A 52,686-nucleotide genomic window follows, 5' to 3' on the forward strand; every position below is an offset into this window, starting at 1 on the left:
TGTCAACTGTCAACTGTCAACTGTCAACTGTCAACTGTCAACTGTCAACTGTCAACTGTCAACTGTCAACTGTCAACAGTTAACTAATTAACCTAAAATATGCTTTATATCTAAATGCTTTTCCACAGTATCTGCTAGAGAGTCTAACAGAGTTTCTCGGTGTTCTCGGTAATTAGGAATACCTGTAGGCAATGCGCGGAGTCCCCGCTGCTGCCGCAAGTGATTTAACCAAGCTCGCCGCCAAGCTCCGTTGTCAAAGATGCCGTGCAGGTATGTACCCCAAATTGATTGAGAAGTATTGACAATGCCTAAACTAGCATCGTCAAATAGCGGTTGAGTCAAATCTGACTCTAGGATTTGCGTTTTTCCTTGATGAATTTCGTAACCGGAAACTGGCAAACCCGGTTGAGGATAGTTAGATGTTACGATTCGTTGGCGGGCAATTTTGTTCGGTGCCATCGCAGTTTTCAAAGGCAGCAATCCTAATCCTGGAAATTCTCCCTTTTCTCCCTCAATGCCTTCTTTATCGGTGATACTTTGTCCCAGCATCTGAAAGCCGCCGCAAACTCCCATGACTGTACCGCCAGCTACTAAATAATTTTGAAGAGCTTTTGCCATACCTGTTTGGCGCAGCACCTGTAAATCGGAAATTGTAGTTTTAGAGCCTGGTAAAATCACGGCGTCTGGATGGCCTAAATGGTCTTTTGGGCTGACATATTTGACTGTGACGGTAGTTTCCGACTCCAGGGGGTCAAAGTCGGTAAAATTGGAAATTCGGGGCAGGCGGATGACTGAAATATTTATGTCGGTTTGAGAATTGGGAGAACGCCGATCGAGCAAATCGAGAGAATCTTCTGAGGGAAACACTTCGTCTATCCAAGGAATCACGCCCACTACCGGGATTCCCGTCCTTTCTTCTAGCCAAGTCAGGCCCGGATCTAATATCGATTTTTGCCCTCGGAACTTATTAATAATGAATCCTTTAATTAAAGCTCGTTCGTCTGGATCGAGCAATTCCAAAGTACCGATAATGTGAGCAAAAGCACCGCCGCGATCGATATCAACTACTAGCAAAGTTCGAGCTTTTAAATATTTAGCTACCCGCATATTTGTTAAATCGCGGTGTTTGAGATTAATCTCAGCAGGGCTGCCGGCTCCCTCACACACAATCATGTCAAATTCTTGCTTGAGAAATTCTAAAGAGTCCCGAATAGCTTGCCAGCCTATATCGAAATACTGTTCATAATATTGAGATGCTCGCACATTGGCGATCGCCCGGCCCTTGACAATCAATTGAGAAGTCATGTCTCCTTGTGGCTTGAGCAAAATCGGATTCATTTCTACCCAAGGTGCGACGCCCGCAGCCCAAGCTTGCACTGCTTGAGCGTAACCAATCTCTCCGCCGGCCGCTGTGACATAGGAATTCAGGGCCATATTCTGACCTTTAAACGGAGTTACCCGCCAGCCTCGCCGCTTAAAGATTCTACACAAAGCTGCAACGAGTAATGATTTCCCTGCGTGAGATGTTGTTCCCACGACCATAATTGCTTTCATAATATTAAGGGAGAAGGAAGAGGGAAGTTCGGCAACGGATTCTGTAACGGATGTAACGGATGTAACGGATGTAACGGATGTAACGGATGTAACGGATGTCAGTCCGAAGAAGGAAGAGGGAAGAAGGCAGAAGGCAGAAGGCAGAGGGCAGAAGGCAAAGGGAAGAGGGAAGAAGGCAGAAGAAAAAAGTAAGAAGTAAGAAGTAAGAAGTAAGAAGAAAAAAGTAAGAAGTAAGAAGTAAGAAGTAAGAAGGCAGAAGGCAGAAGGCAGAATAAAAAAAAATTCTGGTTTCTACCTTTTGTTTTCTGCCTCAAGATGACGGCTTATCTTCGCCGGATACATTCTCAGACTTGGATTCATCGGCCGCACGAGCAGCTTCTACTAGCTCCGAAGGGGGGGGATTCGGGCGAATCAATTCCGGTTGTTCTCCCTCAGAAGATGGTGTTTTATCTATGGAAGGGGGGGGATTCGGGCGAATCAATTCCGGTTGTTCTCCCTCAGAAGATGGTGTTTTATCTGTGGATTCGATCGAGATCACTGATACTGAAACCGTTTCCACCTGCACGCTCAACCCAGGTTCTCCCGGTACTTCTATCTCTACAGGCGCTGCCATTTCCACCACAGTCATTTCCAGAGATACAGCAGGGGCTTCTGCTTCCGGTACGCCTGCTGCTGCTTCCGGTTCATCAACTGCAGCCAGCGGTGTCTGGGTTTCCAGAGATACAGCCGGGGCTTCTGCTTCCGGTTCACCAACTGCAGCCAGAGGTGTCTGAATTTCAGCGGACGATCGATCTTCGATCGTCCCGTCCCCTATTGTGTCAGAACTCGCGGTTTCTGTAGCCATCAACTCGGCCATTGCTTCAACATTGGTGGGAAACGGCACTCCAAGGCTGGTTTCCACAACAGTGTTGCTGGTTTCGGCTGCCACCTCCGCAGCCGCCTGGGCTAATTCGGATTCGAGAATTTGGTCGATACCCGGTGCAGGAGTTGCCGTTATTTGAGATTCAGGTGCGATCGATTCTGGAGTCACGGAAGGTTTTGGCGTCTGGGGAGTTGCATCAGACTTGTTTTTACCCGCACCCCGTCCCAACATACCGCCGAGACTATTTTTGATATTGTCAAACAGACTACCGAAACCGCCGGCTTTTTTAGCTGGTTTAGGAGGAGTAGGAGGATTTGGGGCCGCCGTTGGGGCCGCCGCCGCTGCCGCTGCCGCCTGCGACTCTTTAACGGCTGTCCTCCATTCTGTTTCCTCGTCAAAATCATCGGCTTCTGGCTGCTGTTGAGGCTCTGGCTGAGCCTCTGCTGGCTCCACACTTGGTGCAACGGCTATTTCTGAAATTTCTAGAGGTAGAGGTAGAGGAGTGAAGCTGCTGGCTAATTCTGCTGGGGTTGGTGAAGTTTCAGCAGCAGGAGTTTCGACTGAAAAGACGGGTATTTCTGCAATTGCAGGTGGTTTCGAGTCGGGAATTTTCAAGTCTGGGGCGATCGCACTTTCAGCAATACTTTCAACTATGGGGGGAATCGCCGGTTGTTCCTCTAGCTTTACCTCGCCCTTATCCAGAGTGGGTGCTGGAACCACATCAGTTTTCGGTTTGGGCGATCGAACAAACTTAGGTTTTTTCGCTGCTGCGGGTTCTTTTTTCTTGGCAAACAAGCCAGCAAACGGCACGCCTCCTGCAGCCAAATTCGCCGACTGAGGAATCGGCGTTTGCTCAGCAACCGGTGTCACCTGCCGGCGCAAAGTCAGAGTTTCCCAGGCAAACCAGCCCAACATCGCCACGCCCGCCATTTGACCAAGCAGGAGAGCACCAGTAATTCGTCCCGCACAAGCCCATAAAATTAACGCATAAAAAAGCCCTACCCCGCTCCAGGTAAAATCACTTTTGCGGTGTACTTCTGGAAAAAAGAAGGCCGCCATGTAAATACTGAAGCTGCCTAGACCGACCGCTAACGCCAGAAAGTATGCAAGCATATTGTCGGTACCTCCGCTGTGTCAAATAACTTCTACGCGCTAATTCTACCTTTGAGAGAGACTCAACGGCTTCTTTCTCTAGGACAATTCTTGATTTTTAGGGAAGTTTGGCAATGCGCCGTGTATAGGATTTAACACGTTCAACGGATGTTGACGCCAGAAGTGCGAGTCAAGATTTCCCAATCTTCCCCACACCCCCTATTCCCATCACCCCCCTATCCCCACACCCCCTATTCCCATCACCCCCTGCTCAGTGGTGATAGATGTCACTTAAACTATGCCCGTGCGATCGCACCAAGGGACTGAGGATGTTTATATGTTGTAGGTGTAAGAGGAATTATGCCCTAGGGCGTATGTATGGGAGACAATGCCATGTTAGAAAAACTATTATTAGCTGCCGGCTTAACCTTATCGCTTCAAATATTTCCCGGACTCAGCACTTCCGCGCCGTTACCGAAAAATTTGGTATTGCGATCGAGCGATCGGCCGGCTCAAACCCAGAAACTTCCGATCGTTGCAGTACCTGCAGGCATCCAGCCGAATGTCCAATCCTAATGATACGTGCCAGCTCATACGTGCAAATGCGATCGGACTTAGGCAGAGCCTTTCTAATATTTTTTTCGAGCTGTCCTCTTTTCTATGTGGCTGTTCACAACTCATCAGTTTGTAGTCAGGACTTTAGTCCTCATTAATCTCACCTAATAAGGACTAAAGCCCTTACTACAAACCGTAGGTCAATAATGAGTAGCAGATTGAACATTAATTCCTATAACATACTACTAGACAAATCTCAACATCAACTTGTCAAGTAAAGACTTTTAAACCTTAAAAAACTTGGGAAACCTTGAGTAATGGCTCAAAATAGATATATGATGTCAGATTGAGATCGAAGCTAATAATACCAATTTATTGTAAAGTTGCACATATCTCGATCCCCCTAAATCCCCCTTAAGAAGGGGGACTTTGATAAGAATCTTGTTCCCCCCTTATTAAGGGGGGCGCCAGGGTGATCGGATTCTATGCAGCCGCATAAAAAATTGGTATAAGCACATTGACTATTAAATCAAGGAAAGTGAAAATGGGACTTAGCGATATTCTCTTGAATGAAAACCACAGAGAAACTTTTGTTGATGACTGTGTAAAGTTGATAGACCAACAAGTTGCAGCAGCGCCGGGATTGGGTGGTTTGGCTCTTAAAGCTGCCTACTCTACTGTCAAGGGGATACGGGCTGACTATTGCGCCCAAGTCCTCGATCAACTTCTGCCAGAAATCTCGATCGCACTCGATCCGATGTGGACTGAAGCCGTAAACAATGGCAACCCAGTAGAATATCTAGCCCAAAGAAAAGGTGAAGTAGCAGACGAATTGCTCCAGATAAGTGACAAAAGGGTCGAGAAAAGCACAAGATCGATGGTTAAAGGTGCCTATGCCAAACTCCGCCCCTCAGCTAAGACTTACGTGGAAAACGGAGTACCGGATTTAGCCGAAATTATTAATAAACATAGTGCGGCCTGATAAGTGAGCAACGGCTAAAAAACAGAATACCCAGATACCCGGCTTCTTCAAGAAATCGGGTATCTCAAATCCGACTTATTCGTAAGTTTGTAGTTAGGAGGGAGAGTCCTAATTTTATGCTTATCCATTGCCAACTACCCATTGATTGGCAGCCAATATTTTCAACATCGCCTGTCCGGTAATTCCCAACCCCAATAACATTACAAACATCGCGCTAATCGCCGGCATAAATTTGACTGCTGTGATCTGTTTGGGCAGTTTATCAAAATTTCGTTTGGCATAAACTAAGATTAATCCGATCGCACTCAGCACTAAAGCCAATCCCAAACTAAACGCTACAACTAACGTCATCCCCAAAGCAACATTGCCCAAAGCCGATGCACTCAACAGCATCACCAAAGCGGAAGGACAAGGCAACAAACCGCCGGAAATCCCCAACGCTAATAAGCTTTTCCAAGTAATAGCAGAACCGTCAGCACCAGGAGGCAAATGCGAATGAATCCGGCCGTCTCCGTGATGGTGGTAGTGGTGAGATATATCTGGTTTTACAGGTGTAAATTCTCTCTCCCAACTTCCTCTATTTAAAAGGTTTACTGGTTCCTCACGGTTTATATTAAGGAGTTCCGTTCTTAAAAAACAGTTTTTATTGAAAAATTTAGTCTTAATTTTTTTGATAAATTCAGTTTTCACGACTAACCTAGTCTTGAGTTTTTTTAATAGTAAATTTAGCCCGATGAAGGCCACTAATAAACCCGAGATTAAACTTAGCCAAGGATCTAATTTTTCTGGATCAATTAAGTTAGAAGCAAACAAAGTAATTCCGCCCACCGCAAACACGCCGGCAGTGTGAGTAATTGTAGTGGTTGCTGCTAGAAATAAAGCGTGTAGGGGAGTAGCCCGCGAACCCACTAAATAAGCGCCGACTATGGTTTTTCCGTGTCCGGGCGACATCGCGTGCACGCATCCCCAAGCAAATGCTCCCGCTATTGCTAGTAAAAAACTCCAACCTGAATCCCAGAGAGATTCATTTCCGGCTAACAAAAAGTCGCGGTTTTGCGGCGTAAATACAAAGCTTTTTACAGCACCCGCTTGCACAATCGTGGCTTGGCAGCTAGCTGTCGAAACTTCGGGCAAAAACAGATTGTAATTAATCCGCAATTTCTCTGGTTTGGAGATGGAAATTGAGTCAGGCAAAGCGGGGGTTTTATCTTGAGAAGGTGCGGGCCAGGTGTAGTCTAAAATTAAGGTGCTGTGGGTATTCGGCTGCTGGATTGAAATGGCGGTTTTAGCTGCTATTTCTAGCGGGTTTACTGCTACGGAGCCTTGAATATTGCTACTGTTGGCGATGCGGATTTGTTGGCTAAAAAACTTTTCTAGCTGTGTTTGGTGCTTGCGAACTTCAGCAGGTTGTAGCTGGCTGTCTCGATTGTCGTCGGCGAAGTTTGTTAAACCGGTTGGGAAAGTTAATGTTATTTCGGTTTGCAAATCTTTGACTACTATTTCTGCTACGGATAAGTCTGACCAGTGCGAGTAAACTGGTCTGGTTGAGGTTGTTAGTAACAAGGAAAGTGTCAGGAAGAATAGGAGGAAAAACCTTAGTAATTGGTTCAACTTATAGTGCATAAATACCTTCGTTTTTAGGTAATTTGTTTGTGAATTATTTGTGTTTGTTGGGATTTTTGAGGCGATCAATCTTTTCGTGAGTCTCACAGTCCGCCAGGGGTTGAAACCCCTGTCTCATAGCGAAAGTCGGTTTCAACCGACTAAAAGATTTTTTACTTTTTAGTGAAATCTTTTAGTCCTCTTGACAGGACTTAAGCTTTTAGCCAGGGGTTGAAACCCCTGGCGGATTGACGGAATAGCGAACTTTGCCGAATGGCTGCTATTAGCTAATCTCAAAATTCATAACTTCCCAAACCTAATGCTTGGCGAGATCGATCGTCAAAATTCGGGTCAATTTCCTTGGACTTTTGAAAATAAGCGCGAGATTCAGCATCCTTACCTAAAGTACGGGCGATCGCAGCAGCCCGGTAAAACATACCCGCATCCCGAATGCCCGATCGCACTATTTCGGCCATCACTCGATCGGCCTTTTGCCATTCCCCAGCGGCGGAAAGCGCCCAAGCCAAAGTATCCAACGTCACAGCATCCCGCCGAATTTTCACCTCATCCTGCATTAACACCAGCGCTTCCGCAACATCCTGCGATCGACCTTTTTCCAGCAGCAAACTTGCCAAATCGCGCCGGTGTCCGAAACCGCGAGCTCCAGAAACCTGTTCCTGTCGCAGCCCTGCTTCTGCTTTGTCGCGAAGTCGCCGGGATTCGATCGCATCACCCTGCAAATCCTTCACCCTCGCCATACCGCGATCGACAATGCGATCGAACACAGTCGCAACCGGGCCAGAATACGCAGAAACCTTGCTGTAATAGCCTTCCGCCTCCCGATAATTGCCCTGCCGCGTCTCCAAATCCGCCAAATAAATCAGCGCCAGCGGGTATCGCGGCACCAACCGCAGCGCCTCCAAAAACAGCGCTTTCGCCTGCACAAACTGCCCGCGACGCGCGTAAAATCGACCCAAGAGCGATCGGGCCCGCGCCGAACCAGCAACCTCTCCCGGTTCCTCCGCCGCCATTGCTTGCCGGTAATCCTGCAAAACCTCAGCATCTCGGCCCTGAGACTCTCTCGCTAAAGCTCTCAAAGTGAGAGAACCCAAGTTAGGAATCCGGTTAACTAAGGCTTCTGCGGCTGCATTTGCCTCGCTCACTTTACCCATCGCTAAGTGAGATGTAACTGAAAGGGCGATCGCATCTTCATTATCAGAACCCGCCTGTTTAGCAAAGCGCAAAGCAGTAGCAAAATCGTGTCTCGCCTCAGCAATCCGAGCTAAAACTAACAGCGCACCTTTGTTGTCAAAAGGCAAATCGGCGATCGACCTTTGAGCCGCTTGTTCTGCCAATAAAAACCAACCTCCCTCCCCAGTAGCGCGAGCCATTTTTAAATAAGCTCCCGCCAGCGCCGCCCGGTTCAAACCGCTGCGGGAATCAACGGCCAACCGCTGCTGGTAAAAAGCAATCTCTTGCTGAATTGCTTCCTTTTGATTGGGATTATTTCTCAAACTTTCCGAAAAATGATATCGGTAATTAGTATCGAGATTTTCGGGACTTTTGTTAGGAACAAATCCTGAAATAAAACGCCAATTAGGAGATAAATTTACTACTACCATCCCAACTAAAGGAACTACTATCAGCAGCCACCACGAGAAAAGATTAGATTTTATTTCCGGTTTAGTTTTAGTTTTCATACATCCGCGTTCATCTGCGTTAATCCGCCTTCATCTGCGGTCAAAAAAAGTCTTTTCTATTGTGGTAAGGTGCGTCGCCATCTATAATCTGCAAGTTTCATTAAAAATCTCATAGCGACGCACCCTACATTCATAGAGCTGTCAACTGCCAACTGTCAACTGTCAACTGTCAACTGTCAACTGACTAATTAGGCAAAGCCAAATAAGGAAAATTCCGTTCTAAAGGTTTGTGTCCCTGAGCCGGATTTCCCGGAGTTCCGTTATATGAAACGTTATCGCCAACCGGAGAACCCACCAAAGCTCCCAGAGTGATATCAATAACGTCGTCCATCAGCATACGACCTCCGATCAAGCTTCCTTGAGCATTTGTAGCGCTAGCGTAGCCGCTGGTTTTTGTGGTATCAATCCGCATGACATCGGGTAAGAAAGCTCCGGCGATCGCATTTGGATCGACATTATCCCGACCGTCCAAAAGATCGACAGCATTCAGAGTAGCAACAGCTTCCTGACGCACCGGAGCAGCAGCAGCGCTCAAATCCGATCTCGGAGGAATATTATTGAATGCTTCCAGATAAGCGGGAGTAACTATCAAACCCTCATTAATTGCAGGTCTTGCTAAACGCTCGAATTGTTTAAAACCGCCAGCTCCATCCCGGATCGAAACTGTTGACCAAACATCAAAAGTATTAGCCCCTGTTCCTGCTTGCAAAAACGCTTTCGGAACGCGGACAGCAATTGTATTGACGTTGTAACCTTTAGTAAAGTCGATCGCTTGACTCGGTTCTTTAAAAGCAGTGCGCGGCCCCGTTCCCAAAGCTGCGGCGCGAACTCTAAAAAATTGTTCCACATCAAAGAAAAACGGGTCTTCCCGTAAACCCGCAAATACAGTCAAGTTAGAACCGCCCACAGGTACTGTATTCAAAACAGCATTAGAATTCAGCGGAGTTGTGGCAATTAGCCCGCCGTTAACTGTAGCCTTAGTAGTTGTCTCCGAGCCGTTGCGAACAACAGTTACAGCTACCGCTTGCATACCTTGATTGTTAGGCGGACTGAAGGCAAACCGCAAGATAATATCCGAGCGTCCAGTAGGTGTAGAATTCACGTCACCTACCTGCGTGATATGAAATTGGTAGAGGGCTGTAGTGCTGAAATAATATTGATAACGGGCGACAGACCTGGGATTTGAATTCATAGTAAATACTAAATCCCCGTCCGCAGCACCGGAGTTTTGGTCTTTTTCGCGATATACATACAGGTCAGTTAAATTGACCGCGCGACCTTTGATATCTACTTCGCCGTCGTCGTGGTCGGAAGCAACAATTATCCCTGGAGTTAATAGAGCAATTAGAGCTACTTCAATAGCTAGTATGGTTCGGCGAATTTTTTTTGTGAGCTTCACAGTTAGCACCTTTATTTCAATGAAATTTTTGCACAAATCAATGGTAAATAACCCGCATTCGCGGGTTTTACTTTTGTAGCAACAGGTTGAAATCTGTCAACCTGTCGGGCTTTTGCGCTATTGCTGAGCCTTCTCCTATTGGTGGTATACGAAGGTTTGGCAATTTTGGATCTGTGCTGCCAGACTAATTTATGTAAAAAAGTGGGTAATTAAGGATTTACTCGTTCCCGGACTATTCTTGGAAATGCCCGATCGGAGACACATCCACCCTCGCTATACAAGAGACAGAGCATCGCTTATATGGGTTTCCAGACTCTTCTTGGGAGCGATCGAACAAAGCTTGGGAACGAGTGAATGGCGCGGTTTTGACTCTTCACGCTCAGGGATTTTTTCGTTCTGCATAAAGCGGATTGGTAAGTCTCCAAAAAATCACTAATTAGGTGGTAAAATCCAAGATGACTTGGGATTTTTACAATTCAAAGCACGACAAAATTAGCCGGAAAAGGCATACTCCCGCTTGTACCCCCAACTTCAAACTTACAATTATGTTCTGTAGTGATATACGCCGAATTGTTAATTTTGGATCTGTGCCGTCAAAACAAAAATTTTGGGTACACTGAAATGACAGGCCAGAAGTCAGGCGATGAATCGCTGCTTTTAGTGCAGATTGCCCGGAAAGACCAAACGGCATTAGCTAAACTTTACGATCGCTACGGTCGCCCAAGTTACGCTCTCGCTTACAAAATCCTGGGTTCGGTAGAAGAAGCTGAAGAAGTGGTAATCGATGTTTTTTCCCAAATTTGGCAAAAAGCAGCAACTTACGATCCTTCTCGCAGTCGAGCAGATACGTGGTTGTTCATGCTGACCCGCAGTCGTTCCCTCGATCGGCTCCGAGCGATTCAGCGAACAGTCCGGGCTGCTGAAGCTTGTCTGGAAGATGCTAAAATACCCATCTCTAGCGTTGCAGAACCGATGGAAGATGCAATGTTTAAAGAACGCAGGGAACAAGTCAAAGCAGCCTTAGAAAAACTGCCCAAGGAACAGCAAGAGGCGATCGAACTCGCCTACTACCAAGGGCTGACTTGCGCCGCGATATCAGCTAAAACTGGTATCCCGACAGGTACAATTAAAACCAGAATTCGGTTGGGTATTTCCAAATTGCGTCAAGCTTTGAGCGAACATTTTTTTTAGATGGTCAAAAAACAAAATTTAAGTTGTTTAACCTCAATCTAAAATTATGACCTCTCCAATCATCCATCTTGAGTGCGAGGGCAGCAGACCAATTTCCAGTTTAAAATCAACCTAGGCTGAATTACAATTAATGGCGGAAAACAGATGGAAATGATGCCAGACGAGGAATATAAAATCCTTGCAGCCCTTCAAGCTCTCGATATCCTCGACGAGTCAGAACGCGGCGCATTTGCAGAGAAATTGAAAGAGTCCGCAGAACTTACAAGTGAATTAGCTGCTTTGGAATCAACAATTGCCGCGATCGCCTACACAGCCCCCCCAGTTCCAGTCGCCCCCGACCTCAAAAACCGCCTGTTACAGCGCATAGCCGAACTGCCGCCAACCCAGGCAGAATCAGTAAATATCGAGCCAATTGTTACCTCCCCAACAGAGAACAATGCTCCATCTTTAATCGTGCGATCGAATGATGTCAAATGGAAATCTTATGGAGTTCCGGGAGTCTCATTTGGCAAGCTTTATATTGACAAAACAAATCGCCAAATTACCTGCTTGCTGCGACTTGAACCGGGAGTAACATTTCCCCTGCACCGACACGCTGCCTCGGAGGAAGTGTTTGTATTAGAAGGAGACTTAATTGTAGAAGGGGAAATTTGCCATCAAGGCGACTACATTCGATCGGTTCCCGGTTCCATACATTCCTCCCTCACACAAGGGGGATGTTTGCTGTTAATGAAAACTTCCATAGACAACGAAATGCTCGTCTGATATTATGTTTGTTGAATTACCGACAGCTTGGAGGGCGGGCTTATGTAGATTTTTAGTTAGAATTACAGATTGTTGGTGAAACCAGACCCTACAATTATTTTGGTTAATTTACCAGACACGCTCTCACTCAAAAACACCCGCCTTGCTCCGCATTCTGCGGTTAAAAATGCCAATATATTACATAATTTCCATGCTAAATTACTCGCGCTTAACTGCTGTTATATCCGCCGTTATTATACAATTTGTACCCAGCAACCAAAGCGCGATCGCCCAAGAACGCGAAGGATGTTTTCTTGTTAATTCAGTGGGAGAAGTAATTAACTTAAATTTGTTGTGTTCGCCTCAAGAATCAGACATTAAGCTGACAGGAAACGATGGGAAATTTCTCGAAGACTACAAACGCTTAGCAAAAAGTTACTCTCCCGAAGCAACGGATAATTTACTGCAAGCCATCCAAAGGGCCCCTGGTCAAAAAATTGCGGCCGCTAAAAGAATGTGTGCGGAAGCAAAATCGGGAGTTTCTCTGCCGGAAGTTAAATTAAGAGCGATCGGGCAAGCAGCGAGTATCGAAAATCCAACTGTCAAAGAAAGTTTTCTGGCGGATGCCGATATTATTACTACTCTTGCCGCCAACCATTATTGCCCGGAGTTAGCCAGTAAGTAATATCATGAAATTTGGAGAGACACGCTAAGCGAGCATCTCAGTTTTGCTTTTACTATCCCTGTGCGATCGTCCGCCTCCCACTCCTAAAAAATACTTGTTACAAAACTGAGATGCTTCCCACGGTAATGCCGCGTCTCTACTTGCAGCAACGATCCATGAAATTACCGGAAATGAAACATTTAAAATCAAGTTCCGCCGACTTGCGGGATTTATTCAAAGACAGCATTACAGTTAAATATCTCGCGGAACCGCTGAAAGCTGTCCCCGCTTGCGAAGACGCAGCCAAGTTGCGATCGTGGATGGAGGCCCGCGATTTTGACGTACTCGGTATCGAAGAAAACGGCACGGTTTGTGGCTATGTAGAACGATCGCACTTAAAGACAGGCAAGTGCAGCGACTACCAGCAAATTTTTCACCCCTCCCAATTAATTGCCGCCGCCACTCCTTTGATGGAATTGCTGCCACTGCTGCGAGAAAAACCGAGATTATTTGTATTAGAAAGCAACAGGATCGACGGGATCGTTACCTGCGGCGATTTGCAAAAAGCACCGGTGCGGATGCTGCTGTTTGGATTGGTGACGCTTCTGGAAATGAATTTATTACGGATCGTGCGGATTTACTTTCCCCAAGATTCTTGGCAAAAATTGCTTAAGGGCGATCGCATTTTAGCCGCCAAACACCTTTGGGAATTGGGGCGATCGCGAAATGAAGCAATTGACTTAATTGATTACCTGCAATTCTGCGACAAGCGAGATTTAATCCTGACTTCTGCTGAAATAGTCGATCGGCTGGGGCTCAAATCCAAACGCTACGGGGAGCGTTTTTTAAAGTCAGCAGAAGCATTGAGAAACAAATTAGCTCACGCTCAAGATTTAATTAACGGTTCTTCTTGGCCGGAAGTAATTTTTTTGGCTCAGGAAATAGAAGCGCTTTTGCAGCGTTGCGAAGAAATTGAAATGGCGGCACCTAATGAAGCTGAGAGCATTTAAAAAATCAGAAAGGTTCGAGACTAAAAAATGAAAAATCAATAACTTGCACAATTAAACCCCAGAAGCTTTGATCCAAGGTAAACTATTGCTCTATTAGTCACCTTCTTTATTTTTCATTCCTTAGCAATTAGGAAGCTAATTTAACGGTAAATTCCGAAAAATTCAGTAAAAACGAGCTGCAACTTTTCCAGAACTCCGACTTCAAGAGAGTGCCGACTTCTTTAAGCAGTCGGCACTATATATTAATCTCTCTTACGAGCAACAATGTGAAAAATATGCCAGTGTTTTTCCTCGCCTAGCGCCGTTACTCCAGGATGTTCTTCTTCGTCAAACCACTCAATCTGCAAGGACTTTAGCAGCACTTGAATTTGTTCGCGAGTATGATGAGTGCGATCGGGGTAAACAGCCCATGAGTCGCGATCGCCAAACAATTGACCGCAGAAATATCCTCCTGGATTTAGCGATGTCACGATCGTTTCCCAAAGATGGGGGAAATCGGCGGGCTGACAAAAAGGAAGGCAAAAACTGGCATTGATTAGATCGATCGATTGAGGCAAAGTTAAGGTTTCAAAACGCATCAATTGAGTTTGGAGCAGATCGCGTTGAATCGGACGATCCAGCAAGCGATCGAAGGCATTTTGTTCCCTGTCAATCGCTAAAACCCGCCAGCCTCGACGCAGGAGTTCCACCGTATCTCGTCCATCGCCACAGCCTAAATCTACAGCGAATCGAGGACGATCTAGCAACGGTTCCGTGTCAAAAATTGACAAAGCTTTCAGCAAAGTTTCATGCGGCGGGCGACCTTCCACCGCTTGATAGTAAGTCACCCAATTCTGTTTCATCTTCTTCTTCCTCCTCTACAAATTTCCCCTCTTCTTCTGGCTCTTAATTTTTAATTTTTAGTTTCCTGTTAGTATACTGAGGAACCCAGCCTTGAGCACTGGTGTAATACTGCAAGGCTTTCAAGTACAGCGACGGAGTGAGATAAAACCAATGTTCGGTATTGGCAGGCACTTTAATGTATTCTTCAGCTTGCAGCATTAATTGTACCTGAGAGCCGTTAGAATACACAAACCCAAAAACGCATTCCCCAGCTAAAATGTGAAGAACTTCTGCATCTGTGTGGGTGTGAGTGCGATCGCTTTGAGTCATCAGCGCGTAAATCTGCTGCGAACCTGGATGCAGCACTTTCAAGTCGCACCACTTATATCCGCTGGCGCGCTTAAACTCTTCAAACTCGCTATTAAATGCTCCGAGAATCTGCTGTTTTTCTGTAACATTGAGAATGTCTTGAACTAGCAGTTCCTGAAACGCCGGATTTTTGTTTGTGGGCAGGGAATCGATCTCAATATTTAAAACGGCCAGTTGACTCGCGATCCCCCGGATATCCGTATATGTTCTACCGTCTTCTAGTTGCAGAACAGCCATATTACCACCTAATGTTTTGAGCTTTGAGGGAAATTTAGTTTCCATTTTTAAGCTGCTGTTTTAAGCTTTCGTCAAAAACTAAACTCCTGCTTTTTTTCAATAATAGCCGATCGCTAAAATCCTATATCTACCTTCATAATCATCAAAGAATTACCACAGATGAGATGATTTGTTGAGTTATTTAAGTTTTATTTCTAATTCTCAGAGTGGGGCTGGGAATGCAGATCCATAGGCTGTGGCTATTTTTTAGGGTTCGATGTTTAAACGGGCGATCAGTAAAACACCGCCTACAGCATGAAAAGACAGAAACACAGCCTCAATCTATAAAAATCTCGTCAGATTAGCTTACAATACAAGACTAAAGCTCAAAATTACGGCGCAGCCTCATTGCTGCTACTTTTATGTCTCTACCTATAGTTGCTATTATTGGACGCCCCAATGTAGGCAAATCGACGATCGTCAACCGTTTAGCCAACACCCAAGACGCGATCGTCCACGACGAACCAGGAATCACGCGTGATCGCACTTACAGACCAGCATACTGGGGCGATCGGGAATATCAAGTCGTAGACACCGGCGGGCTAGTATTCGACGACGAGACCGAATTTCTGCCTTTAATTCGCGAACAAGCAATGGCGGCCCTCGCAGAAGCCAGCGCAGCCATTTTCGTAGTTGACGGAAAAACCGGGCTCACCGGCGGCGACGAAGCGATCGCATCTTGGCTGAGACTGCAAAAAGTCCCAGTCATTCTCGCCGTCAACAAATGCGAATCGGAAAATACAGGACTCACCCAAGCAGCAGACTTTTGGCAATTGGGAATGGGAGAACCTTACCCAATTTCCGGCATTCACGGCAACGGCACCGGCGAATTGCTTGACAAATTAATTACTTACCTTCCCACGGAAGTATTACCAGAAGTTGAGGAAATTAAAGTAGCAATTATCGGTCGTCCCAACGTCGGAAAATCGAGTTTGTTAAACGCCTTTCTCGGAGAAAATCGCGCCATAGTCAGCCCGATTTCCGGCACAACCCGCGACGCGATCGACACCTTAGTAGAACGCAACGGTAAAACCTACCGCCTGATTGACACAGCCGGAATTCGCAAAAAGAAAAACGTCGAATACGGCGCAGAATTTTTCGGGATCAACCGCGCTTTCAAAGCCATCCGCCGCGCCAATGTCATACTGTTAGTAATTGACGCAATTGACGGCGTTACGGATCAAGACCAAAAATTAGCCGATCGCATCAGCCAAGAAGGTCGCGCCTGCATCATAGTCGTCAACAAATGGGATGCCGTAGAAAAAGAGTCCGACACCATATACGAGTACGAAAGAGAAGTAAGAACCCGACTTTATTTCCTCGACTGGGCAGAAATGATTTTTGTTAGCGCCATGAGTGGACAGCGAGTTGAAAAAATCATTGAATTAGTAGATAAAGCCTCCGACGAACACAAACGTCGCGTCCCTACCGCCGTCATTAACGAAGTCATAGAAGAAGCCACAACCTGGCACTCAGCCCCAGTTACCCGCCAAGGAAAACAAGGCAAAATCTATTACGGTACTCAAGTGCGATCGCAGCCACCGACAATCGCCCTATTCGTCAACGATCCCAAACGCTTCACCGAAAACTACCGCCGCTACATGGAAAGCCAATTCCGCAAACACCTAGGCTTTACCGGTACACCAATGCGGCTACTTTGGAGAGGCAAAAAAGTTCGTGCCACCGAAATGAGCACAACAAACAGAGCACTGCGGGTCAAGTGATTTTAGATTTTAGATTTTGGATTTTAGATTGAAGAGAAAACGCAGTTTAATGGTATAATTAAGTTGCGATTTTTTTCTTTTGTCTTCCTTCGCCTCTTGGCAATTCAATTACTTGGTATTTGAAACAATTCCAAATCAAACAATCTAAAATCTAAAATCGCAAGGTGGACGAACAAGAGTTTAAAAGAAGAACAAAGCAGCTAGCATTGAGAGTTATTAAGCTAGTAGATGCGCTGCCCAAAGGCTCCGCTTCTCAGGTAATTGGCAAGCAGTTAATTCGTTCAGCAACTTCTGTAGGAGCCAATTATCGAGCGGCTTGTCGTGCTAAGTCAACAGCAGACTTAATTTCTAAACTCAGGATAGTGGAAGAAGAAGCGGATGAAAGTCTTTACTGGATGGAGTTAATAGTTGAAGCTGAATTGGTAGATGCCACTAAATTGAAAAGTATCATGTCAGAAACCAATGAGATTTTAGCGATGACAGTTGCGTCCATCAAAACTTTAATTGCTAAAAACCCAACAGCAAATCGCAAATAAAAAAATGTCAAAATTCAACAAAAATTTTCTCTCAAAAATCAAACAATCAAATAATCCCCACTCAAAAAATCAATTGCTCAATCAAATAATCCCATTCAAAAATCAATCCCTCAATCCCTCAATCCCTCAATCAATCCCTCAATCCCTCAATCCCTCAATCCCTCAATCAATCCCTCAATCCCTCAATCCCTCAATCAATCCCTCAATCAATCCCTCAATCAATCAATCCCTCAATCAATCAATCCCTCAATCAATCAATCAATCAATCAATCAATCAATCTAAAATCTAAAATCTAAAATCTAAAATCGACAAGATGGACTTACTTCGATCGCTCCCCATAGGACTTTACCTAGAACAACCAGTAACCTGGCTTCACCGGCTAGACTCCCGCGTAAAATTAGCTTGGTTGATGACATTTCTGATTGCACCCATACTCGCCAATCCCATCTGGCGGTTGATGCTAGTAGGAATGTTAATCGTACTCACACTAACAGCAGCAATTCCCTGGCGCGTGTGGAAACAGCAAATGGGAATGCTGCTGCTATTCTGCCTATTAGTATTTTGCCTCAGCGCGATCGCCCCCGACGGACTCCCCGCAGAACACCAGCCCCGCATCCCCGCCGACGAATTAGCCTTTTCCCAACAGCCGGCAACCCTTTCGCCCCCTCAAAAGCCCAAACCCTGGTACCAATCTTTTAACTTAGGCTCAAACTCCCCAATCCCCAATCCCAAAGCCCAAAACTCAAATCAACTCCCCCAACCCACAAACTACCGTTACGTTGTATTCAAACAAGGCCCGATTAAAATCACTCGCAAATCCCTAGATTTAGCTATCAACGTCAGCACCCTATTTTTCACAGTAATTTACAGCACCAACCTCTACCTTCTCACCACAGCCAGCGAAGAAATTACCGCCGCCCTTGAAAACTTAATGCAGCCCTTGCGCCGCTTGAACTGGCCTATTACCGAAATAGCCTTAACATTAACTTTATCTTTGCGATTCATTCCCCTAGTATTGGAAGAAATACAAAATTTAGTGCGATCGGTCAGAACCAGAGCGATAAACTGGAAAAAACTCGGATTTCGCAGCGCAGCTCAAGTGTGGTTGATGATAGCAGAGCGGCTGTTAGAAAACTTGCTCCTGCGAGCTGAACAAATTGCCAGCGCCATGAAAGTTCGCGGCTTCACCAGTCCCGATCGACACCGGGTAGAATGGCACCAGTTGCAATTGAAAATCCGAGACTGGATCGCCCTCGGCTGCTTGCTCGTCCTCTGGAGCGCCCGCTTCGTTTGGGGCTGGGACAGTTGAGATTTTAGATTTTAGATTTTAGATTTTAGATTGAATAATATTGAAGAATTGGGAATGACTGATTCGAGCGGGGTTTGGAACACCGGCCTAGATTTGAGTAAGTTTTGTCTGGTGCGCGACAGTCCTGCTAAAGTAATGGAGACAAATATTTAGAGAACCAAGACCTTGAACATCTATCTTGGGACAGATATTGTATATGTTCCGCGCATACAAGCCGCATTAGATCGGTTTGGTGATCGCTTCCTCGAAAAAGTTTACACGCCCGCCGAACAAAGGGATTGCGGGCAACTAAATTCTCAACACAGCAGCATTAAAGGTAAAATGAATCGAGTTTCCTGCAACCAGCTAGCGGGGCGCTGGGCAGCAAAAGAAGCCGTTGTCAAAGCTCTAGGCACGGGATGGCGGGGAATACGGTATGCAGATGTGGAAATTCGGCGCTCCGAAAACGGTGCTCCCAATGTGCAACTGCACGGAACCGCAGCAGCACAAGCCTCTGTTTGGGGAAATTGCCAGTGGCAATTAAGCCTCAGCCACGACGGAGACTACTGCACGGCTACGGCGATCGCCCTTTGTAGCCCGCCGTCAAACAACACCGTCGGGCGATCGAGCGAAACTAAAATCTAAAATCTAAATCTTTAATCTAAAATTGATCGATTGTGAGCGTGAATGACTACCGAAACTTACCTGAATCATCCAAACTTTGGCCTCCTCTTCAGGGTATCCCAGGTTGAAGACAGCCAAGAATTATTTACCACCCTATACGCCCAGCGCCTGTTTTTTTTGGTGACAAACGGCCCTGGCGGGCTGAGATTTGAACCAATTAGCCGCTCCGACGCTCGCCTCATGGTTGAAATTCGCCTGCGAACCCTGCGTCGCAGCGGTCAATATCACGAGTACGACCAATTGCAGACCATTCACCAGCGCACATTTCAATAACGAAAATCAGTAATTTGGTAATTGGTAACTGTCTTAATTTTCCTTCCCTCCCGTCAAGAGCGTTGAGTACCCATGACCATAGCCTCTCGAATTAAAAGCATTCGCCAACACTTGCCGGACTCAGTGCGGTTAATTGCCGTTACCAAACAGGTACCGACTGATGCTATCCGCGAAGCATACGACGGCGGTATCCGGGATTTTGGCGAGAGTAAGGTTCAAGAGGCTGCCGAAAAACAAAGCCAACTGCAAGATTTACCGGATATCAACTGGCACTTGATCGGCCACTTGCAAGCCAACAAAGTCGCCAAAGCCCTAGAGCATTTCCAGTGGATTCACTCTCTCGACAATTTAAAACTCGCTCAGCGACTTTCGCGCTTGGCGGGGGAAATGTCCTGCTCTCCACAAGTGTGCCTGCAAGTCAAAATGTTGCCCGACCCGGACAAATACGGCTGGAGCGTTCCAGAACTGCTGGCCGACCTTCCAGAACTCAACAAATGTCAGCATATCAAAATTCAAGGTTTGATGACAATTCCTCCGCTGGGATTAGATGACTCGCAAATCCTCGAATTATTTAACAGCACTCGCGAACTTGCACAGAAAATCCAGCACCAAAATTTGCCCTGCATTCAAATGCAGCAGCTCTCGATGGGGATGTCGGGAGATTATCATTTGGCAATTCAAGCAGGTGCTACTATGGTACGGCTAGGACAAACCTTATTTGGCTCTAGGAGGGGATAAATAATTGAAATCTTCTGATAAAGACAATTTGGGTTAAATATAGAATAGTCAGCTACCCGCGACTAACGCGCAACGCGAGTATAGTCGGGGCAGCCAAGTCGTGAAGGAGCGTGAATCATGAATATTTTTTCTAAACTGCGAGATTTTGTAGGCATCAACAATGAGCCTGAGTACGATGACGTTTACGACGAAACGGAAGGGGAGCGCTATCAGAACTTCTACCAAGCGCCTGAACCGAACCCCGCTGCAGTCGCAGCCGCAGAAGAAGAACGTCGTCAAAATCGTAGAATGCGAGAGCGGTCAGTAGTAGGATCGACAGGTATGGATGTCGTTGCACCAACCGGCGGAGTAGGGTCAGTAATGAATAACGTGATTGGAATGCCTGGAGCTATGAACGGGATTTCGGAAGTAGTAGTAATGGAGCCGCGCACTTTTGAAGAGATGCCGGCAGCAATTCGAGCCCTTAAGGAACGCAAGTCTGTGGTTTTGAACCTGACGGTGATGGACCCAGACCAAGCGCAAAGAGCTGTGGACTTTGTGGCGGGCGGTACTTATGCCCTTGACGGTCATCAAGAGCGAATTGGCGAAAGTATTTTCTTGTTTACGCCTAGCTGCGTGCAGGTGAGAACTCAGTCTGGTGTGGTTCACGAAGTGCCTCCTGCTCAAGGACGGCCTCGTGCTGCTGCTCCTGCACCGACAGTCTGGCCGGCAGAACAAGCTCCAGTAGCTCAGTAGTTCAGTTGACAGTTGACAGTTGACAGTTGACAGTAGTCAGTGGTGAGTAGTTAGTAGTCAGTAGTCAATAGTTAACAACTAATAACTGTGGAATAAACACTGCGGATTAATAACATTAGCTAACAACTAAGTAACCAATGACAACTGACAACTGACAACTGACAACTGATAACTCAAAAGTGACAAGTGACAACTGACTAATGACAAACATAAAATTTGGTACGATCGGCGGCGGGGTAATGGGAGAAGCTCTCTTATCCCGCTTAATAGCAGAAAAAGTTTATTTGCCTTCAGAAATATTGGTGAGCGAGCCTGGGGTAAAGCGCCGCGAGTTTTTGACTGAGAAATACGGGATTGGAACAACAGCCAGCAATCTAGAAGTTGCTGTCGCTACAGAAGTGCTGTTTTTGGCAATTAAACCGCAAGTTTTTGATACGGTAGCTTTGGAGTTGGCGGTGGCGGCCGATCGCCAACAGGGAAATAATGGAGAAACGGCTAATTCCCCGCCACAAGCGCTGGTAGTGTCGATTTTGGCAGGAGTGCCACTGAGCAAGCTCGAACCAGCTTTTCCGGGGCGGGGAGTGCTGCGGGTGATGCCGAATACTCCAGCCACGGTAGGGGCGGGAATGAGCGCGATCGCTCCGGGAAAACTTGTTCAACCGGCTGATTTAGAATTGGTAAAGCGCATCTTTCAGGCCGTGGGAGAAGTGGTAGAAGTACCTGAGAGTATGCTGGATGCGGTGACTGGGCTTTCGGGTTCCGGGCCTGGTTATGTAGCAATTTTGATTGAGGCGTTGACAGATGGCGGAGTTTGTGCTGGGCTGCCACGGGCGATCGCCTCTCAATTAGCTTTACAAACAGTATTCGGTACAGCGAAGCTAATGCAAGAAACGGGAATGCACCCGGCACAATTGAAAGATCAAGTTACGAGTCCCGGCGGTACAACTATTGCGGGAATTGCTAAATTAGAGAGTAGCGGCTTTCGTTCTGCGCTAATCGAAGCCGTGAAAGCAGCTTGTTTGCGTTCTCAAGAATTAGGTAAATAAGTCAGGAATAACGCACAGAAACCGTCAAAAACGAGTTCAATCGCACTTTAAACCTGCCGATTTTGCCGTCCGATATTTGACGGGAACAAAAGCTACACCGAACTGTTCTTTTCGACACTTGACAATATGCACTAAATCCGGTTGAAAATTTTGGCGATCGCCGTTCGCATCAAACTCAATAGTTCCTGTTGCTCCTGTGGCGCTAAAATTCGGACTCGCAATAGTTTTCTGCATCCCTTCGCGGCTCGGTTGCTGTTGCATTTCTATTGCTGTAATTAGCGTCCAAGTTGCATCGTAGGTTAAAGCTGTGCGGTGGTTGACGTTTCCTCCCCAAAGCTTTCGAGCGTTTTCGGCAAATGTGCGGTTGGGAGCAGCTAAGGGATGCCAAGAGGATGATGTCACCAGTTTCTCAAAAGACGGTAACTGGGAGGCAGTTTCTAAGGTTTTCTGGCTGTAGATGCCCCCGGTTCCCACTACCCAATTGCGAGCGCCATTGGCTTTAATAAGTGCCATCGCATTTTTGACTGCATCCGGGACATGACTCGTACTTAAGACGATCGCTGTTTTCTCGCTTCGTTCGACTTCTTGTAATGCTAGTTCAACGTTGAAATTTTTCTTACACACATTGTATTCAGTGATGCTTAAAATATTCCCTCCTGCTTGTCTAAACTGTTTTCTGAATTCTTCCCACAATGAAGAAGTAGCTTGAATCTCAGGACAGTAGAAACCCACCGCTTTTTTCTGACCTGCGTTTTCAATCAGATAGTTCTTGAAGTTTTCAGCAGTAATTTGATGTCTAGGGACAGTGCGAAAGAAAAACTTCCGAGGTTTTTCTGTTAATTGTTCCGTTGTAGTCCCAGGCGAAATTAAGACTAAATGATTTTTGTCATAAGTATCGACTGCATTCACAGTCATCTCGCTAGTATAGTGACCGACGACGCCCAATATCTCGGTTTGCTTCACGAGTGAAGAGGCCCTAGCTTTTGCTTCTGTTTTGAGGTTGGCATCGTCAGCGATAATGACTCTAATACCCTTGCCATTAATGGCTTTCCCTGCTAAAAAACCTTGACCGGGAAAGTAGTTATTGCGATCGGAATGAAACACTCCTAGGTTGACTTCTGTTTGGGCATGGGCAATGCCGCGCAACATTTCTCTAGCCAAATCAGAATTGACAGTACCTCCTTCGGTGTTGCTGATGGGAACGGCAACTGCCAGGGTGTAGTAATCAGCTTTTTGGGCGTTCAAAAGAGCATTATTCATGTAAATTAAAGTTTCTGGATCTTTGCGTTCTTCTTCGTTCCACGATTGTTTTAATAAATTAAAAGCTGATTGATGGTTTCCATTAAAAAAATCATTTACTCCCCATTGCTTTAATCGCGAAGCAGATGTTTTGATGAGAATTTCATCGCCACAACTCACAGCATCTCCCTGGATTAAGGGACAAGTTTGAGGGGTGAAAATTTTGTGTATTAAAAATGCTGCTAGCCCGAGGCATCCTGCGATCGCGATCGGCAAGCAGACTCTCAATGTATCTTGCCATTGGCGTTGAGGCTTCGGCAGCAGAGGTTGTTGTGAAGAGGGCGCAGGTGAGTGCAACGCTGTTAGCGAGATCAAATCCTGCAACACTTCAGCAACAGATTGATAGCGATCGTTAAAGTGGTAACGCACCATCTTATTTAAAACTTTTTTCAGCTTGTCGCTAATTTGTACCATCGGGCGATCGTCAGTTGAGTAGTGCCAGACGAGTTCCCCCGTTTTTTTATCATGAAAAAAGTCTTCAATATCTAACCCTGCGATCGCTTGAATGCCAATGATTCCCACAGCATAGATATCGCTGTTAAATCTTGGTTGATTTTTCCACTGTTCGGCTGGCATATAACCGTCTGTACCGATGACACGAGTTTGAGTTATTTGGCCGCCCTCGATCGCCAAAGTGCCGATCGCTTTTACCGCGCCAAAATCAATCACGGCAATTTTGCCGGTTCTTGTGCACCGGATTAAGTTTGATGGTTTTAAATCGCGGTGAATAATCCCTTGATCGTGGACTAAAGCTAAAACGGACAAAATGTCCTGCAATAAATCAATAACTTCTGACTCCTGAAACTGCCTGCCTGAACCGATCTCTTTGTTCAGCGGATTTCCTTCGATGTATTCTTGAATTAAGTAAAATTTTCCCTGTTCAAGAAAGCGATCGATTAACTTGGGAATCTGCGGACACTTATCGAGATACTTCAGGGTTTTAGCTTCTTTTTCAAATTGCTGTTGTGCTTCCTCCAACAGCCGCGGATCGTTAGATTCAGGAGGCGGAATTTCCTTGACGACGCACAAGGGATTTTCGGGGCTGCCCAAAGCGTCGTTAGCCGTATAGGTTTTAGCAAACCCTCCCTCACCTAATTTAGCGATAATTCGGTAGCGATCGCGCAGAATATCTCCTGGATTTAGACACCTAAATTGTTCCATCCCCTTAACTCGCTGCACTCGTTGGTGTCGAGCGTAGCACAAATATGACTTTTATGAACTCAAAGTTATGACTTTTATGAACTCAAAGTTATGACTTTATGAATAGACTTTGAGATTGGCTTATTTAATAATCTTGGCATCTGAGATTTTACGGAGAAGATATTTTATGGCTTTACAAAGAGACCCATCAGGATCGTCGCGCTTTTTTGGCGACAATACATCCGAATATGTAGATTTACGGATCGGAAGTGGAGGAATTTCCTCTGGGGGAGTTTTGCTGCTAGGAGGTGACGATACAATCGATGGCGCAATAACCAACGATTTGATCTTTGGCAATGAGGGGGAAGATATTATCAGAGGGATTTTTGGCAACGATTCTTTATTCGGGGGAAAAGGGAAAGACGCAATATTGGGAGGGGACGGAAATGACTCTCTCAACGGCGGTCAAGACGGAGATTTTATTCTGGGTGACAGTGGAAATGATGTTTTAGTGGGCGGTAAAGGCAATGACTTTTTAGTTAGCGGTAACGGAAATGACACTCTAGTGGGAGGTTTGGGTCGAGACTTTTTAGGAGGCTTCACTGAAAATAATCCAATAAAAATCGGGGGCAGCAACTTGTACGTCCTCCAAGCAGAACCCGGAGTTACAGATGTCAATAATGCCGATCTCCTTGTAAGTTTCAGACCCGCTTTCGATAAAATTGGATTAGCAGACGGTTTGACTGTGAATGATATAGTGTTGGAAAATTTGCCAAATGTACTCATTACAGTACAGTTTGAAGTTCCGCAAGCAGCGGGTTCTTTTGTCACACCCGATCAATTAAAACCCACATCGATGGCGACTTCAGGGACTGCGATCAAACTCAGGAATTCAGGAGAATTCATCGGTTTTGTGGAGGCTGTAACGCCTGCTCAACTGCAAAACAGCATTCTCAATAGCATTATCTCGGTTCAGGGATTCTAAGCTGTATAATGCGCTGCAACGCCTCCTACAAAAGCGGAAATCGAAGATTGGACAGAGAAATAGTAATCTGCAACCAGCGGTACAACAATTCTACCGCTCAATCGCTAGCTGCTGTTTCCAATTTCTCTCCAATCCTCGGTTCAGTACCATTCAACAAGCGCTGAATATTACTCCTGTGCCGCACAATTACAAATACCCCGCCCGCAATTCCAAACAATACATAAGCCAGCGGCTGATGTAAAGCAAACATCAATCCAGAAACGCTAATTGCCCCTATAATCGAACTTAAAGAGACAATTCGCGATACCGCAAATACTATCCCGAAAATTCCGAAAGTTCCCAAACCAACAGGCCAGTACAAACCTAGCAAAACTCCCAAACTCGTAGCCACTGATTTACCGCCGGTAAACCCCAGCCAAATAGATTTGCTGTGGCCCAAAACAGCCGAGAAACCCGCCAAAGTTGCCATCCAAGGGAGGACAGTTGCAGTATTTTCTAAACCTGCGGCGGTTGCTAGCTGGCTGGTAAAAGTGAGAGAGTAAATATAGCGGATTAGGACGATCGCACTTACCCCCTTCAACACGTCAACCAACAACACCCCCAACCCCGGCCCTTTGCCCAAAGTCCTCAGTACGTTAGTCGCACCAGTCGAACCCGAACCAACCTCTCGAATATCAATTCCTAGCATCCATTTCCCCAAGGCGTACCCAGTCGGAATCGAACCCAGCAGATAAGCTGCTATTAGCAATGCGCCATTTAAAATTATCCAGCTAGCCATTTTTTAATTTGAGATTTCGTGTACTTTTAAAAGTTTCAACCTTTCCCCTAGCATAATTAGCAATTAGCAATTACTAATTAGCAATTACCAATTACCAATTACCCATTACCCAATCAAAAATCCTTAGCCGCCATCAAAGTTTGCGGATCAGCAGCAAAGGCCAGCCATAAAGGAAATTGCAGGATTGACAAACTAATTAAGTCCTCAGTTTCATCAATGACAATTAGCGGCAATTTGCCATCTTTCACCAGTCGATCGGCTTTTTGAGCCAAAGCCTCCGCAGACTCAAACATAATAATCCCCCTTTCCGGGCCGAAATCGCTGCGAGTAATGCCCAAACAGTCCTGCAAACCCCGGCGCCACTCTCCCAAACGTTCGGGACTGTTCGCGAGCACCAAAGTCCGCACCCGCCCGCCGTAGACGCTTCTGAGTACAGAAATAATTGTCGAAGTAATCAAGATATTTTGCAAGCGCGAACCCATAGTCCGCAAAGCACCCCTTCCTCCTTGGGTGAAAAACCAGTTAGAAACTCGTTCCGCGTGGATGGGTTCAAAAGTGCGGCGAAGTTGCCAAGGCGGGCCGTAGTAGTCGGGGACAGTGCGGTATTGATCGAGGGTGCGGCGAATTTGTTTGGCTTGTTCTTGAAATCCCTGTTCGGCAAATTTGGGATTTACCGGTGCTGAGGATTGAGACTCCTCAGCAGCAGTTCGCTGTGGTGTCTCTTGCACTGGCGGTGTCAAATCTAAGAGTTCGGCGGTAGCGGCCAAATCCTGCAAACTGCCTACTAAATAGTCTTTGAAACCCTGGACTCGAATTGCTAAATCTTGGGAAACGCCGGCAAAAGTGGTTCGCATTTCCTTTTGAATTCGATCGCGCCGGCGTTCGAGTTTTTCTACTTCTATTTGTAGCGCTTGTTTGCGCTGATCTAATTGAATCAAGCCGTCTTGTACCAAACGCCCGATCGATGCTTGAGCCTGGCCCAACGCTTCTATAGCATTGGCTTTGTCGGCTTCCAATGCGGCAATTTTTTCAGTCAAAGCTTGTTCTTGCTGCTGCAATTCTTTGACTCTCTCTGCCAAATGTTCGGTAACATTTTCTGGGATGTGCGTTACCGTTTCTGCGGTTGCTGTTGGCTGGGAGTCTGTGGGAGGATCGATTTGAGCGATAGGACTTTCTGATTCGCCATCGTGGGTGTTGGGCGGAATTTGGGCGATTGCGCCTGCTTCGTCCACGAATTGGGCGATTTCGGCATCTTCCTCTGCCAGTGGCGGGTCTGTTTCTGGCGGGAGTTGGGCTGGCAGTTCATTTTCGTCGAGCCACAAATCCTCTGTTTGAGATAGAAGTTGGTATTCCGTCTCATTCACGGGCAAATCGACTTCGCCTTCACCGCTTGGGGCGGCTGGTTGTGGTTGGGGTTCTTGGGTTGGAGATTCGTCTGAATTCATGGGAAATTTTGTTCGGCGTGGGCACGGAAAAGTTAAAAATTAAAAATTAACAACTTTTTTAGTCTTGACGGGGACAGCGCTGTTCTAAGCAGGTCTGTAGCATTTTACGATCGAACAGAACCGGCAGAAAGTGAATGCTGTTAATTTCTTTGAAATAGAACAAAATCGGCACCGCAGGCCAAAATATCCGCCAATTTTGCCATTCTCGGTAAGGAAAGCGGCGGATTAACTTGGACGATCGATAAATGTCCAAATCTGTTGGGGTAAATTGTAGCCGGAGGGTGGCGGTTTGGTACATCAGAAACAAGCCGAACACAGAAAGCGGCAAACTCACCCACTTCTGAACGAACAGTAGCGGTAGGGCCGCCAGTACCAGGACTAGGGGAATCGCATAACTCGGAGCGAGTTCGATCGTATTTGTCGGCGCAGTCGAAGAGGCAGTTGTAGTCACGGGTTTAAATCAAGGGTAGTAAACGAATGTTGCCAATTATTCATATTTTATCTGTTTCCTAGCTTACAAGCCCTTGAGTACGCTAGAACCCGTTCCCTGAAACATCAGCCAAGTCAGGAAAAAGTTCACAATAAAAATAGCCAGTAAAGCCGTCACCACCGCCGTAGTCGTCGATTGACCGACGCCTTTTGCCCCGCCGGTGGTGGTCAAACCCCAGCTAGTGCCGATTACAGCAATCAAGCCACCGAATACAAAAGCCTTAATTGCCGCGCTGCAAATATCCCACAGACTCAGGAAATTGCGGACTGATTCTAAAAACACGCTTTGAGAGATCCCGTACATCGTCGTAGCAATCAGCAGTCCGCCGAGGATGCCGGTGACGAGACACATGATGGTTAAAATTGGCAGCATCAAGCAGCAAGCAAGGACGCGGGGAATTACTAAATAGTCGATCGGGTCTGTTCTGAGCATCAGCAGGGCATCTATCTGTTCTGTTACCTGCATCGTGCCTATTTCCGCTGCAAAAGCCGAACCTACCCGCCCCGTCACGATTACGGCTGTTAAGACGGGGCCGAGCTCGCGCGTCAAAGACAAAGCCAAAACGCCACCGACGACATTGCCTGCACCGAGGTTAATAAACTCCCTCGCTACCTGAATAGTAAATACCATGCCGACAAAACCCGCAGTCAGCAAAGCAATCAGCAGAGATTCCGGGCCGACTGCTGCCATTTGGTCGAGGGTGTTGCGGCGGTGAATTTTGCCCCTCAGCAAGTGCAGCATGACTTGGCCGCCCAATAAAGCTGCTGCCAGCAACCGCTGACTCCACAAACTGAGGCTCGAAGATGTACTGGTGCTCAAGGGGATTTCGAGTATAGAACAACTGCCAAAAATGAAATCTATCTACAAATCTTAAACAAGTTTTTTCTATAACATTTAAGATTTCTGACAGAACTGGCCACGGAGGGCGATCGCTGCCTATCGTAGAAAAGGACAAGTTTTGTTTGCTTGCACCTTTCGGCAGTTTAGCTGAATTTACTGACTCTTATGAGCATTTTTCCCAATTTTCTTCGCTCTGTACTGCTGACCAGCCTGTTGAGCTTTGTCGCCCCCTTATTGTTAATCGGCGGGGGATTGACTAGCTTTTCGCTGATTGGCTTCGTGCCTGCTCTCCAAGGAGTTGGTCGTTCTGGAGAAGACCTGATTTTGCAGTTCTTAGCTACTTTCGGCAGTGGCTGTCCCCTCCAGGGTTTTTTCGTGATCGGCCTAACTTTTAGTTTGGTGGGTGCTTTGTTTGATACCTACGCTTCTTATCAGCATTCGCGGTGGAGTTAATCGAACCTTCGATTTTAGATTTTAGATGGGAATTCCTGGCTCGAATCTAAAATCTAAAATTGCTTGGTTCGGGTTGGATCGGATCTCCGCACCCGCAATTATTTAGCAGTATCGATCGCGAATGTTCGGAAATGCGATCGGCCTTTTTGCGGAAAACCGAATCCCCCAGTTTCGGGAGCTGGAATATATTAAATACAAGTTGAGTCAAGTGTTTCTCAACCCCTAAAAACTTCAGATAGTCGAGGTATTAGTTATGGCACTTATTCGTTGGGAACCTTTGCGGGAAATGGACTCCTTGCAGCGAGAAATGAATCGGTTGTTTGATAGCTTGACTCCGGCAACCGATCGCGGATCTAACGGTTCTGCTTTTCTACCCCCCGCCGAACTCGATGAAACTCCCGAAGCCATCCACCTTAAGTTAGAAATTCCGGGCATGGAAGCTAAGGATTTGGATGTACAAGTAACCGCAGAAGCTGTTGCTATCAGTGGCGAACGCCGTCAAGAAACTAAGAGTGAAGATAAAGGCATGACTCGCTCTGAGTTCCGCTACGGTTCGTTCCGCCGGGTGATTCCCCTACCGGCACGGGTTCAAAATGACAGCGTAGAAGCTGAGTACAAAAATGGAGTTTTGCACCTGAATTTGCCCAAAGCGGAAGCAGAAAAGAACCGCGTGGTTAAAGTGCAAATCGGCGGCTAATAATTGTTGGCTAATTGCTGATAGATAGGGCGTGCGGTGCGCGCCCTATTTGTTTTGGGTATTGGCCAAACAGGGCATTGGGCATTGGGAGTTTGAGGAAGGATTCTTCCTTCTTCGATATCCATCGATCCATCCATCCGTTACATCCCGTACATTGCTCGTTGTCAAACTTCCTTTTTCCCATTTTCCACCTGTGCTAAACTCCAATAAGCAATGGTTGGTGAGGAGACTTGCGTGCCGAGTCAGGGAGTGGGAGCAAATGGAATTGCATCTGAGTTTGGAGACTTAACCGGGATGACTCGCCAAGAAGTCGATGATTTTTTTCGCGGATTGGGTGCAGAAATCAGAACTACTGAAGGGGGTTATCTTGAATACGAATTTGCCGATCGTTCGCGAGTCAATATCCGTCCTGATGGTGAAGTTGTACGCACCCCAGCTCCCAGATACGGTTCAGATGGCCGAAAAATAAACAAAGGTTTGCGTCTTGACAAAGATGGCAGTTTGGTCAAAACAAGCGATGAATTTGGCAATAATATTCCTGGGACGCACAATACTGGAGAAAAAGTGAGTAATTAATATGCCCGATGACTACAACTTGCTTAATTTAGGTGGACTTACATCCCTCATCACCAATGTCAATGTGTCTTTGTGGGGGAATGAAATTTTATTTGAATGTATTTACGATCCGACAGGCGATCGATTGCCTTATAACATAGTATTTCATGACTGCAGAGACATCAGTTGGGAGGTGTTCCATCCTGAAGATGTCAAAGATCCTGAAGCTGATTTGATTGGTTTTCATTTAGGTGAAAACGCGCACCGGAAAGCAGCTTTGATTCATACGGATATTTTTGAAGTTTTAATTTTGTACGGCAGTTTTAGCATTCACAAGGGAGAAAACCTAAAGGCTGAAGTAGAAGATTTAGAAACAGAGAATTGGGGTATCACAATCGCCAGCAGTAATGTACCAATTGTAAACCCCCCCCCGCCGTTAAATTCCCAAGCGGTTAGTAATATTATATCGGGTAAAATAACTATTACAGGACTTACGCACTCCGACTCCTCGAAACTGGGTTTTTTACCTAATCTGCGGGTTTTAACGAAGTATTTTCGTACAAAACCCGGTTTCTGGGCTGCCATATGTAAGTCCTATATTATTAGGTTTGTAGTGAGGACTGAAGTCCTCCTCAAAAATGTGAGGATTGAAGTCCTGACTACAAAATAATTACCAATTTTTCAAAAAAGACAGTAGGTATTGTTGCCCGCCTCAGTTTACGATACTTAATAGAACTTTTTTCCCAGATGAGGTAAAACACAATGCCTGATATTGTTGATATTGCCGTAGGTGCGGGTTCGTTCCAAACCCTCGTAACAGCCGTGCAAGTAGCTAATTTAGTAGATGCGCTCAAAAGTCCGGGCCCTTTCACTGTCTTTGCACCCACTGACGATGCTTTTGCCAAATTGCCACCGGGAACTATCACCACCCTAGTGCAGAACGTTCCCCAACTGACTAGGATTTTGATGTTTCACGTCGTATCGGGGAAGTTTATGAAAGCTGATTTGGCAAAACTCGGTTTTGTTACTTCCTTGGAAGGTTCGCCGATTAAAATTGATTGTTCTGACGGTTTTGAGGTGAAAAATGCTACAGTTGTCGCTGCGGATATCGAAGCTGATAACGGCGTGATCCATGTGATCGATAATGTGATTTTAATGGGCTAGTTTCACCGTCCATTGATTTTCGATTTTCGATTTTTGATTGACTCTACAGATGAATTTGAGGGTTTGAACTTTGGTCTAATTTTTTTTTGTTTAAGCCACGGAAGTCTGGATATTGCATCTATCTTTAGGTGTGATGTTAAGTCGCAGCGGGAGCGAGAGCTTGCATTGAGCAGTGTCTCTTTGCTCCCGATCGCGCCTTGGTTTTTTAGCGCGTGAAGGTAATATAAATATAAAACGTTGTCTTTTCGTCGGATATATTTTAAGATGATTGTTTACAAAAATTTGAAAATCAATAATTATAATATAAGCAAACCAGTGTGGTGAGCACTATGCAAATCCTAGCCGCCAGCCTCAAAGCACAAGTCCGCCAGCGTACCTTGGAACTGCAAGTTCTCAACGAACTTACTGCAAAAGTTCAAACCAGTCTCAGTGCTGATGAAATTTGGTCTGCGTGTCTGGCATATCTCGATCGCCTGATTCCTGGGGCGGCGATCGCCATTTTGACCCTACCGGACGATCGACTATACCTGCAACACTTACAGCCCTTAACTGCTAGCACCCGATCCGAAATGGAAGGGCGGTTGCAAGCTGCTCGCGCTGAATGGCTTGCTGGCAATCGGGACTGGGCGCACAACATGGCTCCGGCACCAATGGCTCAGTTTCAGTCGCTCTTGATGGCACCAGCCAACCCGGATGAAACTGAGGAATTATTGGGAGTATTTTTCATTGGTGCAGAGCAGGCAAATGTTTTTAATTTGGAACACCTTTGTTTGCTCCACACAGTAGCTCAAATTTGTGCAAAAGAGTTAAATATCTTAGCATCTAAACCGACCATTGTCAAGGATACACTTCAAAATAATTGTGCTCTGGATTCGGAAAGTCAAGAACTATTGTTGCGGGCTGTAATGGAAGCTGCTGCGGACAGAGTTTTTGCTAAAAATAGAAATTTTAGATACATTTTTGTTAATCAAAGTTTTGCTGAATATGTGGGGAAAAATGTTGAGGAAATTATCGGCAAAGATGATATTGAATTAGGGTTTTCAGCCGAATTAGTATTTGGCGATCGCAACAACTCAATTAGGGGCATCCGCGAGGAAGATCGAGCTGTGCTGGCTGGGGAGAGGGTTCGCAATCCCTACCAGGCGATCGTCTTTGAAGGCGGAAAACAGCACGTCTTTGATACGCAAAAATTGCCGCTATACGATGCAGAGGGTAATATATTTGGGGTTGTGGGTTTGTCTAGAGAGATTGGTCAATTGCAAGCCACAGAGGAAGCCAGGAATCAAAGCCAAGCCAAACTGCAAAAAATTACTGCTAGCGTACCGGGTACGGTATATCAAATTGACTTACATCCAGATGGCTCGATGGCCTTCTCGTTTGTGAGCGCGGGCTGCCGAGAATTGTATGAAATAGAACCAGAGGCTGCTCAGCAGGATTTTAATGTAATTGTTGACATGATTCATCCCGAAGATCGAGATGATTTTCTTAACTCGGTGACGCTTTCTGCTGAAAATTTGCAGCCTTGGCGGTGGGAAGGAAGAATTGTCACTCCGTCAGGAAAACTTAAATGGGTGCAAGGAGCTTCCCAGCCAGAATTCCAAGCATCGGGGGAGATAGTTTACTACGGCTTGTTCACGGATATTAGCGCCCGGAAACAAGCTGAACGGAAGCTGCAACTTTATCAACAAATCTTTTTAAAATCCAACGATGCGATCGCGATCTTAGACCCCGAAGGCTATTACTTAGAAACAAATCAAGCTCACACGGCTTTGCTGGGTCACAGCGCGTCAAAATTGTGGGGAAAAACGCCTGCCACTCACATGGGAGAACAGACATTTGCGTCGGTGCTGCAAAGCTTGGCCACTTCGGGGAGTTACCGAGGCGAAATGACTTGTATTAAGGCTGGGCAAATGGGAATAGTTGAGGTGGAGGTTTCGGCTTTTGCGGTTTTAAATGATGCTGGGGATGTCGTTTGTTATGTAAGTGTCAAAAGAGACATCACCGAACGCAAGCGAGCTGAGGAAAAACTAAAGCTTTACCGAGAAATATTTTTAAACTCCAATGATGCGATCGTCATTATCGATGCTGACGGGTTTTTCCTCGAACAAAATCTTGCTCACCAAACGCTTCTAGGATACACAGACGCGGAATTAGAAGCAGAAGCTTCGCCGCTGGTGGCGGGGGATCGCTTTTTGGCAATTGCCCAAAGTTTAGCAAAAACAGGAAGTTTTCGGGGCGAAATTACTAACTCCACTAAAAAAGGTCAGACGCTGGCGATCGACGTTGCGGCATACTCTGTGATTAACAACGCCGACGATGTAATTTGTCATGTCTGCGTCAAGCGGGACATTACCGAACGCAAAAAAGGAGAAGAAGAACGGCAAAAATTTGTGTCGCTGATTGAAAACAGCAGCGATTTTATCGGTATGGCTACCCTAAAAGGCAAAACGCTGTTTGTCAATGAAGCCGGACGAAAACTGGTGGGTGTAGAGAATCTTTCGGCTGTGCTTCATACGGAGATTTGGGATTATATTGGGCCCTATTTTCAACAGAAATTCAGTCAAGAGATTTTACCAACAATTATCAGTCATGGCCAGTGGCAAGGCGAAGGTCAAATGCAGCACTTGGGCAACGGACAACCCATTGATGTTGTGATGAATGCTTTTCTGGTCAAGCACCCTCAAACCACCGAACCGCTGTGCTTTGCTGCGGTAATTCGCGATGTCACCGAACGCAAGCAAGCTGAGAGAATGCTGCGGGAACAAGCAGAACAAGAACGGCTGGTTTCGGCGATCGCCCAGCGAGTCCGGCAGTCTCTTAACCTCACTCAAACTCTGAGCACTGCTGTACACGAAGTGCGACAGTTGCTGGCAACTGACCGCACGGTAATTTATCGTTTTGAGTCCGAGGAAACAGCGGTTGTGGTGGTGGAATCTGTAGGAGATGATTGGATGCCCCTGCTGGGCAGAAAAGTTCAAAGAACATCCTTTGGGGAAAGTTTTGTATGGCTGTACAGTGCAGGAACGATTCAAACAATGGCAGATATTTATACGGCCAATTTGAGCGAGGAACACCGAGATTTACTTGCTAGTTTGCAGGTAAGGGCTAATTTAGTTGTACCAATTTTTATAGGCGATGAAAGTCAGGGGTTGGTAGCAGAATATTCGCCGGAAACTCGCATTGAACTGCCGGAAAGGAGTTTGGAAACGAGTCAAAATCGGTTGTGGGGATTGCTGATTGCCCATCAGTGCAGCGCTCCGCGTGTTTGGACTGATTCTGAGATGGATTTGCTGGGAAGGTTGAGCGTGCAGTTGGCGATCGCCATTCAGCAATCTACTCTTTTTGAACAAGCGCAGCAGGCCCGAGAAGCAGCCCTAGAAGCATCTCGAATGAAGTCGCTATTTTTAGCAAATATGAGTCACGAAATCCGTACTCCGATGAATGGAGTGATGGGGATGACTGATTTGCTGCTGAAAACGAATCTTACTCCCGAACAGCTTGACTTTGTACAGACGCTGAAACTCAGCGGCCAAAATTTACTCTCCATCATTAACGATATTCTGGATCTCTCCAAACTGGAAGCAGGAGAAATGCGCTTAGAAACAATCGAATTCAACCTCAGTATCTGTGTGAATGAAGTGCTGGACTTGTTGGCAACTCCCGCACAAGAAAAAGGTATAGAAGTGGTGGCACTGATTGACAGCGACGTGCCGGTGCAAATTAAAGGTGATGCAGCGCGGTTGCGGCAAATTCTCACTAATTTGATCAACAATGCTATTAAGTTTACAGAAGCAGGAGAAGTAGTAATTGAGGTGGCTAATGCTAGTAATCCTGGGTTGTTGGCAGCCAGCGATAATCAGAAAATTTTAGAGAATATCGAACCGTTAAAAATAGAAAACAATGACTCGATGCTCCTGCTGTTTAAAGTCACAGATACAGGAATTGGGATTGCTCCCGAAGACAAAAAAAAGCTGTTTCAATCTTTTACTCAAGTTGATGCCTCTACGACAAGAAAATACGGTGGGACAGGTTTGGGGCTAGCTATTTCTAAGGAGTTGGTGGAATTAATGGGTGGGCAAATCGGTGTGGAAAGTACCCCTGGCCAAGGCTCGACTTTTTGGTTTACTGTGCCGACAGTTACGGAAAATTTAACCGCTGTAGGCACAGCGTGCGAAGTGAATTTTGAAACGGTGCTGGCGGGGCGAAAAATGTTAGTTGCCAGCGATAAGCCGACAGTGCGAAAAGTGCTAGTGAGAATGGCTGTTTTGTGGGGAATGGAGGTGGAGGAGGTTGAGAACGGTTGGATGACGATCGCATCTCTGTACAAAGCTGTTAGCCTTAATTCCCCTTACGATATCGTTTTGGTTGATATTCAGTTGCCGGAAATGGTGGCGGGAAGTCTCGAACGCTTGAGGATTTCTGAGCCGGCAATGCAGCAGACGCATTGGGTGGTGCTGACTTCAATGAATCAGCTTGCAGAGGCGAAACGCTTGGTAGATAGCGGTTTTAGCGGGTATTTAACTAAACCTGTGAAAGCTCACCGACTATTTGATTGCTTGGCGAATGCGATCGCCCCGATGACGCTGATTGATGAGTCGCAGGTAAATCCAACGTCCAATCGAGCCTCGGCTATTGACAACCGGGAGTTAGCAAGTTTAAAGATTTTGTTAGTTGAAGATACTCCAATCAATCAAAAAGTTGGTCTCAATCAACTCAGAGTTTTGGGATGTACTGCGGATGTAGCCAATAACGGTGCAGAGGCGCTATCTATGGTTGCCCTGAAAAAGTATGACATTGTGTTGATGGACTGTCAGATGCCGGTTTTGGACGGTTATGAAGCAACGCTGGAATTGCGCCGCCGGGAAGCGGCAGATGCTGCTGGGAAGATGGAGTCGCATCAAAAGACGGTGGTGATTGCAATGACGGCGAATGCTTTGAAGGGCGATCGGGAAAAATGTCTGGCGGCGGGCATGGACGATTATATTAGCAAACCTATTTCGATCGAAAAGTTAAAATCTGTACTAGAAAATTGGTCGGCCAAGCTAAAAATTGAAACTCCCAAGTTTAATGGCGAGGAACTTCTAAACTCTGATCCCGATATCGAATCGGTAGTCGATATGGCACGTTTGCACGAAATTTCGGGCGCTGATTTAGAGTTTGAGCGGGAAATACTGCAAGCTTTTGTGGTGGATACTGGTAGTTATTTAGAAGCTGCTAAGGGGGCGATAGCATCGGCAGATATGGAGACACTGGCCCGCCACGCTCATCAAATTAAAGGTGTCAGCGCTACGGCGGCGGTGCGGTTAATGCCCGATATGGCAGATCAGCTTCAAAGTCTGGCTGAATCTAATGATTTGGAGGGGGCTACAAAAATCATCGCTGAATTAGAAATAATTCTGGCGGGGGTTGAAAAGTTTGTGGCTACTGAGTAATCTATCAATTTTCTTTTGAACCGGGCTATCGGGCCCGATCCCGGACAGCTCTTGGCAGCCCTCGCGAGCGAGCGCGTGTAAAGATTGTTAATCTTTTATCAAGATGTTTATCTGAATGTGAAGGAATTGGGAACTCTTATAACATCTTGTGTGTTGTAACTTGTGACACTACTGCATTAAGTTATTGTGGTCAAATATAAAATAATCATTAAGCCGATCGCTCTAAGGGTGCTTTTCGTCGATCGGCTTGAGACACCAAGACCAGCTTTTCGCTATCCCCGCCCATTAAGTGCGTATTTACGCTCAACGAGGTTTTATGACTCCAGTCATGTTACGCCAACTTTGGTCATTAATTGAGACCACCCAAGCTACTCTGTTAGTCAATTTAGACGATGCGACCTTGGTACAGTGGCTGCTAAAGCAGTTAAAGACGAACTCTGCGCTTAATGGCAAAGAAGCAGATTTGTTGGACGAATACATCCAGTCTCGGCTTTCCCTAATCCGCGATTTAGCTGAGCAGCGGCTAGCCCCAGAGCTACTGTGAGCGGATTCAATCAAAATCGGATAAATATTCCAGGGAAAGGCGATGAGCCCTTGCGCTGGGCAGAAATAGCCGAAAAGAAACCGGGTTTCAAGGATAAATCTTAGGTTTGACGACCAGGCCTTCAGCCAGAAACCGGGTTTCTAACTCTGGGTTCCCAGTTTGCTCAAAAAAAAACAGGCGGGTAGTCGGTGCAGTTGCCGCAGTGCAGCAACGGATGCAGAACGGCTAATTTGAAACCGGAAGCTGTGTAGATCGCCGATCGCCACAGTTCTGACAGCTACAAGGTAGGATTGTCAGGAAAGCGTTCTATTAAAATTTATGCGTAAATGGGGATTTCTGCTGCTAGCAAGTGTGTTGTTTGTGGCACCGTTGGCGTCTTGTAGGGATCGATCGGCACAAAGCGGACAAACAACAGCAACAACTGCGGCAGGTGGCAACTCGCAACAAGGTTCCAGCCGGATAGATACAATTGTCAGCCGCGGCAAACTGATTTGTGGCATCAGCGGCGAACTGCCGGGTTTTAGCTTTGTAGACGAAAAAGGCAAATATTCCGGACTGGACGTGGATGTGTGCAGGGCTGTCGCGGCAGCAATATTTGACGATCCCGAAAAAGTCGAGTACCGAAAACTCAACGCTAAAGATAGATTTACAGTTTTGCAGGCGGGAGAAATCGACATTCTCAGCCGAAATACTACCTACACCGCGAGTCGCGACAGCACTACCGGACTGGAATTTGCCCCGGTGATCTTTTATGACTCTCAAAGCATCATGGTCAAAAAAGATAGTGGCATCAAAAGTTTAAAAGATTTTGCGGGCAAATCTATCTGCGTGCAGACAGGTACGAGCACCGAACAAAATTTGTCTGACCAAATGCGAAAATTAGGAATTAAATACACTCCTGTGGTGTTTGAAGATGTGAATGCTACCTTTGCGACTTATCAAGAAGGTCGCTGTCAAGGTGTTACTGCCGATCGATCGCAACTTGTTTCTAAGCGGACAACTCTGCCGAATTCCGAGAATAATGTTGTTTTGCCGATCGTGATGTCAAAAGAACCGTTAGCCCCAGCGGTGAAAAGCGGCGATCCTAAATGGTCGGACGCGGTGAGATGGATTATTTTCGCCGCGATTGAAGCTGAAGATTTGGGAATTAATTCAGGAAATGTAGACAAAATAGTGGCAAGCACTACAGATCCGAACGTCAAACGTTTGCTAGGAACAGAAGGAGATTTAGGTAAAGGTTTGGGACTCCCGAACGACTACGCTGTCCGCGTTGTTAAGAAAGTGGGGAATTACGGGGAAATCTACGATCGCAACCTCGGCCCCAAAAGTACACTTAAGTTAGAACGCGGTCAAAACAGACTCTGGAAAGATGGCGGTTTGCTTTACTCGCCGCCGTTCCGTTAATTTTAGTTAACTGTTGACTGTTGACTGTTGACTGTTGACTGTTGACTGTTGACCGTTGACTGTTGACTGTTAACAGTTAACCAACAAGATATTTTAGACAGGAAGGTACTCCGCGCCTAGCAGACTTTTAAGGTGCTTGTTAGGCGCACCCTACAAGATATTTTAGGCTGGCTAAAGTTAGGTATAGTTCGCTCTAAATTAAACAGTTATGAACCCAGAACCTCTACCGGGCAAATCGCAGAAATTGCCCAAATTTAAAGATATATCAAAACTGCTGCGGGACGATCGCTTCTGGAAAATAGCCGGACAGGCGATCGCCCTAATTTTAGTAATAGTTGTTATCGCCATTCTCGGGGACAATCTGGGCGCCAATTACTCGCAACTGGGGATTGCATTTGGATTTGATTTTCTCAATTCCCAAGCATCCTTTGACATCGGTGAAAGTGTAATCCCCTACAGTCCCGCTAACAGTTACAGACAAGCTTATTTAGTCGGTTTAATCAACTCGCTGCGGGTGATGGGTATCGGCATTATTTTCGCAACAGTTGCGGGTTTGACGGTAGGGATTGCGCGCCTTTCCGACAATTGGCTGCTGCGAAGTTTGGCTGGTTTGTATGTGGAAATTTTGCGAAATACGCCGTTATTGCTGCAATTATTTTTCTGGTATTTTGCAGTTTTCATTTCCCTGCCCAAACTGGAAGACAACCCGCAGTTACGCGGGCCGATTTACTTGACAAATCGCGGCATTGCTGTACCTTGGCCTGTGGCTTTGCCGGGTTTTGCGATTTGGTTGATTTTGCTAACTGTCGGAGTTTTGGCTGCCGCTGGGCTGTGGATGTGGCGGGCGCGGGTGATGTTGGAAGAAGCTAAGCCGGGAAGACAGTTGTTTTGGGCTCTAGGTGCGATCGGGATGAGTGCAATCTTAGCTTTGATTATCACCAAAAATCTGCCTTTTCGTCTAGATGTTCCGCGCTTGACACCAGCATTGCAACTCGAAGGAGGATTAAAATTCACTCCAGAATTTGCCGCCTTGGTGACAGGACTCAGCTTGTATACTGGCAGTTACATTGCAGAAATTGTGCGGGCCGGAATTCAGTCAGTATCGAAAGGCCAGTGGGAAGCGGGAAAGTCTTTAGGGCTGAAGTCGGGAACAATGATGCGGATGGTAATTTTGCCACAAGCTTTGCGGGTGATTGTGCCGCCTTTAACCAGTCAGTATCTGAATTTAGCTAAGAATTCGAGTTTAGCGGTTGCGGTTGCTTATCCCGACGTTTATTTTGTGGTGGGCTCTCCGACGTTGAATCAGACCGGTCGGGCGATCGAAGCAATGTTAATTATCATGGTAACATACCTAACAATTAGTTTGATAGTTTCTCTGTTCATGAATTGGTACAATAAAACTGTACAAATCAAGGAAAGGTAAATAGTTGAGATTTAATCTATTTTATTTGGAATAAAAGTAGAGCGCGTTAAATGGCATACAGTGACTTTAGCTTAGACCGAGTAACTAAAAATTTTGATTTAACGATTTCCGATAAGATTGATATGTTCGCTGCTGTATCAGAATTAGAGTCGAGTACATTACTTGCCGAAATTCTTAAAGATAATATACCGTTAGCCTTGAGCAGCAACACTGAAAAAGCTCGATCTGAAATGATTATCGCACCGATTTTGATCGACCTTAGAAAACAGTTAAACTTGGAAATTAGTTTGTTTTCGGGAATAGACTTTACAGTAGATGTTGAAAAAGGATTAAATGGAAGTTGCGATTTTCTGATCAGTCATTCCCCAGAGTTACTAATTGTTAGAGCGCCAATAATCATCATTGTAGAAGCCAAGAAGGAAAATATCAATGGCGGATTGGGACAGTGCGTAGCAGAAATGTTGGCTGCTAGAATATTTAATGAACGTGAAGGCAACGAAATTCCTGCGATTTATGGCACTGTTACTACAGGTACTATCTGGAAATTCCTGAAGTTGCAAGAACAAATTATTGAAATTGATTTAGGTGAATATTACTTGAGAGATGTGAATAAAATTTTAGGAATCTTAGCGAACAGCATTAGAAATTAATAATAACTAAAAACTGATGGAAACAATACCCATATTACCGCCCCCAGCCACCGAATCGCCTACCCCTTGGAATTGGGCGCGCAAAAATTTATTTAGTACCTGGTACAACAGCATTCTCACAGTAGTTTGCCTCATTATCGCCTTCCAAACTATTAAAGGAATTATCGTTTGGGCAACAACAAAAGCTCAATGGCGCGTATTAGAAGCGAACTTGCCGCTATTTTTCGCCGGCAGATTTCCCAGCGAATCCTACTGGCGGCTGTGGATAGTAACGGCCCTAATTGCCTTGTTGGGAGGATTAACTTGGGGAAACATTCAGCGGCAAGAACGTCTTTGGAATCCGCCTTTACTAATTATACTCGGTGCTGCGGTTGTGGGTGCGGTCATTTCGCCGATCGACCTCACCTCTCGCATCTACCTCTTAGGGATTATTATCGCAGGCGCCGCCAGCTATGCCATCGGCAGGCAAATTCACCCAAAAATCATGGGCTGGATGCCTGCAATTTGGCTTCTTTCCTTCCCAATAGTTTTGTGGCTAATTAAAGGCGGGTTGGGTTTGACAGAAGTATCAACAAATGATTGGGGCGGTTTAGTATTGACGCTGTTTTTAGCAGTTATTAGTATTGTGCTTTCCTTTCCTTTGGGAGTATTACTAGCACTAGGGAGACAAAGTTCTTTGCCAGTTGTAAGACTGTTATCAACATTATACATTGAAATTATTCGCGGTTTACCATTAATTGGCATTTTGTTTTTAGGTCAAGTGATGCTGCAACTCTTTTTGCCACCGGAATATCCGAAATTGGATAGAGTAATTAGAGCCATTGCTGGATTAACCTTATTTAGTGCGGCATACTTGGCGGAAAACGTGCGCGGTGGCTTGCAGGCAGTGCCCAGGGGACAAATAGAAGCAGCAAGGTCGATCGGACTCAATACACCCCTACTCACAATTTTAATTGTACTGCCTCAAGCACTGCGAATAGTCATTCCGGCGATCGGCGGTCAATTCATCGGATTATTTATGGATACATCCCTGCTGTCTCTATTCGGAATGTTAGAATTAATCGGAATATCCCGCGCCGTTTTAGCAAATCCTTCCTATATCGGCAGATACGCCGAAGTTTACATATTCGTCGGGATTATTTATTGGATATTTTGCTACTCAATGTCATTAGCCAGCCGCAAAATAGAGCGAACTTTAGGGGTAGGTCAAAGGTAAAACAAATCTGCGTTCATCCGCATTCATCAGCGGTTTAAAAACAAAAAACTATGGAAACTAAACCCACAACCCCAGAACAAGTAATCGTAGCAGAAAACGTCCACAAATGGTACGGGCAATTTCACGTACTGCGCGGCGTCAGCATGACCGTAAACCGAGGTGAAGTGGTTGTCGTAATGGGGCCCTCTGGTTCTGGAAAATCGACGTTTATTCGCACATTCAACGCATTAGAAGAATACCAACAAGGTAAAATTACGATCGACGGAATCGAACTTTCCCACGACTTACGCAACATCGAGACAATTCGCCGCGAAGTAGGAATGGTGTTTCAGCAATTCAACCTGTTTCCCCACTTATCAGTCTTGCAAAACGTCATGCTAGCCCCAGTATGGGTGCGCCGCTGGCCCAAGAAAAAAGCTGAAGAAGTGGCGATGCAATTGTTAGAAAGAGTGGGGATTTTAGAACAAGCAAAAAAATATCCCGGACAGTTGTCTGGAGGACAGCAGCAGCGGGTCGCTATTGCACGTTCTCTAGCCATGCAGCCTAAAATCATGCTGTTTGATGAACCGACATCAGCATTAGACCCGGAGATGGTGCGGGAAGTTTTAGATGTAATGCGAAATTTGGCTCAAACAGGAATTACAATGGTGGTGGTGACTCACGAAGTCGGGTTTGCGCGCGAAGTTGCCGATCGCATTGTATTGATGGATGGCGGCGTTTTAGTTGAAGAAGCTGAGCCGGAAGAGTTTTTTCAGAATCCGAAGGAAGAACGCACGCGCAAGTTTTTATCTCAGATATTGTAACTGATTTTAAAGTGTAGTAGGTGGGTTTTGCGACGGTAGCACCAGTAAAAATCGGCACAATTAAGGTAAAATAAAAGAGTGTACAATCAGTCTCTATTTTGCTGAGATAGCTTGCAATGCCATCCACAAAAACTCTGCCGTTAGTTAAAGACTCGGAACGCCTAGAAAGTCGCCTCAAAGAAATTCCGGCGGTTCCTGGTGTATATTTAATGCGAGACGAGAGCGATCGCATCCTTTACATCGGCAAATCAAAAAAACTCCGAAACCGCGTCCGTTCCTACTTCCGCGAAAGCCAAAATCTCAGTCCCCGCATCGCGATGATGGTGCAGCAAGTGCGCGAAATTGAATTCATCGCCACCGATACAGAAGCGGAAGCTTTAGCATTAGAAGCAAACCTCGTAAAACAGCACCAACCTTACTTTAATGTCCTCCTCAAAGATGATAAAAAATATCCTTATTTGTGCATAACTTGGTCGGAGGAATACCCGCGCATTTTTATCACCCGCAAACGCCGCGCCGGTAGTGCAAAAGACCGCTATTACGGCCCTTACGTCGATACAGGGGCGCTGCGGAGTACGCTACATTTAATTAAGCGAATTTTCCCCCTGCGGCAGCGCCCTCAACCGCTGTTTAAAGACCGTCCCTGTCTCAACTACGACATCGGGCGCTGCGTTGGCGTTTGTCAAGGCTTAACTTCGCCGGAGGAATACCGAAAAATCATCCAAAAAGTAGCGATGATTTTCCAGGGAAGGACTCAGGAATTGCTCGATATTTTAGAACCCCAAATGGAAGAGGCAGCCGAAGATTTAAACTTTGAAACTGCGGCGCGCATTCGCGACCAAATTAAGGGTTTGCAGTCTTTAAGTGCGGGTCAAAAAGTCTCTTTGCCAGACGATACGGTTTCCAGAGATGCGATCGCACTTGCGGCCGACACCCAGCACGCTTGCGTTCAATTGTTTCAAATTCGCGCTGGTCAATTGGTCGGAAGATTGGGATTTATGGCGGAAATACCTCCCCAACCCCCCCTTGCAAAGGGGGAGCAAGAGTTATCTCAACTTTCTATTTCCTCCCCCCCTTGGCAAGGGGGGGAACGAGGGGGGGTAGAGGCCGGAGCGATTTTGCAGCGAGTGTTGGAAGAACACTATCAAAATGTCGAATCTGTAGAAATTCCCAGCGAAATTTCAGTGCAGTACGAATTGCCAGAAGCGGAAATATTAGCAGATTGGTTGAGCAATCGTAAGGGGCGAAAAGTTACGATTTTGACGCCACAGCGGCAAACTAAGGCAGAATTGATTGAGATGGTGGAACGCAATGCTGAGTATGAATTGGCGAGAATGCAAAGATTGAGCGATCGCAATTCTCAAGCAATGGAAGATTTAGCAGAAATTCTCGATTTGCCAGAAGTTCCTCGCCGCATTGAAGGTTACGATATTTCTCACATTCAAGGTTCTGACGCCGTAGCTTCCCGCGTCGTATTTATTGACGGTTTGCCGGCTAATCAACACTACCGCCATTACAAAATTAAAAATCCTGAAATTAAATCGGGTCATTCTGATGATTTTGCTAGTTTAGCAGAAGTTATCGGTCGCCGATTCCGAGGAGTGAAGGAAGAAGAAAGAGGGAAGATGGAAGATGGATTTAGCCAGTTAGAAGAACCGGAAAAACTCAGCAATTTATCCTCCGTTTCTCATACTATCTCCGACAAACCCGACTTAATTATGATAGATGGTGGCAAAGGTCAACTGTCAGCAGTTGTGGCTGTTTTGCGGGAGATGAATTTGCTAGAAGAGTTGCGCGTTGTCAGTTTGGCAAAGCAGCGAGAGGAGATATTTTTGCCGGGGGAATCTTTGCCGCTGCCAACTAATTCTGAGCAGCCTGGGGTACAATTATTGCGCCGGGTGCGGGATGAGGCGCACAGGTTTGCTGTGAGTTTTCACCGGGATCGAAGAAGCGAGAGAATGAAGCGATCGCGCCTTGATGAAATTCCCGGATTGGGACACCACCGACAAAAACAATTGTTGGCACATTTTCGGTCGATCGACTATCTCCGTTTAGCAACTCCCGAACAGTTGGCAGAAGTTTCTGGGATTGGCCCGCGTCTGGCGCAGCAAATTTACGATTATTTCCACCCGTAAAGTCTTACCCTGCATGGGAGACGGGGATTGTAGGCGCGATCGGGTCGCAAGTCCCGATTCAGCCAGCGGGAGGGAGGTATTCAAAAATTTTGCACAGGCCTATTGCAATTCCCAGAGACGTGTGGTATGTTTAGTTTCTGTGCGCGGGCATAGTTTAGTGGTAAAACTTTAGCCTTCCAAGCTAACTATGCGGGTTCGATTCCCGCTGCCCGCTTGCGCCTATAAAAACCTCAAACCAACTAGAAATCAACGGTTTGAGGTTTTTTATTGCTGCTTTTTTCGGTTTGCGAGGGGTCTAGTTGACTAGAAATTGACTAGAAATTGGATACAAAATGACTACGATTTGACTACGGAACGACCAAACTGAGTATCAAATGACTACCCCATCGCCCTTTGTGGAGACAATTTGGAGACGAATGAATACAAATTGAATACAAAGCATAACTGTATTCAGTTTGAGCCGTTTAGCTTTGCAAGTATCTCTCAAAACGCCTCCACCTCTCACCTTGTGGTGAGCTGGGTACAAGAATAATGGGTTAACATAGAGTGCCCTGATTTGACAAGCTTGCCGAGCGCACTCAGCTTGAGTTATGACTGATTCGGAGTCGCATCAGTCACAAGGAGAACCCGTGAAATATTTTTCAGTAGTAATGTATTTGCTACGGGAACGGCAACAGTTTCTCGAAGAAATTCGCCAAGGTGTCAAGCTCAAATCTAAAATTTTCGGTTTGTTGATTTCTAGTACCGTATTTTTTGGCATTTACGGAGCAATATTAGGTGCCTCTAGTACGTGGATGCAATGTCTGGTTTCAGCAATTAAGTTGCCAGCACTTTACTTGCTGACGCTGATTATCTGCTTTCCCACACTGTACTTTTTTAATGTCATGTTTGGTTCAAAACGAACTTTTGAGCAGTATTTGACATTGTTGATGACAGCGATGGCGATGATTAGCGTTTTGCTGTTTGGATTTGCACCTGTTAGTTTGTTTTTCCTCATAAGCAGTACCAATTACAATTTTTATCTGTTGCTGAATGTTGCTATAATGGCAATCACAGGATTTTTGGGAGTAAGTTTCATTTATCAAGGAATGCACTTTCTGTCAGAACAAGATGCGGAAGGCAAAGACATCAGGCTAAATATTTTGCGCTTTTGGTTGGGACTTTATGCGTTTGTTGGGACTCAGTTGGGATGGACGCTGAGACCATTTTTGGGGTCGCCGGGAATGGCTTTTCAACTGTTCCGAGACCGAGAAAGCAATTTTTATATGAGTCTGTGGCAATCAATTATGTCTCTGGGAGGATCGTAATTAATCCCAATTAAAGGAGATTTTGAAGAGTGATACAAGCGGATTTGGAACAGTTAAAAATTTCTGAGAAGGAGTTGGAGGATTTGAGCGGAATAGCTTTGAGCGACGGTTTTGCAGCAGATTTTTACAGACCTGCTGCACTCCGGGACGGCAAAAAGCTGTTTTCTATTTTGGTGAATGAGTTGCTGATATTTTGCGTGACATTAGTTGTTTCGCTGCCTGTTGCTTTACTGGCTAATAAACATAATGTTGGTTTATTTAGCGATTCAGACATATTTGTCCGTGTTTTACAACTAACTTTGGGTTGGTCGCTGGCGATTACTGTTGCTTGGAATGTCTATAAATGGGTTAAGGCAAAACCTCTGGCAACGCTAGCGGGTCTGCTGGATGAAGTTGAGAAGTATCATGAGGTGATTCAGGCTTTAGATATTATCGATCGCCTAACGGATGCTGGCAATTTACAAGCCAATTTAATTAACCGAGGAGATGCAATTGAAGCATTAAAAATCACTAGAGAAAGTTTAGTCTGTGCTTTGAAAACAGAAAAAATTCTCAGAGAAAATCAGCAGTTTATCGGTCGCCGTTACGAGCTATTTGCTAATATTGAAAGTAATTTAGCTGCTTTGATGGCGGTGGATGTGAGCGATCGGGCGACTGAATATGGCCGATTGCTAAATGAGGCTTTGGAAATTGGGATGAGCGTACACAAAGAGGTAAGAAAGTTGCAAAATGGACGTTAGAGTTGTTGCAGCGTTCCTGGTTTGTTGTAAAAGTAGTAACTGAGATATTGCAACATGCTCAAGAACAGGCAGGATGCCTGTGCCACAAAAATTTAATTTTCTTGTGGGGTGGGCATCCTGTCCGCCCCTGAAAGGCTTATTGAAAATGGTGCAATATATAAGTTACTACAAACTTTTTTTACCACCGGAAATTTCAATCATCAAAAATATCCAACTGTTCGCCATCAGACTCTTTTTTACCATTTTTTTTAACACCCTTTCTTAGCCCGATCGCAATTTTGCTATGTTTCTCAATCTGCTTCATCACCTGTCTCGCCCTGTCAATCACCGACGGCGGCAAACCGGCCAATCTCCCCGCTTCAATTCCGTAAGATTTGTCAGCACCTCCCGGCTGAACTTGGTGCAAGAATACGATTTGATCCGGCAACTCTTTCACTGTAACCTGATAATTTGCGACATTATCTAAAATAGAAGCTAACTCATTTAACTCGTGATAGTGAGTCGCAAAAATTGTCCGCGCCCGAATCTCAGTTGCTAAATATTCTGCCACAGACCAAGCAATCGAAAGTCCGTCAAAGGTTGCCGTTCCTCTGCCAATTTCATCTAATAAAACCAATGATTGCGGCGTCGCATGATTGAGAATATTTGCAGTTTCGTTCATTTCCACCATAAACGTAGACTGACCAGTTGCCAAATCATCTACTGCGCCGACGCGGGTAAAAATACGATCGCAAATTCCCAAACTCGCAGCTTTCGCCGGCACATAACTGCCCATCTGCGCCATTAACTGGATCAAACCCACCTGCCGCAAGTAGCAGCTTTTCCCGCTAGCATTCGGCCCGGTTAAAATAATTAAATCTGGGCGGTTTAGCGATTCTTCCCGGCCCAAAAAAGCAGAATTAGGTACAAAAAATCCCGGCGGCAAAGACTTTTCCACCACAGGATGACAACCTTCAATAATTTTAATTTCCCGACTTTCTGTCATAGTTGGGCGGCAGTAATTCTGGTAAACTGCTACTTCTGCTAAACCGCACAAAACATCGACCGCCGCCACGGCGCGGGAAACGTTGCGAATAATTTCGGCGTGTTCTCCTACCTCCGATCGCACTTTAGCAAAAATATCGTATTCCAATTGATTTAAATCTTCCCGCGCTGTCAGAATTCGCACTTCCCTTTCTTTTAATTCTTCAGTGCTATAACGTTCTTCATTGGTGAGAGTTTGCTTGCGGGTGTAGTCCTTCGGCACTTGGTCTACTTTCGATTTGGTAATGCTAATGTAATAGCCGAAAGCTTTATTGTAGCCAACTTTTAGATTAGAAATTCCGGTACGTTTTCTCTCAGTTGCTTCTAAATTTGCAATCCATTCTTGGTCTGCTGATGCAGTGTGGCGCATTTCATCTAGCATGGGATTGATTCCCGATCGAATCAAACCTCCTTCTTTTAAATGAATCGGCGGTTCATCAACTAAATGAGCGTGAATTTTACTTGCTAATTCTTCGAGAATTGGCGGTACATTTTGCAGCGCTTTCAAATAGGGCGATCGCCCTTGGGCTGCGATCGAGGCTAATTCCGGCAGTTTCGAGAGAGAATCAGCTAAAGCAACCAAATCCCGCGCGCTAGCTGTTCCAGAACCCGCGCGGCCTGTCAGTCTTTCGATGTCGTAAATTTGGCGCAGCAACTGCTGAAAATCTTGGCGCAGACCGTTATTTTCTACTAATTCTTGGATCGTGTCGTGTCTAGCGCTAATGCCTTTAATGTTGAGCAAAGGTTGCAGAACCCAGCGGCGCAAAGCGCGGCCTCCCATTGCGGTGCTGGTTTTGTCTATCGCCCACAGCAGCGAACCGTGAAAAACCCCATCTCTCACTGTTTGAGTAATTTCGAGATTGCGGCGGGTTTGGTAGTCGAGTATGAGAAAATCGGTGAGAGTGTAAGTGTGCAATCTTTGCAAAGAAACTGCTTTTTCCTTTTGAGTCTCTTCGAGATATTGCAACAAACCGCCGGCGGCGCGCACTGCGAGGGGCAAATGGCCGCATCCCATACCTTCAAGCGATCGCACTTTGAATTTTTGCAGGATTCTCTGTTTTGCTTCGGGCAAAGTAAACGGAATTTGCGATCGCAAAGAATAGCAGAATGAATTCGGCAAACAATCGGGCAAATGCTCGGATTTCTCTCCGGGCCTCAACATAGTCACCAAATCCGGCGCATTAGTCGGTACCAAGACTTCCGAAGGCTGCAAGCGCAGCAATTCAAGGGTTAATTGTTCTAAAGTGTCTGCTTGGGTAGTGACGAATTCTCCCGTAGAAATATCTGTATAAGCCAATCCCCAATGTTCCCCTGCTATCACAATTGCTGCTAAAAAATTATTTTGCCTGGGTTTGAGCATTCCGTCATCAGTCAAGGTTCCTGGAGTGAGAATGCGGGTAATTTCTCGCTTGACTTGACGACCTTCTTTAGCAGCAATCGAGGCATCTTCAACTTGATCGCAAACTACCACAGCATACCCTTTTTCTACTAACATTGAAGTGTAGCGATCGAGGGCGTGGTGCGGCACTCCTGTCATCGGCACTCTGCCAATTTCCTTGCCGCTTTCTTTGCTAGTACAAACAAGTTCTAATTCCTGCGAAATAGTAACTGCATCTTGGAAAAAACACTCAAAGAAATCTCCAACTCGAAACAATAAAAGTGCGTGGGGATACTGTTCTTTCACTTCCACATACCGCTGCATCATCGGCGTCAGCTTGGTGAATTCTAGTAGGCGGTGGTCGGCATTGCGGATGTTGGGTTGAGTGGGGTCTGTTGGGGTAGATGCAGTGTAAGGCATAAAAGGCGATCGATAAATTTTAATCTTTAACAACTTTAGCGCAAGCTCGGCTTTTAGCTATAACTAATGATACAATATTTGACGATTAATCCTCCTTAAGCAGGGTGCGTGATTCTCAATATTGGTGAAGAGTGTTGAGCGATACGAAACTCACGCATCCTACTTAATAATCGATCAACCCGCTTTTACTTGAGAGGTTTTAGGTCAATACTTATCTAATGTGAGTCAAAACAGCCGCTCCAGTGAGACTTACGGCGGATATTTTATCTATTGTGAGAGACTAGCAATCGCCGATCGACAAAAACAATCTCAGCTATGTAGTTGTTAGCTGTTATAGCAGATGTTGAAGGAAGAAAGAAGAAGGAAGAAGGAAAAAGAAAAAAGGCTTTAGTTATCTAGGAGAGAAGGAAAAAGGCTTTAGTTATCTATGAGAAAAGGAAGAAGCAATCTTCGGCAACGGTTTCAGCAATTAAGAACGTTCTAAAAGTCGGGTGCGGTTGCTATAACTGTTGGGGCTTAACAGAAGAATGTGAAATCTCCCGCACTTTAGCCTGGGGAGAAACTTTACATTTTTGTGATTGAAAACAGCCGGAAGATAGATTTGTAAATTATACCTTGGATAGAGATAAAATATATTTTATATGCTTAAAATTAAAGAAATCCAAGTTAGTAATTAATCGGCGTAGTAAGTTTAAGATTTACCATCAAAAATCTGCTAGCTAGTAGTTAACTAGAGGAGAACGAAATAATGAAAGCTCTTTGCTGGCACGGAGCAAATGATGTGCGAGTTGATAATGTACCAGACCCAACAATTATCAACCCGCGCGATGCAATAGTTAAAATCACGTCTACAGCAATCTGCGGCTCAGATTTGCACCTCTACGATGGCTTCATCCCGACAATGCAATCGGGCGACATCATGGGGCACGAATTCATGGGGGAAGTAGTCGAACTCGGCAGCCAAGTCAAGAACTTAAAAAAGGGCGATCGCGTCGTCATTCCTTTTACTATTTCTTGCGGCAGTTGCTTCTTTTGCAACCGCGATTTGTGGTCGCTGTGCGACAACTCCAACCCCAATGCTGGGCTGGCTGAAAAAATGTTCGGTCATTCCCCGGCGGGACTGTTTGGCTACTCACATTTAACGGGCGGCTATGCAGGAGGCCAAGCAGAATACGCGCGGGTTCCGTTTGCAGATGTCGGCCCTTTAAAAATTCCCGACGGACTTTCGGACGAACAAGTATTGTTCCTCACCGATATCTTTCCTACTGGTTACATGGCGGCCGAAAACTGCGACATTCAGCCGGGGGATACTGTAGCAGTTTGGGGATGCGGGCCAGTCGGGCAATTTGCGATCAGAAGCGCGTTTATGCTGGGGGCCGATCGAGTAATTGCGATCGACCGCGTACCGGAACGCTTGCAAATGGCGGCCGCGGCCAAAGCTGAAGTCATCAATTACGAAGAAATAGACGCCGGGGAAGCCGTCACCGAAATGACGGGGGGACGCGGACCCGACTCTTGCATCGACGCGGTGGGAATGGAAGCCCACGGCACCGGTCTCGACGCTTTGTACGACAAAGCCAAGCAAGCCGTGCGGTTGGAGAGCGATCGACCTACGGCCCTGCGACAAGTAATCGTCGCGTGTCGCAAGGGTGGCACAGTGTCAATTCCCGGCGTTTACGGTGGCTTCGTTGACAAAGTGCCATTAGGTGCAGCTTTCAACAAAGGCTTGACCATGAAAATGGGACAGACGCACGTTCACCGCTATTTGCGGCCTTTGCTCGATCGCGTTCAAAAAGGCGAAATTGACCCGTCATTCGTAATTACGCACCGAATGAAATTGGATGAAGCGCCCCACGGCTACGACATTTTCAAAAACAAAAAAGACAACTGCATCAAAGTTGTCCTCAAACCCTAACTCGCATTTACCCTTCACGGAGAAACTATGCTTTTACAAGAAAAAGAATCAGGCGACTTGATTGAAATCCTCGATGTAGATGCTTTAATCAGCCCTACAAAACAAGAAGTGTCGGGAAAAAATCAAGCTGGTCAAGAAGAGCAAGAGAAAGCAACTTTTCCAAAAAGTAATTTAGTCTTTCCTTCCGGTGAAACTCTGCCGCGTTGCTGGACTGAGGAAAATTATCAAACTCATTGATTCCCCTGATTCTTCCAATCCCCCTTAACAAGGAGGATTGGAAGGTAGGGGATGGACACAGCACATAAGTGTCCGCTTAACCCGAAAAACTGCTCTCCGATAGGGGTTAAAACCCCTGCAGGAGGGCGGTTTTGACGTATCTTTTGACAGCCGGAGGGTACAGCGCTGTGGTTGTTTCAATAGAATGTACGATCGACCAAATTTAAGAGAGTCTTAGTTCGCGACCGCGACAAACTGCATTAAACTAAAGTGATAAAGATAACCGGGCTTGATTTAATTTCTTTATGACTAAGGAATGAAAAATAAATAAGTTGATTAGTTATCGGTTATAATGAAAAAAGTGTGAGATTACAATTTTTACCAAAA

At 45.8% G+C, this 52,686-nt stretch carries 45 protein-coding genes and 1 tRNA gene; 33 read left to right on the forward strand and 13 right to left on the reverse strand.

All coding sequences use genetic code 11. The features are described from left to right. Positions 1–87 precede the first annotated feature (87 nt). Entirely contained in the window at positions 88–1,554 is a 1,467-nt protein-coding gene (cobQ, locus tag QT979_RS18855; protein WP_333311382.1) for a cobyric acid synthase CobQ, read from the reverse strand. A 310-nt stretch (positions 1,555–1,864) separates the two neighbouring features. Beyond that, a complete protein-coding gene (locus QT979_RS18860) occupies positions 1,865–3,529 on the reverse strand; it encodes a Ycf66 family protein (RefSeq protein WP_333311383.1) in 1,665 nt (554 codons plus the stop codon). 372 nt (positions 3,530–3,901) lie between these two features. Between QT979_RS18860 and QT979_RS18865 the strand changes: the two genes are divergently transcribed. Both QT979_RS18865 and QT979_RS18870 read left to right on the forward strand, forming a co-directional pair. Further along, positions 3,902–4,084 carry a hypothetical protein gene (locus tag QT979_RS18865; RefSeq protein WP_333080764.1) on the forward strand — a complete coding sequence of 61 codons (183 nt, stop codon included), beginning with the start codon at positions 3,902–3,904 and terminating at the stop codon, positions 4,082–4,084. 523 nt (positions 4,085–4,607) lie between these two features. Beyond that, positions 4,608–5,045 (forward strand): DUF6918 family protein, encoded by a 438-nt coding sequence (locus tag QT979_RS18870; RefSeq protein WP_333311384.1) that lies wholly within the window; start codon positions 4,608–4,610, stop codon positions 5,043–5,045. Between the two features lie 120 nt (positions 5,046–5,165). Here QT979_RS18870 and QT979_RS18875 read toward each other — a convergent pair whose 3' ends face one another. The 3 genes from QT979_RS18875 to QT979_RS18885 all read right to left on the reverse strand — a co-directional run bounded on the left by QT979_RS18875 (position 5,166) and on the right by QT979_RS18885 (position 9,746). Then, positions 5,166–6,668: a HoxN/HupN/NixA family nickel/cobalt transporter gene (locus QT979_RS18875; RefSeq protein WP_333311385.1), complete on the reverse strand. Its 1,503-nt coding sequence runs from the start codon at positions 6,666–6,668 to the stop codon at positions 5,166–5,168. Between the two features lie 272 nt (positions 6,669–6,940). Then, positions 6,941–8,347 carry a hypothetical protein gene (locus QT979_RS18880; RefSeq protein WP_333311386.1) on the reverse strand — a complete coding sequence of 469 codons (1,407 nt, stop codon included), beginning with the start codon at positions 8,345–8,347 and terminating at the stop codon, positions 6,941–6,943. A gap of 184 nt (positions 8,348–8,531) precedes the next feature. After that, entirely contained in the window at positions 8,532–9,746 is a 1,215-nt protein-coding gene (locus QT979_RS18885; protein WP_333311387.1) for a DUF4331 domain-containing protein, read from the reverse strand. 621 nt (positions 9,747–10,367) lie between these two features. Between QT979_RS18885 and QT979_RS18890 the strand changes: the two genes are divergently transcribed. The 4 genes from QT979_RS18890 (at position 10,368) to QT979_RS18905 (ending at position 13,355) form a co-directional block, all read left to right on the forward strand. After that, the gene (locus tag QT979_RS18890) at positions 10,368–10,937 is read left to right on the forward strand and encodes a sigma-70 family RNA polymerase sigma factor (protein ID WP_333211863.1); all 570 of its coding nucleotides are present in this window, start codon (positions 10,368–10,370) and stop codon (positions 10,935–10,937) included. Between the two features lie 150 nt (positions 10,938–11,087). Continuing rightward, complete coding sequence (locus QT979_RS18895; protein WP_333311388.1) at positions 11,088–11,702, forward strand: cupin domain-containing protein; 615 nt, start codon at positions 11,088–11,090, stop codon at positions 11,700–11,702. Between the two features lie 166 nt (positions 11,703–11,868). Then, on the forward strand, positions 11,869–12,366 hold the full coding sequence (locus tag QT979_RS18900) for a DUF732 domain-containing protein (RefSeq protein WP_333311389.1): 498 nt from the start codon (positions 11,869–11,871) through the stop codon (positions 12,364–12,366). A gap of 170 nt (positions 12,367–12,536) precedes the next feature. Next, on the forward strand, positions 12,537–13,355 hold the full coding sequence (locus QT979_RS18905) for a hypothetical protein (RefSeq protein WP_333211857.1): 819 nt from the start codon (positions 12,537–12,539) through the stop codon (positions 13,353–13,355). Positions 13,356–13,597: 242 nt separating this feature from the next. On the opposite strand, the gene QT979_RS18910 is transcribed toward QT979_RS18905, so the two are convergent. Next, positions 13,598–14,197 (reverse strand): class I SAM-dependent methyltransferase, encoded by a 600-nt coding sequence (locus tag QT979_RS18910; RefSeq protein ID WP_333211855.1) that lies wholly within the window; start codon positions 14,195–14,197, stop codon positions 13,598–13,600. 43 nt (positions 14,198–14,240) lie between these two features. Beyond that, positions 14,241–14,828 carry an acireductone dioxygenase gene (locus QT979_RS18915; RefSeq protein WP_333211854.1) on the reverse strand — a complete coding sequence of 196 codons (588 nt, stop codon included), beginning with the start codon at positions 14,826–14,828 and terminating at the stop codon, positions 14,241–14,243. Positions 14,829–15,184: 356 nt separating this feature from the next. On the opposite strand from QT979_RS18915, the gene der reads away from it, so the two are divergent. The 8 genes from der to proC all read left to right on the forward strand — a co-directional run bounded on the left by der (position 15,185) and on the right by proC (position 21,847). Then, positions 15,185–16,546: a ribosome biogenesis GTPase Der gene (der, locus tag QT979_RS18920; RefSeq protein WP_333211852.1), complete on the forward strand. Its 1,362-nt coding sequence runs from the start codon at positions 15,185–15,187 to the stop codon at positions 16,544–16,546. A 164-nt stretch (positions 16,547–16,710) separates the two neighbouring features. Further along, positions 16,711–17,082, forward strand: coding sequence for a four helix bundle protein (locus QT979_RS18925; protein ID WP_333211850.1), 372 nt, complete (start codon positions 16,711–16,713; stop codon positions 17,080–17,082). A gap of 314 nt (positions 17,083–17,396) precedes the next feature. Beyond that, on the forward strand, positions 17,397–18,392 hold the full coding sequence (locus QT979_RS18930) for an energy-coupling factor transporter transmembrane protein EcfT (RefSeq protein WP_333211849.1): 996 nt from the start codon (positions 17,397–17,399) through the stop codon (positions 18,390–18,392). A 165-nt stretch (positions 18,393–18,557) separates the two neighbouring features. Then, the gene (gene acpS, locus QT979_RS18935) at positions 18,558–19,016 is read left to right on the forward strand and encodes a holo-ACP synthase (protein WP_333211847.1); all 459 of its coding nucleotides are present in this window, start codon (positions 18,558–18,560) and stop codon (positions 19,014–19,016) included. Between the two features lie 42 nt (positions 19,017–19,058). After that, a complete protein-coding gene (pipX, locus tag QT979_RS18940; RefSeq protein ID WP_333058020.1) occupies positions 19,059–19,328 on the forward strand; it encodes a transcriptional coactivator PipX in 270 nt (89 codons plus the stop codon). 72 nt (positions 19,329–19,400) lie between these two features. Then, positions 19,401–20,066 carry a YggS family pyridoxal phosphate-dependent enzyme gene (locus tag QT979_RS18945; protein ID WP_333311390.1) on the forward strand — a complete coding sequence of 222 codons (666 nt, stop codon included), beginning with the start codon at positions 19,401–19,403 and terminating at the stop codon, positions 20,064–20,066. Positions 20,067–20,183: 117 nt separating this feature from the next. Further along, complete coding sequence (locus QT979_RS18950) at positions 20,184–20,801, forward strand: cell division protein SepF (protein ID WP_333080778.1); 618 nt, start codon at positions 20,184–20,186, stop codon at positions 20,799–20,801. A gap of 200 nt (positions 20,802–21,001) precedes the next feature. Next, positions 21,002–21,847 (forward strand): pyrroline-5-carboxylate reductase, encoded by an 846-nt coding sequence (proC, locus tag QT979_RS18955; RefSeq protein ID WP_333211844.1) that lies wholly within the window; start codon positions 21,002–21,004, stop codon positions 21,845–21,847. 36 nt (positions 21,848–21,883) lie between these two features. On the opposite strand, the gene QT979_RS18960 is transcribed toward proC, so the two are convergent. Beyond that, on the reverse strand, positions 21,884–24,307 hold the full coding sequence (locus QT979_RS18960) for a bifunctional serine/threonine-protein kinase/ABC transporter substrate-binding protein (RefSeq protein ID WP_333211842.1): 2,424 nt from the start codon (positions 24,305–24,307) through the stop codon (positions 21,884–21,886). A gap of 166 nt (positions 24,308–24,473) precedes the next feature. Between QT979_RS18960 and QT979_RS18965 the strand changes: the two genes are divergently transcribed. Further along, positions 24,474–25,271, forward strand: coding sequence for a calcium-binding protein (locus tag QT979_RS18965; protein ID WP_333211840.1), 798 nt, complete (start codon positions 24,474–24,476; stop codon positions 25,269–25,271). A gap of 97 nt (positions 25,272–25,368) precedes the next feature. Here the strand turns inward: QT979_RS18965 and plsY are convergent, their stop codons facing one another. The 4 genes from plsY to QT979_RS18985 all read right to left on the reverse strand — a co-directional run bounded on the left by plsY (position 25,369) and on the right by QT979_RS18985 (position 28,803). Further along, positions 25,369–26,049 carry a glycerol-3-phosphate 1-O-acyltransferase PlsY gene (gene plsY, locus QT979_RS18970; protein WP_333211838.1) on the reverse strand — a complete coding sequence of 227 codons (681 nt, stop codon included), beginning with the start codon at positions 26,047–26,049 and terminating at the stop codon, positions 25,369–25,371. Positions 26,050–26,162: 113 nt separating this feature from the next. Then, on the reverse strand, positions 26,163–27,494 hold the full coding sequence (locus tag QT979_RS18975; RefSeq protein ID WP_333226991.1) for a DUF3086 domain-containing protein: 1,332 nt from the start codon (positions 27,492–27,494) through the stop codon (positions 26,163–26,165). 58 nt (positions 27,495–27,552) lie between these two features. After that, the gene (locus QT979_RS18980; protein ID WP_333226993.1) at positions 27,553–27,945 is read right to left on the reverse strand and encodes a DUF3119 family protein; all 393 of its coding nucleotides are present in this window, start codon (positions 27,943–27,945) and stop codon (positions 27,553–27,555) included. Positions 27,946–28,008: 63 nt separating this feature from the next. After that, complete coding sequence (locus QT979_RS18985; protein WP_333273210.1) at positions 28,009–28,803, reverse strand: MlaE family lipid ABC transporter permease subunit; 795 nt, start codon at positions 28,801–28,803, stop codon at positions 28,009–28,011. Between the two features lie 186 nt (positions 28,804–28,989). Between QT979_RS18985 and QT979_RS18990 the strand changes: the two genes are divergently transcribed. From QT979_RS18990 to QT979_RS19065, 16 genes are all read left to right on the forward strand, one after another. Continuing rightward, a complete protein-coding gene (locus QT979_RS18990) occupies positions 28,990–29,277 on the forward strand; it encodes a hypothetical protein (protein ID WP_333158958.1) in 288 nt (95 codons plus the stop codon). A gap of 253 nt (positions 29,278–29,530) precedes the next feature. Then, positions 29,531–29,974, forward strand: a complete 444-nt coding sequence (locus QT979_RS18995; RefSeq protein WP_333226999.1) for an Hsp20/alpha crystallin family protein — start codon at positions 29,531–29,533, stop codon at positions 29,972–29,974. 213 nt (positions 29,975–30,187) lie between these two features. Continuing rightward, positions 30,188–30,550, forward strand: a complete 363-nt coding sequence (locus QT979_RS19000) for a hypothetical protein (RefSeq protein ID WP_333273207.1) — start codon at positions 30,188–30,190, stop codon at positions 30,548–30,550. A 1-nt stretch (position 30,551) separates the two neighbouring features. Continuing rightward, entirely contained in the window at positions 30,552–31,199 is a 648-nt protein-coding gene (locus QT979_RS19005) for a hypothetical protein (RefSeq protein ID WP_333273204.1), read from the forward strand. A gap of 92 nt (positions 31,200–31,291) precedes the next feature. Continuing rightward, entirely contained in the window at positions 31,292–31,693 is a 402-nt protein-coding gene (locus QT979_RS19010) for a fasciclin domain-containing protein (RefSeq protein ID WP_006634220.1), read from the forward strand. A 329-nt stretch (positions 31,694–32,022) separates the two neighbouring features. Next, positions 32,023–37,125 carry a PAS domain S-box protein gene (locus QT979_RS19015; RefSeq protein WP_333311391.1) on the forward strand — a complete coding sequence of 1,701 codons (5,103 nt, stop codon included), beginning with the start codon at positions 32,023–32,025 and terminating at the stop codon, positions 37,123–37,125. Positions 37,126–37,441: 316 nt separating this feature from the next. Continuing rightward, the gene (locus QT979_RS19020; protein WP_015178453.1) at positions 37,442–37,669 is read left to right on the forward strand and encodes a hypothetical protein; all 228 of its coding nucleotides are present in this window, start codon (positions 37,442–37,444) and stop codon (positions 37,667–37,669) included. Between the two features lie 318 nt (positions 37,670–37,987). Next, the gene (locus QT979_RS19025) at positions 37,988–39,073 is read left to right on the forward strand and encodes an amino acid ABC transporter substrate-binding protein (protein WP_333311392.1); all 1,086 of its coding nucleotides are present in this window, start codon (positions 37,988–37,990) and stop codon (positions 39,071–39,073) included. A 208-nt stretch (positions 39,074–39,281) separates the two neighbouring features. Next, positions 39,282–40,496, forward strand: a complete 1,215-nt coding sequence (locus QT979_RS19030) for an ABC transporter permease subunit (RefSeq protein WP_333311393.1) — start codon at positions 39,282–39,284, stop codon at positions 40,494–40,496. Positions 40,497–40,546: 50 nt separating this feature from the next. Continuing rightward, positions 40,547–41,146 carry a hypothetical protein gene (locus tag QT979_RS19035; RefSeq protein WP_333311394.1) on the forward strand — a complete coding sequence of 200 codons (600 nt, stop codon included), beginning with the start codon at positions 40,547–40,549 and terminating at the stop codon, positions 41,144–41,146. Between the two features lie 16 nt (positions 41,147–41,162). Next, positions 41,163–42,362 carry an amino acid ABC transporter permease gene (locus tag QT979_RS19040; RefSeq protein ID WP_333311395.1) on the forward strand — a complete coding sequence of 400 codons (1,200 nt, stop codon included), beginning with the start codon at positions 41,163–41,165 and terminating at the stop codon, positions 42,360–42,362. A 50-nt stretch (positions 42,363–42,412) separates the two neighbouring features. Continuing rightward, positions 42,413–43,165, forward strand: coding sequence for an amino acid ABC transporter ATP-binding protein (locus QT979_RS19045; RefSeq protein ID WP_333311396.1), 753 nt, complete (start codon positions 42,413–42,415; stop codon positions 43,163–43,165). A gap of 116 nt (positions 43,166–43,281) precedes the next feature. After that, positions 43,282–45,300, forward strand: a complete 2,019-nt coding sequence (gene uvrC, locus QT979_RS19050; RefSeq protein ID WP_333215991.1) for an excinuclease ABC subunit UvrC — start codon at positions 43,282–43,284, stop codon at positions 45,298–45,300. A 143-nt stretch (positions 45,301–45,443) separates the two neighbouring features. Then, a tRNA-Gly gene (locus QT979_RS19055) sits at positions 45,444–45,514 on the forward strand. Between the two features lie 376 nt (positions 45,515–45,890). After that, entirely contained in the window at positions 45,891–46,607 is a 717-nt protein-coding gene (locus tag QT979_RS19060) for an actin-binding WH2 domain-containing protein (RefSeq protein ID WP_333295794.1), read from the forward strand. A 29-nt stretch (positions 46,608–46,636) separates the two neighbouring features. Beyond that, the gene (locus QT979_RS19065) at positions 46,637–47,347 is read left to right on the forward strand and encodes a hypothetical protein (RefSeq protein WP_333215989.1); all 711 of its coding nucleotides are present in this window, start codon (positions 46,637–46,639) and stop codon (positions 47,345–47,347) included. Positions 47,348–47,540: 193 nt separating this feature from the next. On the opposite strand, the gene mutS is transcribed toward QT979_RS19065, so the two are convergent. Continuing rightward, a complete protein-coding gene (mutS, locus tag QT979_RS19070; RefSeq protein WP_333215987.1) occupies positions 47,541–50,168 on the reverse strand; it encodes a DNA mismatch repair protein MutS in 2,628 nt (875 codons plus the stop codon). Positions 50,169–50,916: 748 nt separating this feature from the next. Between mutS and QT979_RS19075 the strand changes: the two genes are divergently transcribed. Further along, positions 50,917–52,083 carry a zinc-dependent alcohol dehydrogenase gene (locus tag QT979_RS19075; RefSeq protein WP_333311397.1) on the forward strand — a complete coding sequence of 389 codons (1,167 nt, stop codon included), beginning with the start codon at positions 50,917–50,919 and terminating at the stop codon, positions 52,081–52,083. Between the two features lie 27 nt (positions 52,084–52,110). Further along, the gene (locus tag QT979_RS19080; protein ID WP_333215983.1) at positions 52,111–52,320 is read left to right on the forward strand and encodes an acetyltransferase; all 210 of its coding nucleotides are present in this window, start codon (positions 52,111–52,113) and stop codon (positions 52,318–52,320) included. Positions 52,321–52,686 lie beyond the last annotated feature (366 nt).

This window comes from Microcoleus sp. w2-18bC1, from assembly GCF_036700365.1.
Lineage (GTDB): Bacteria > Cyanobacteriota > Cyanobacteriia > Cyanobacteriales > Microcoleaceae > Microcoleus.

What these genes read in the sequence shown, in the direction of transcription:
- cobQ (WP_333311382.1), bottom strand. Translation starts at nt 1,554, where the DNA reads ATGAAAGCAATTATGGTCGTGGGAACAACATCTCACGCAGGGAAATCA.
- QT979_RS18860 (WP_333311383.1), bottom strand. Translation starts at nt 3,529, where the DNA reads ATGCTTGCATACTTTCTGGCGTTAGCGGTCGGTCTAGGCAGCTTCAGT.
- QT979_RS18865 (WP_333080764.1), top strand. Translation starts at nt 3,902, where the DNA reads ATGTTAGAAAAACTATTATTAGCTGCCGGCTTAACCTTATCGCTTCAA.
- QT979_RS18870 (WP_333311384.1), top strand. Translation starts at nt 4,608, where the DNA reads ATGGGACTTAGCGATATTCTCTTGAATGAAAACCACAGAGAAACTTTT.
- QT979_RS18875 (WP_333311385.1), bottom strand. Translation starts at nt 6,668, where the DNA reads ATGCACTATAAGTTGAACCAATTACTAAGGTTTTTCCTCCTATTCTTC.
- QT979_RS18880 (WP_333311386.1), bottom strand. Translation starts at nt 8,347, where the DNA reads ATGAAAACTAAAACTAAACCGGAAATAAAATCTAATCTTTTCTCGTGG.
- QT979_RS18890 (WP_333211863.1), top strand. Translation starts at nt 10,368, where the DNA reads ATGACAGGCCAGAAGTCAGGCGATGAATCGCTGCTTTTAGTGCAGATT.
- QT979_RS18895 (WP_333311388.1), top strand. Translation starts at nt 11,088, where the DNA reads ATGATGCCAGACGAGGAATATAAAATCCTTGCAGCCCTTCAAGCTCTC.
- QT979_RS18900 (WP_333311389.1), top strand. Translation starts at nt 11,869, where the DNA reads ATGCCAATATATTACATAATTTCCATGCTAAATTACTCGCGCTTAACT.
- QT979_RS18905 (WP_333211857.1), top strand. Translation starts at nt 12,537, where the DNA reads ATGAAACATTTAAAATCAAGTTCCGCCGACTTGCGGGATTTATTCAAA.
- QT979_RS18910 (WP_333211855.1), bottom strand. Translation starts at nt 14,197, where the DNA reads ATGAAACAGAATTGGGTGACTTACTATCAAGCGGTGGAAGGTCGCCCG.
- QT979_RS18915 (WP_333211854.1), bottom strand. Translation starts at nt 14,828, where the DNA reads ATGGAAACTAAATTTCCCTCAAAGCTCAAAACATTAGGTGGTAATATG.
- der (WP_333211852.1), top strand. Translation starts at nt 15,185, where the DNA reads ATGTCTCTACCTATAGTTGCTATTATTGGACGCCCCAATGTAGGCAAA.
- QT979_RS18930 (WP_333211849.1), top strand. Translation starts at nt 17,397, where the DNA reads ATGGACTTACTTCGATCGCTCCCCATAGGACTTTACCTAGAACAACCA.
- pipX (WP_333058020.1), top strand. Translation starts at nt 19,059, where the DNA reads ATGACTACCGAAACTTACCTGAATCATCCAAACTTTGGCCTCCTCTTC.
- QT979_RS18945 (WP_333311390.1), top strand. Translation starts at nt 19,401, where the DNA reads ATGACCATAGCCTCTCGAATTAAAAGCATTCGCCAACACTTGCCGGAC.
- QT979_RS18950 (WP_333080778.1), top strand. Translation starts at nt 20,184, where the DNA reads ATGAATATTTTTTCTAAACTGCGAGATTTTGTAGGCATCAACAATGAG.
- proC (WP_333211844.1), top strand. Translation starts at nt 21,002, where the DNA reads ATGACAAACATAAAATTTGGTACGATCGGCGGCGGGGTAATGGGAGAA.
- QT979_RS18960 (WP_333211842.1), bottom strand. Translation starts at nt 24,307, where the DNA reads ATGGAACAATTTAGGTGTCTAAATCCAGGAGATATTCTGCGCGATCGC.
- QT979_RS18965 (WP_333211840.1), top strand. Translation starts at nt 24,474, where the DNA reads ATGGCTTTACAAAGAGACCCATCAGGATCGTCGCGCTTTTTTGGCGAC.
- plsY (WP_333211838.1), bottom strand. Translation starts at nt 26,049, where the DNA reads ATGGCTAGCTGGATAATTTTAAATGGCGCATTGCTAATAGCAGCTTAT.
- QT979_RS18975 (WP_333226991.1), bottom strand. Translation starts at nt 27,494, where the DNA reads ATGAATTCAGACGAATCTCCAACCCAAGAACCCCAACCACAACCAGCC.
- QT979_RS18990 (WP_333158958.1), top strand. Translation starts at nt 28,990, where the DNA reads ATGAGCATTTTTCCCAATTTTCTTCGCTCTGTACTGCTGACCAGCCTG.
- QT979_RS18995 (WP_333226999.1), top strand. Translation starts at nt 29,531, where the DNA reads ATGGCACTTATTCGTTGGGAACCTTTGCGGGAAATGGACTCCTTGCAG.
- QT979_RS19000 (WP_333273207.1), top strand. Translation starts at nt 30,188, where the DNA reads ATGGTTGGTGAGGAGACTTGCGTGCCGAGTCAGGGAGTGGGAGCAAAT.
- QT979_RS19005 (WP_333273204.1), top strand. Translation starts at nt 30,552, where the DNA reads ATGCCCGATGACTACAACTTGCTTAATTTAGGTGGACTTACATCCCTC.
- QT979_RS19010 (WP_006634220.1), top strand. Translation starts at nt 31,292, where the DNA reads ATGCCTGATATTGTTGATATTGCCGTAGGTGCGGGTTCGTTCCAAACC.
- QT979_RS19015 (WP_333311391.1), top strand. Translation starts at nt 32,023, where the DNA reads ATGCAAATCCTAGCCGCCAGCCTCAAAGCACAAGTCCGCCAGCGTACC.
- QT979_RS19020 (WP_015178453.1), top strand. Translation starts at nt 37,442, where the DNA reads ATGACTCCAGTCATGTTACGCCAACTTTGGTCATTAATTGAGACCACC.
- QT979_RS19025 (WP_333311392.1), top strand. Translation starts at nt 37,988, where the DNA reads ATGCGTAAATGGGGATTTCTGCTGCTAGCAAGTGTGTTGTTTGTGGCA.
- QT979_RS19030 (WP_333311393.1), top strand. Translation starts at nt 39,282, where the DNA reads ATGAACCCAGAACCTCTACCGGGCAAATCGCAGAAATTGCCCAAATTT.
- QT979_RS19035 (WP_333311394.1), top strand. Translation starts at nt 40,547, where the DNA reads ATGGCATACAGTGACTTTAGCTTAGACCGAGTAACTAAAAATTTTGAT.
- QT979_RS19040 (WP_333311395.1), top strand. Translation starts at nt 41,163, where the DNA reads ATGGAAACAATACCCATATTACCGCCCCCAGCCACCGAATCGCCTACC.
- QT979_RS19045 (WP_333311396.1), top strand. Translation starts at nt 42,413, where the DNA reads ATGGAAACTAAACCCACAACCCCAGAACAAGTAATCGTAGCAGAAAAC.
- uvrC (WP_333215991.1), top strand. Translation starts at nt 43,282, where the DNA reads ATGCCATCCACAAAAACTCTGCCGTTAGTTAAAGACTCGGAACGCCTA.
- QT979_RS19060 (WP_333295794.1), top strand. Translation starts at nt 45,891, where the DNA reads ATGACTGATTCGGAGTCGCATCAGTCACAAGGAGAACCCGTGAAATAT.
- mutS (WP_333215987.1), bottom strand. Translation starts at nt 50,168, where the DNA reads ATGCCTTACACTGCATCTACCCCAACAGACCCCACTCAACCCAACATC.
- QT979_RS19075 (WP_333311397.1), top strand. Translation starts at nt 50,917, where the DNA reads ATGAAAGCTCTTTGCTGGCACGGAGCAAATGATGTGCGAGTTGATAAT.
- QT979_RS19080 (WP_333215983.1), top strand. Translation starts at nt 52,111, where the DNA reads ATGCTTTTACAAGAAAAAGAATCAGGCGACTTGATTGAAATCCTCGAT.